General features: G+C 69.5%; 40 protein-coding genes and 1 pseudogene (2 of these 41 cut by a window edge). 28 read left to right on the top strand and 13 right to left on the bottom strand.

Translation table 11 applies throughout. The annotated features are described in order from the left end of the window. The 3 genes in view from G4X40_RS10030 to G4X40_RS10020 are tightly spaced (at most 60 nt apart) and all read left to right on the top strand, a layout consistent with a single transcriptional unit that may run on beyond the window. Positions 1-74, top strand: the final stretch of a protein-coding gene (locus G4X40_RS10030; protein WP_277832107.1) for an ankyrin repeat domain-containing protein. Its footprint begins 400 nt before the window's first position; only the last 74 of its 474 coding nucleotides appear in the window; its start codon lies off the left edge, out of view; its stop codon occupies positions 72-74. Between the two features lie 60 nt (positions 75-134). Beyond that, a complete protein-coding gene (serS, locus tag G4X40_RS10025) occupies positions 135-1,394 on the top strand; it encodes a serine--tRNA ligase (protein ID WP_277832106.1) in 1,260 nt (419 codons plus the stop codon). A 7-nt stretch (positions 1,395-1,401) separates the two neighbouring features. Beyond that, positions 1,402-2,283, top strand: coding sequence for a hypothetical protein (locus G4X40_RS10020; protein WP_277832105.1), 882 nt, complete (start codon positions 1,402-1,404; stop codon positions 2,281-2,283). A gap of 48 nt (positions 2,284-2,331) precedes the next feature. On the opposite strand, the gene G4X40_RS10015 is transcribed toward G4X40_RS10020, so the two are convergent. Both G4X40_RS10015 and G4X40_RS10010 read right to left on the bottom strand, forming a co-directional pair. Beyond that, positions 2,332-3,063, bottom strand: a complete 732-nt coding sequence (locus tag G4X40_RS10015; protein WP_277832104.1) for a hypothetical protein — start codon at positions 3,061-3,063, stop codon at positions 2,332-2,334. Positions 3,064-3,081: 18 nt separating this feature from the next. After that, entirely contained in the window at positions 3,082-4,374 is a 1,293-nt protein-coding gene (locus G4X40_RS10010) for a hypothetical protein (protein WP_277832103.1), read from the bottom strand. Positions 4,375-4,875: 501 nt separating this feature from the next. Between G4X40_RS10010 and G4X40_RS10005 the strand changes: the two genes are divergently transcribed. Next, positions 4,876-6,144: a lipase family protein gene (locus G4X40_RS10005; RefSeq protein WP_277832102.1), complete on the top strand. Its 1,269-nt coding sequence runs from the start codon at positions 4,876-4,878 to the stop codon at positions 6,142-6,144. A gap of 10 nt (positions 6,145-6,154) precedes the next feature. Here the strand turns inward: G4X40_RS10005 and G4X40_RS10000 are convergent, their stop codons facing one another. Beyond that, positions 6,155-7,774: an MBL fold metallo-hydrolase gene (locus G4X40_RS10000; protein ID WP_277832101.1), complete on the bottom strand. Its 1,620-nt coding sequence runs from the start codon at positions 7,772-7,774 to the stop codon at positions 6,155-6,157. Between the two features lie 91 nt (positions 7,775-7,865). Here G4X40_RS10000 and G4X40_RS09995 point away from each other — a divergent pair. The 22 genes and pseudogenes from G4X40_RS09995 to G4X40_RS09890 all read left to right on the top strand — a co-directional run bounded on the left by G4X40_RS09995 (position 7,866) and on the right by G4X40_RS09890 (position 40,862). After that, positions 7,866-8,652, top strand: a pseudogene (locus tag G4X40_RS09995) (lysophospholipid acyltransferase family protein). 10 nt (positions 8,653-8,662) lie between these two features. After that, positions 8,663-9,424: a lysophospholipid acyltransferase family protein gene (locus G4X40_RS09990; protein WP_277832099.1), complete on the top strand. Its 762-nt coding sequence runs from the start codon at positions 8,663-8,665 to the stop codon at positions 9,422-9,424. A gap of 4 nt (positions 9,425-9,428) precedes the next feature. Next, entirely contained in the window at positions 9,429-10,244 is an 816-nt protein-coding gene (locus G4X40_RS09985; RefSeq protein WP_277832097.1) for an HAD family hydrolase, read from the top strand. 376 nt (positions 10,245-10,620) lie between these two features. Beyond that, positions 10,621-12,456, top strand: a complete 1,836-nt coding sequence (locus tag G4X40_RS09980) for a SpoIID/LytB domain-containing protein (protein WP_277832096.1) — start codon at positions 10,621-10,623, stop codon at positions 12,454-12,456. A 344-nt stretch (positions 12,457-12,800) separates the two neighbouring features. After that, positions 12,801-13,979: an acyl-CoA dehydrogenase family protein gene (locus G4X40_RS09975; protein WP_277832094.1), complete on the top strand. Its 1,179-nt coding sequence runs from the start codon at positions 12,801-12,803 to the stop codon at positions 13,977-13,979. 109 nt (positions 13,980-14,088) lie between these two features. After that, positions 14,089-15,306, top strand: a complete 1,218-nt coding sequence (gene glf / locus G4X40_RS09970) for a UDP-galactopyranose mutase (protein WP_277832092.1) — start codon at positions 14,089-14,091, stop codon at positions 15,304-15,306. Between the two features lie 98 nt (positions 15,307-15,404). Next, positions 15,405-17,294, top strand: coding sequence for a glycosyltransferase (locus tag G4X40_RS09965; RefSeq protein ID WP_277832404.1), 1,890 nt, complete (start codon positions 15,405-15,407; stop codon positions 17,292-17,294). Between the two features lie 100 nt (positions 17,295-17,394). Continuing rightward, positions 17,395-17,943 (top strand): phosphatase PAP2 family protein, encoded by a 549-nt coding sequence (locus tag G4X40_RS09960; protein WP_277832403.1) that lies wholly within the window; start codon positions 17,395-17,397, stop codon positions 17,941-17,943. Between the two features lie 134 nt (positions 17,944-18,077). After that, positions 18,078-18,950: a decaprenyl-phosphate phosphoribosyltransferase gene (locus G4X40_RS09955; protein WP_277832402.1), complete on the top strand. Its 873-nt coding sequence runs from the start codon at positions 18,078-18,080 to the stop codon at positions 18,948-18,950. Between the two features lie 46 nt (positions 18,951-18,996). After that, positions 18,997-20,901 (top strand): flagellar motor control protein ZomB, encoded by a 1,905-nt coding sequence (gene zomB, locus G4X40_RS09950; RefSeq protein WP_277832090.1) that lies wholly within the window; start codon positions 18,997-18,999, stop codon positions 20,899-20,901. 315 nt (positions 20,902-21,216) lie between these two features. Next, complete coding sequence (locus tag G4X40_RS09945; protein WP_277832088.1) at positions 21,217-22,209, top strand: alpha/beta hydrolase; 993 nt, start codon at positions 21,217-21,219, stop codon at positions 22,207-22,209. A 157-nt stretch (positions 22,210-22,366) separates the two neighbouring features. Continuing rightward, the gene (locus G4X40_RS09940) at positions 22,367-23,524 is read left to right on the top strand and encodes an alpha/beta hydrolase (protein ID WP_408642163.1); all 1,158 of its coding nucleotides are present in this window, start codon (positions 22,367-22,369) and stop codon (positions 23,522-23,524) included. Between the two features lie 339 nt (positions 23,525-23,863). Next, entirely contained in the window at positions 23,864-25,723 is a 1,860-nt protein-coding gene (locus G4X40_RS09935; RefSeq protein ID WP_277832086.1) for an alpha/beta hydrolase-fold protein, read from the top strand. Between the two features lie 150 nt (positions 25,724-25,873). Next, entirely contained in the window at positions 25,874-26,449 is a 576-nt protein-coding gene (locus G4X40_RS09930; protein WP_277832085.1) for a DUF732 domain-containing protein, read from the top strand. Positions 26,450-26,528: 79 nt separating this feature from the next. Beyond that, positions 26,529-27,509: a cutinase family protein gene (locus tag G4X40_RS09925; protein WP_277832084.1), complete on the top strand. Its 981-nt coding sequence runs from the start codon at positions 26,529-26,531 to the stop codon at positions 27,507-27,509. Between the two features lie 144 nt (positions 27,510-27,653). Beyond that, positions 27,654-28,676 (top strand): LLM class F420-dependent oxidoreductase, encoded by a 1,023-nt coding sequence (locus G4X40_RS09920; RefSeq protein WP_277832083.1) that lies wholly within the window; start codon positions 27,654-27,656, stop codon positions 28,674-28,676. Between the two features lie 235 nt (positions 28,677-28,911). Continuing rightward, positions 28,912-30,810 (top strand): long-chain-fatty-acid--AMP ligase FadD32, encoded by a 1,899-nt coding sequence (gene fadD32, locus G4X40_RS09915; RefSeq protein ID WP_277832081.1) that lies wholly within the window; start codon positions 28,912-28,914, stop codon positions 30,808-30,810. Positions 30,811-30,894: 84 nt separating this feature from the next. Then, positions 30,895-35,787, top strand: a complete 4,893-nt coding sequence (gene pks13 / locus G4X40_RS09910) for a polyketide synthase Pks13 (protein ID WP_277832401.1) — start codon at positions 30,895-30,897, stop codon at positions 35,785-35,787. A 55-nt stretch (positions 35,788-35,842) separates the two neighbouring features. Beyond that, entirely contained in the window at positions 35,843-37,384 is a 1,542-nt protein-coding gene (locus tag G4X40_RS09905; protein WP_277832079.1) for an acyl-CoA carboxylase subunit beta, read from the top strand. A gap of 255 nt (positions 37,385-37,639) precedes the next feature. Next, positions 37,640-38,098, top strand: coding sequence for an META domain-containing protein (locus tag G4X40_RS09900; RefSeq protein ID WP_277832077.1), 459 nt, complete (start codon positions 37,640-37,642; stop codon positions 38,096-38,098). 55 nt (positions 38,099-38,153) lie between these two features. Further along, positions 38,154-39,605 (top strand): basic amino acid/polyamine antiporter, encoded by a 1,452-nt coding sequence (locus G4X40_RS09895; RefSeq protein WP_277832075.1) that lies wholly within the window; start codon positions 38,154-38,156, stop codon positions 39,603-39,605. A gap of 9 nt (positions 39,606-39,614) precedes the next feature. Further along, positions 39,615-40,862 carry an arginine deiminase gene (locus G4X40_RS09890; protein ID WP_277832073.1) on the top strand — a complete coding sequence of 416 codons (1,248 nt, stop codon included), beginning with the start codon at positions 39,615-39,617 and terminating at the stop codon, positions 40,860-40,862. A 35-nt stretch (positions 40,863-40,897) separates the two neighbouring features. Here G4X40_RS09890 and lexA read toward each other — a convergent pair whose 3' ends face one another. The 4 genes from lexA to G4X40_RS09870 form a co-directional block, all read right to left on the bottom strand. Beyond that, a complete protein-coding gene (gene lexA / locus G4X40_RS09885; RefSeq protein ID WP_277832071.1) occupies positions 40,898-41,557 on the bottom strand; it encodes a transcriptional repressor LexA in 660 nt (219 codons plus the stop codon). Between the two features lie 50 nt (positions 41,558-41,607). Next, a complete protein-coding gene (locus tag G4X40_RS09880; RefSeq protein WP_277832069.1) occupies positions 41,608-43,212 on the bottom strand; it encodes a YfcC family protein in 1,605 nt (534 codons plus the stop codon). Further along, a complete protein-coding gene (locus tag G4X40_RS09875) occupies positions 43,209-43,403 on the bottom strand; it encodes a hypothetical protein (RefSeq protein WP_277832067.1) in 195 nt (64 codons plus the stop codon). Before G4X40_RS09875 ends, G4X40_RS09880 begins: the two co-directional genes overlap by 4 nt. Before the next feature lie 61 nt (positions 43,404-43,464). Further along, positions 43,465-43,845, bottom strand: a complete 381-nt coding sequence (locus tag G4X40_RS09870; protein ID WP_277832065.1) for an SHOCT domain-containing protein — start codon at positions 43,843-43,845, stop codon at positions 43,465-43,467. Between the two features lie 155 nt (positions 43,846-44,000). On the opposite strand from G4X40_RS09870, the gene G4X40_RS09865 reads away from it, so the two are divergent. After that, positions 44,001-45,743, top strand: a complete 1,743-nt coding sequence (locus tag G4X40_RS09865; RefSeq protein WP_408642179.1) for an alpha/beta hydrolase — start codon at positions 44,001-44,003, stop codon at positions 45,741-45,743. A 161-nt stretch (positions 45,744-45,904) separates the two neighbouring features. After that, positions 45,905-46,102, top strand: coding sequence for a hypothetical protein (locus tag G4X40_RS09860; RefSeq protein WP_277832061.1), 198 nt, complete (start codon positions 45,905-45,907; stop codon positions 46,100-46,102). Here the strand turns inward: G4X40_RS09860 and G4X40_RS09855 are convergent, their stop codons facing one another. From G4X40_RS09855 to G4X40_RS09830, 6 genes are all read right to left on the bottom strand, one after another. Continuing rightward, positions 46,103-49,402: an arabinosyltransferase domain-containing protein gene (locus G4X40_RS09855; RefSeq protein WP_408642162.1), complete on the bottom strand. Its 3,300-nt coding sequence runs from the start codon at positions 49,400-49,402 to the stop codon at positions 46,103-46,105. A 132-nt stretch (positions 49,403-49,534) separates the two neighbouring features. Next, positions 49,535-52,822: an arabinosyltransferase domain-containing protein gene (locus G4X40_RS09850; RefSeq protein ID WP_277832060.1), complete on the bottom strand. Its 3,288-nt coding sequence runs from the start codon at positions 52,820-52,822 to the stop codon at positions 49,535-49,537. Between the two features lie 80 nt (positions 52,823-52,902). Next, positions 52,903-54,162 (bottom strand): hypothetical protein, encoded by a 1,260-nt coding sequence (locus G4X40_RS09845; RefSeq protein ID WP_277832057.1) that lies wholly within the window; start codon positions 54,160-54,162, stop codon positions 52,903-52,905. A 155-nt stretch (positions 54,163-54,317) separates the two neighbouring features. Further along, complete coding sequence (locus tag G4X40_RS09840; RefSeq protein WP_277832398.1) at positions 54,318-56,360, bottom strand: galactan 5-O-arabinofuranosyltransferase; 2,043 nt, start codon at positions 56,358-56,360, stop codon at positions 54,318-54,320. A 15-nt stretch (positions 56,361-56,375) separates the two neighbouring features. Continuing rightward, complete coding sequence (locus G4X40_RS09835; protein WP_277832055.1) at positions 56,376-57,137, bottom strand: decaprenylphospho-beta-D-erythro-pentofuranosid-2-ulose 2-reductase; 762 nt, start codon at positions 57,135-57,137, stop codon at positions 56,376-56,378. A gap of 62 nt (positions 57,138-57,199) precedes the next feature. Further along, on the bottom strand, positions 57,200-57,671 hold the 3' portion of the coding sequence (locus tag G4X40_RS09830; protein ID WP_277832053.1) for an FAD-binding oxidoreductase. 980 nt of this gene lie beyond the right edge of the window; 472 of the gene's 1,452 nt are visible here — the last part of the coding sequence; its start codon lies off the right edge, out of view; its stop codon occupies positions 57,200-57,202.

Below are 57,671 nucleotides of genomic sequence, written 5' to 3'. Positions count from 1 at the left end.
CCGACTACCTCACGTTGCTGGGCCGTCCGCCGGGTGGACTCAGACCCCAGACCTCAGACCCTGGGACCTTCTGACCCTGGGACCGGTGACGTCGCGGCGACCGGCGGCGGCCCGACCAAGTAGGGTTTGTGCTCGTGATTGACCTGAAGTTCCTGCGTGAGAACCCCGAGGCGGTCCGGACCTCGCAGCGCACCCGCGGCGAGGACCCCGCGCTGGTCGATGCGCTGCTGGCGGCCGACGAGTCCCGCCGCGCCGCGGTGCTCGCCGGCGACACCCTGCGCGCCGAGCAGAAGGCACTGGGCAAGAAGGTCGGCAAGGCCTCCCCGGACGAGCGGCCCGCGCTGCTCGACGGCGCCAAGGAGCTGGCGCAGAAGGTGAAGGACGCGGAGGCCGCGCAGCACGAGGCGGACACCGCGCTCGAGACCGCGCAGCGGGCGATCTCCAACATCGTCCAGGACGGCGCCCCGGCCGGCGGCGAGGACGACTTCGTCACGCTCGAGACGATCGGTGAGCTGCCGGCGTTCGACTTCGAGCCGAAGGACCACCTCGAGCTCGGCGAGTCGCTCGGCCTGCTCGACATGGAACGCGGCGCGAAGGTCTCCGGCGCGCGGTTCTACTTCCTGACCGGGGTGGGCGCGCTGCTGCAGCTCGGCATGCTGCAGCTCGCCGCGCAGAAGGCCACGGCCAACGGGTTCACGATGATGATCCCGCCGGTGCTGGTGCGCCCCGAGATCATGCAGGGCACCGGCTTCCTCGGCCAGCACTCCGACGAGGTCTACCACCTGGCCGACGACGACCTGTACCTCGTCGGCACCTCCGAGGTGCCGCTCGCCGGCTACCACTCCGGCGAGATCCTCGACCTGAGCGAGGGTCCCAAGCGCTACGCCGGCTGGTCGTCCTGCTTCCGGCGCGAGGCCGGCAGCTACGGCAAGGACACCCGCGGAATCATCCGCGTCCACCAGTTCGACAAGGTGGAGATGTTCACCTACTGCAAGCCGGAGGACGCGGACGCGGAACACCAGCGGCTGCTCGGCTGGGAAAAGGAGATGCTCGCCGCGATCGAGGTGCCCTACCGGGTCATCGACGTGGCCGGCGGCGACCTCGGCTCCTCGGCGGCCCGCAAGTTCGACTGCGAGGCCTGGGTGCCGACGCAGCAGCGCTACCGTGAGCTGTCGTCGACGTCGAACTGCACGACCTTCCAGGCCCGTCGCCTCGGCGTCCGCTACCGCGACGAGAACGGCAAGCCGCAGACCGCCGCCACCCTCAACGGCACGCTGGCGACCACGCGCTGGATCGTCGCGATCCTTGAGAATCACCAGCAGGCCGACGGTTCGGTGCGGGTGCCCCAGGCGCTGGTCCCGTTCGTCGGCGCCGACGTGCTGACCCCACGCTGACCGGCTGATGCTCATCGGGCTGGCGGCCGCGCTGTTGGCCTGTTTCGGCTACGGCATCTCCTCGGTGCTGCAGGCGTACGGCGCGCGTAAGTCCGCGGCCGACGCCCAGGAGAGTGGCGCGGAAGGGCACGTCACCGCGACCGGCGGGCCGACGATGCGCTCGACGATGGCGGCCGTGCTCACCGGCGCTTTCATCGTCGGCATGGTGCTCGACATCATCGGTTTCGCCGGCAGTGCGGTCGCCGCCCGGCTGATCCCGCTGTTCCTGTCCCAGACGCTGATCAGCGCCAACCTGGTCGTGACCGCGGTGCTGGGCATCTTCGTGCTCGGCATCCGGCTGCGCACCCGCGACTGGACCGCGATCGCCACCGTGATCGTCGCGCTGCTGCTGCTCGGCCTCGCCTCCGGCCACGAGGGTGGCGGCACCTCCGACCCCGCGGTGCACTGGGGCGTGCTGATCGGGTCGGTGGTGATCCTCGCCGCCGGCGCCGCACTGATCCGGTGGCTCGGCGCGCGGGCCGCGGTCGCGGCCGGACTGGTCGCCGGTGTGCTGTTCGGGCTGCTGGCGATCGCCGTGCGGATCCTCGAGGGGCTCAATCCGTTCGACATCGGCACCATGCTCGCGGACCCGGCCGCGTGGACGATCATCGTCGCCGGAATCGGCGGCTTCTACCTGCACACAGTGGCGCTGCAACTCGGTTCGGTCAACGGCGCCACCGCGGCGCTGGTGGTCGGCGAGACCGTCATTCCGGGCATCGTCGGCGTGGCCCTGCTGGGAGACACCGCCGTGCCCGGCTTGGAGTGGCTGGCCGGTGTCGGCTTCGTCGCCGCGGTGGTCGGTGCCGTCGCGGTAGCCGTGTTCGGGGCCGCCGAACCGGTCGCCGAATAGCCGTTCGGGTGCGGATCGGTCCGGTTTCACGGGAAACCGGACGGGAGATCAGCGCGCGCGGATCGAGGTGATCAGCGTCTTGCCGTCGACGAGGGTGGTCGTGACCGTCTGCGGCCAGGTGCGCTCGGCGCCCTCGGGACGGCGCTCGCGGACGGTGACCGCGTAGGTGTCCGGACCGTCCGGGCGCACCTCCGCGCACCACTGGGTGCCCTTCGGAATGGTGTCGATCCCGGTCTGGATCGCAGCGGCGTCCGGCACCGCGGCGCCCGGCGCGACCGCGCGGTGCGCGGCCGTCCCCGAGCGCAGGTCGTAGTACCCGTGCTCGAACAGGGCGATCGCGTCCGGGCCGTCGACCGTTCCGCCGAGCCCGTTGACCGTCACCGCGCCGTCGACGGTGCCCGCATGGCACCAGGCCGCCGAGGCGGGGGGAGCGGGCGGGGCGGGGACGGCGTGCGGCGTCACCTGACCGGCGCCTGCCGCGAATACGCCCCCCGCGACGACGCCGCCGACGACCGCCAGCCCCGCGACCGTGAGGGCGATCGGCCGACCGAACTCGCGGCGCCGGGGAAGTCCGGTGATCTCGGTCATCGGCGGCAGCGCCGGGGTGGTCCACTGCATCCCGGCGTCGGCGGAGGTGGGCGGAAGGTCGTAGCCCCAGTCGACCCCGGCGGACGGGTGATGCAGGGGAGCGCCGGCGTCGGTCGGTGCCGCGGCATCCGCCGGACCGCCTGCAGGCGCCGGGGAGTGCGCGGAATCCGGGTACCGATCCTGGTCATTCACCTGCATCACCCACCGTCGTCAGTGCTTCAGATCGCCACCGGCGTGCACCTGCACACCGGCGAGGTCGACGTTCACCGGGCCGACCGGGCCCGACTGGGCGGGGGTGAGCGCCGGTGCGACCCGCGCGCCCGCATCACGGACCGCGGCGACCGCGGCGGATCCACCGGGCTGGGCCTCGACCCAGGCGTTCGCCGCCGCGGCGGCGTCGGCGACCGGCGTGTAGTCGATGTCGGTTGCCGCGGTGCGGGAGTCCGCCGCGTTCTCGTCGCCTGCAAACGCGGTCAGGTGCACGGAGGTCGGGCCGGTGTGCTCGACCGCCAGGCCCGCGGTGCCGCGGTCGGCTCCGGTCGTGTAGCCGGCGGTGGCGACCGCGCCGGCCGCGTCGGCGTACACCCGGGTGTTCGCCGAGCCAGGCAGCACGCTGCGGGTGGCGTCGACGTTGACCTGGCCCTCGGCGTGCGGCGGCACCATCGTGACGACCGGTGCGACCGGCGCCGGAGCCGCGGCGGGGGCACTCTGGTCGGCCTGCTGCGGAGCGGGGGAGGCCTGCTCGGCCGGTGCGGGCACCGACTGCTGGGCCGGGGCGGACTGCGGGGCCGTCGCGGCCGGCGCGGTCTGTGCCGGCGTGGTCGGCGCGGGTGCGGTGGCGGCCGGTGAGGACTCGTCGGTGTGCGCGGCGGGCTCGGCGTCGGCGGTGCCCGCCGGGACCGTCTGTGCCGGGGCAGGTGCGGCGATGGTGTCACCGGTCGCGGGGTTGCCGGGGACGGGCAACGGCGCCGTCGGGGCGCTCTTCGGTGCGGGGCCGACAGGATCGGTCACGCCGGCCTGACCGCCGGCGGCCGGGGCCGGGGCCGGGGCGTTCTGGGGTGCGCTCGGGGCGGGCTTGTCCTGGGCCGGAGCGCTGTGCTCGGGAGCGGGCGGGGCCTCGTGCGCGGGTGCGGAGTTCAGGGGCGCGGTGTTCAGCGGTGCCGCATCGGCAGGCGCGCTGTCGGCGGGCGCATGCGACTGCGGCGCCACGTGCGCCGGCGAGTCGGCCGCCGGGGGGACGTCGGTCTGGGTCGCGAGCGGCGCGGTCACGGCCGGCTGGCCCTGCTCGGCCGACTGGTCCTGCTTCTGGTCCTGCTGCTTCTGGTCCTGTTGCGGGGCCTGGCCGGCAGGCTGCTGGGCCGACTGGTCGCCCTGCGTCGGCGCGGGCGCCGGCTGCGCGGGTGCGGCGTTCGCCGGACCGGCGAACGCGAGCGCTGCGGCAGCGACGGCCGCCGTGAGCAGGGCAGCGCCGGGAACGGCGCGGGACTTGCGGTGTCGAGACATGACTACGTCCTTCTCTGGCGATGAACAGTCCCCAGGCGGCGCGGACGGTGCGACGAAGCGCTCGTCCACGGGCAGGTCGGAGTCGATGGGAGAATCACGCGAGCCGGCGACGCGGTCGATCGATCGACTCGACCCTGCGCGCGCGAATACGCCCTCACTGGTCCCCCCCAGGGACAATCGGCCGGACAGCACACCGGGTGCGGTCCGGACACTTCGCCTACCAGTTCCGCCGAGACCTCTTGAGGTCCGCGGGAATCCCCCCGTTCAGGGGCGCGCCCGCATGCTATGTGTGTATCCCGGTGGCGGGCAACGTCGCACCCGCGCTGCAAGGAGGCGAGCAGGGGCGATGCCGGACAGTGAGACGCAACTAACACCGTCGCCGCCGCGGCCCTGTCCGGAATGCGTTCGTTTGCGGCATTTCCGCCGGCGGGTGTCGCGTCTGCGTGCCGTCCATCCGGTCGATGCCGCCGGAATCCGCTCTGACCGTAATAAAGTCGCGTCATGCCGACCACGGTGGTGCCCGCGGTGTCCCCACTGGCGAGTCGCCGTGTTCCTCGCCCCGCCGCCGTGCTCCTGACGCTGATCGCGCTCCTCGGCGGGCTCGCGGTCGGCGCACCGACCACGGGCGCAGCGGAGTTCGGCAGCTCGGTGCCGGAACCGGCGTCGGATCCGTTCTACCTGTCGCCGCCGGGCTTCGAGACGACCGCGCCCGGGACCGTCCTGCGCACCCGCCCGGTCACCATCGCGGCCCTCGGCATACCGACACCGATCCGCGCCGAACAGGTCCTGTTGCGCACCACCGACACCCACGGCACGCCGGTCACCACCGCGGCGACCGTCATGGTGCCGCAGACGCGCTGGCCCGACGGCGACCGTCCGCTGGTCGGCTACCAGATCGCGATCGACGGGCTGGCCGCGAAGTGCAACCCGTCGTATTCGCTGCGCCGGGGGACCGAGGCCGAACTGGCGTTGATCGTGCCGCTGCTGCAGCGCGGCTACGCGGTCGTCGTCACCGATTACGAGGGCCCGCGTTACGCCTACGGGGCCGGCGTGATGGCCGGCCAGGCGACGCTCGACGGGATCCGCGCCGCCGAACGACTGCCGGGCACGGGACTGGCCGCCGCCGCGACTCCCGTTGCGCTGTGGGGATATTCGGGCGGCGGTCAGGCAACGGGTTGGGCCGCCCAGCTGCAGCCGACATATGCGCCGGAACTGAACCTGCGGGCGGTCGCGCTCGGCGGCGCCCCCTCGGACATGCGCGCCGTCGGGCAGCGGATGGACGGGACATTCATGTCCGGCATCTTCCTGATGGGCGTGATCGGCGTGAGCCGGGAGTACCCGGAACTCGCTGATCTGCGCTACCTGCTCAACGCCCAGGGGCGGCAGGCCGAGCAGGTGCTCGGCGACACCTGCATCGTGCCGGGCGCCGCGTACTACCCGTTCCGGCACCTGTCCGACTTCACGACCATGCCCGACCCGTTGTCGAATCCGTTGGTGCAGCCCATCTTCGAGGCGACGCGGATGGGCCTGACCGCGCCGACCGCGCCGGTGTTCCTGTATCACGGGGAACTCGACGAGGGCATGCCGTTCACGATGGCGCAGGAACTCGACCGCGACTGGTGTTCGCGGGGCGCGACCGTCGCGTTCCACCCGGTCGCGCTCGGCGAGCACCTGAGCACCGCGGTGTCCGAGGCGCCCGCAGTTCTGCAGTTCCTGACCGACCGCATTGAGGGGCGGCCCGCGCCGGACAACTGCGGCGGCCCCAACTGATCGGCGCCGATCAGTCCGGCAGCTTCGCGGACCGCAGCTCGTGACCCTTGGAGGTCAGGCAGCGGCCCGACGCCAGGTCCCACTCCCAGCCGTGCAGGTTGCAGGTCAGCTTGCCGTCCTCGACCACGCCGAACTTCGACAGGTCCGCCTTCAGGTGCGGGCAGCGACGCTGAACCTCCCACCCGCACAACTCGATCGAGGCACTGTCGTCGTGCGCCTCGGCGAACCAGCCGTCTGCGTAGGCGATCCGCTCGTCGGTGAGGCACTTGAAGAACGTGTAGAGGAACTCGTTGTAGCCGCCCACCCGCCAGGTGCGGAACCGGGTCGACAGGAAGATGGTGTTCACCCAGTCGGGCTCGTGGTCGCGCAGCACGGTGCGCACCAGCTCACCGGCGATGGTGAAGCCGTAGCGGAACTTGGTCTCGCCCTCGAGGGGTTCGCGGACGGTCCGGGCGGGGAAGTCCAGGACGACCGTCTCGGCGACGTCGCCGGGCGTGCCGATCTCCAGTGCCACCGGGTAGCCGATGCCGTCGCTGATCTGGTCGGTCTGCTTCATGATCGGCTCGAACAGCTCGCGCAACGGCTCGAGCAGCGAGCCACCCGCGGCCGGTGCCCACGAGGCCTTCTCGGCGGCGATGACCGGCGCCATCCGCTGTGCCATGTCCTCGATGTACTCGGCCTTCTCGGTGAAGATCTTCAACACCTCGGACTCGGGTGCCGGGTGGGTCAGCGTGTAGCCGTCGGTACCTTCTGCACCGCCCCCGGCGAAGTCGGCGGTCGAGCCGGGGATCATCAGGATGCCGCGGTGGTCGCCGTGCCGGACCATCTGGTCCAGGAAGACCGTCTGGTCCGGGAAGATGTTCGCCGGGTTGCCGCAGTCGTCGTTCAGGTAGCGCAGGGCGTCGTCGAGGAACACCGGCGGACCCGCCGACGGGATCACGTGCAGGGCGTCGACCTGGTCGATGTAGCTGCGGGCGCGGTCCATCTGGCGCTGCCGCTTCTGGGTGCCGAACGCGTTCTTGGCGCGCTCGGGCATGTCGTACACCCACGGGTACCAGATGGCGCCCGAGTACTGCAGCATGTGCACGTCGATCCGGCCGAACTCGCGCGCGAGCACGTCCAGGTCGATCGGGCGGGCGTCGTTCATGTTGAACACGGTGGTGTCGCCGTCGGACACGACCAGCCCGGAGTCGCCGATCGGGCCGTCCGCGGGGGCGCGCAGCGCGATGATCATGATGTCCAGCTCGTCGTCCGCCGGCGGGGCGTCCGAAGCCCCCACGATCTCCGTGCCCCGGATCCGGTGCTTGACCGAATCCGTGGTCTCGACGAACTTGGTGAACCCGAGGGCCTCGAGCTCGCGCTTGAGGTCCGGCACCGGGTAGTCCGGCAGCAGCACGGTCGCGTTCTTGTTGACCTTCTCGCGCAGCAGTTGCGGGTCGAAGTGGTCCTTGTGCAGGTGCGAGACGTACAGGTAGTCGCAGTCGCCGAGCGTGTCCCAGTCGAGGCCGGTGTTGTCCGGGAACGGGAACCACGACGCGAAGTAGGCAGGGTTGACCCAGGGGTCGCACAGCACGGACCCCGCCCTGGTCTGGATGTGGAACCCCGCGTGTCCGACGCTGGTGACCTGCACTGGTTACCTCCGAGAAGCAGAATGACGACCGCCCCACAGCGTAGCGGCGCGGGACCGGTGATCACCTCGGCCCGCGTTAGGCTCGTCGGCCATGGAACCCGTCTACCGCGCCGTCGAGGTGATCGGTCACGCGATCTTCCGGTTTCAGGGCCTGCGGTTCACGATGACCGGGGTCGAGCGGATCCCGCGCGCCGGCGGCGCCGTCGTCGCCGTCAACCACACCGCCTACGTCGACCCGCTCTACGCCGGCTTCGCCGTGCGCAAGGCACGGCGCTGGCTGTGGTTCATGGCCAAGGTGGAACTGTTCGAGCATCCGGTCACCGGGCCGATCATGCGCGGCGCCAAGCAGATCCCGGTGGACCGCTTCCACGGGGGCGACGCGTTGCCGGCGACCGTCCGGGCACTGCGGTCGGGCGAACTCGTCGGGGGTGTACCCGGAGGCGACGATCAGCCGCAGCTTCGAGCTCAAGGAGTTCAAGACCGGTGCGGCCCGGCTGGCGCTCGAGGCGCATGTGCCGATCGTGCCGGTCGTGGTGTGGGGCGCGCAGCGGATCTGGACGAAGTGCCGGCCCCGCCACCTCGGCCGCACCAGGACGCCGATCCACGTCGCGGTCGGGGAGCCGCTCGAACCGGTCGGCGAGCCGCACGAGCTGACCGCCCGGCTCAAGGAGCAGATGAGCGAGCTGTTGCTGCGCGTGCAGGACGGGTACGGACCGCACCCCGCCGGCGCGGACTGGGTGCCGAACCGCCTGGGCGGCGCCGCGCCGACCCTGCAGCAGGCCGACGCGATGGACGCCGAGTACCTCGAGGCCAGGCGGGCGGCCCGCGACGGCAGCGCGGCACCCCGAGAACGCGAACACCGGAGGGGTTCGCATTAGGCTCGGTCGCGTGGAACCTGTCTACGCATCGGTCATCCGGACGGCCAAGGTGCTCTTCGCCCTCGAGGGGCTGAAGTTCATCCGCACGGGCTCGGAGAACATCCCGCCGACCGGAGGTGCGGTGATCGCGATCAACCACACCGGATACATGGACTTCACCTATGCCGGATACGCGGCCTACGACGTCGGCCGGTACATCCGCTTCATGGCGAAGAAGGAGGTCTTCGACGACAAGGTCGCCGGACCCCTCATGCGCGCCATGAAACACATCCCCGTCGACCGCGCCGCCGGGGCAGACTCGTATCGGGCGGCCGTCGACGATCTGCGGGGCGGCGAACTGGTCGGCGTGTTCCCCGAGGCCACGATCAGCCGCAGCTTCGAGCTCAAGGCCTTCAAGTCGGGCGCGGCCCGGATGGCGCTCGAGGCGCAGGTGCCGATCCTCCCGGTGACCATCTGGGGTTCGCAGCGCGTGTGGACCAAGGGCTTCCCGAAGCGACTCGGCCGCACCAACACCCCGATCTTCGTGCGCACCGGCGCACCGATCGAGGCAGTCGGCACGCCCGAGGAGATCACCGCTCGCCTGCACGAACGGATGGAGCGCCAGCTGCGCGAGGTGCAGGACGCGTACGGATCGCACCCCGCGGGCGAGTTCTGGGTGCCCGCGCGACTCGGCGGCGGCGCGCCGACGCTCGAGGAGGCCGACCGGATGGACGCCGAGGAGGCGGCCGCGAAGGCAGCGGCCCGCGCGGCCCGCAAGAGCGGGGAGCGCTAGTCCCGTGCGGGTTCCCCGGCTGGTGGCCAGCGACGTCGACGGGACCCTGATCGACGACGAGGACCAGATCAGCGCCCGCACCCGCAAGGTGGTGTCGGCACTGGTCGGCGAGGGCGTGCCGTTCGTGCTCGCGACCGGCCGGCCGCCGCGGTGGATCGGCATGGTCGCCGAGCAGCTCGGACACGCGCCGGTCGCGGTGTGCGCGAACGGTGCGGTGCTCTACGACAGCGCCACCGACCGGGTGATCAGCGCGCGGACACTCGACGCCGACACGCTCGCGTGGCTGGGCGAGTTGACCCGGCGGATCCTGCCCGGCAGCGGGCTCGCCGCGGAACGGATCGGCAGCAGTGCCCACGACGCCGTCAACCCGTCGTTCGTGACCGCCCCGGGCTACGAGCATGCCTGGCTCAATCCCGAGAACGTCGAGGTCGACGAGTACGAGGTGCTCGCGCAACCGGCGATCAAGATGCTGGTCCGCCTGCCCGGCGCGAGCAGTGCGGCCATGCATGCGGCGCTCGCCCCGCACATCGGCGGCCGGGCGGACATCACGTACTCCACCGACAGCGGGCTGATCGAACTGGCGGCCCCCGGCATCACCAAGGCGAGCGGGCTGGCCGCGGTCGCCGCGCGCCACGGGGTCGTGCCGGAGGACGTCGTCGCGTTCGGTGACATGCCCAACGACGTGCCGATGCTCGGGTGGGCGGGACGCGGCGTGGCGATGGCCAATGCGCATCCGGCCACCATCGCGGCGGCGGACGAGGTGACGGCGACGAACACCGCGGACGGGGTGGCCCGGGTGCTCGAACGCTGGTGGGGATGAGTCCTCCCGACTGAGTCCTCCCGACCGGGTCCGCTGCCGTCCGATCCCGGTGATCGCTGCAGCCGGCGCAGGTCTCGATCCGATTGCGGCAACTCGACCCGCCGCGCCGCGCACATCTGTTCGGATCCGCAGGCACGCACGCGCGGCGACCGGCGGGTTTTCCGGACCGGACCTCGGGCACCCCGCACGCGCACCGCGCGAACTACACACATGTCATTTCGTGATCCGTTCGTGACTATCGCGGCAGGTGTTGCAGATACCCCCTGCTGTGACAACACTGGTCACGTTCGCAACATGTGTCACACAAGTCACAGAGTGTCGTGTGACCGCGTGGTGGCGGCGAAGTGTCTGATCGTCGGGGACGAGGAGACCGCGTATGCGCAGGAACGTGCCAGGACTGACCATCGAGCGTGGCCCGACCGGCAACCGCCGGCGTCGCCGCGCGACGGCCCTGCGGGCCTGCGGCCTCGGGCTGGCGCCGGTGCTGCTGGTGGCCGGCGGCGTCGGCATGTGGTCGAACCGGGGCGACTCGGCGCCGATCACCGACGTCGTCGCCTCGAGCACGGTGCTGACGCTGAACGGTCACGGCCACGGCCACGGGCGCGGGATGGGCCAGTGGGGCGCGTACGGCTACGCGACCAAGCAGGGCTGGACCGCCGAGCAGATCGTGTCGCACTTCTACGGCGGCACGACACTGGGGTCGATCGGGCCGCAGGACATCACTGTCCGGCTGATGGGACAGGACGGCAAACCACTGGTCGTCGAGTCTGCGTCGCCGATGAACGTCGCCGGCCGGTCGGTGCCGCCGGGGCAGGCGGTGCACCTGACGCCGCTGCCGGGCGGCAGCGCGAACGTCACGGTCACCACGGGATGCGCCGGTGCGCCGGTCTGGGACAGCGTCACGACCAACCCATGGGTCGACCCGGTGAACCCGGGGACCGACCGCCCCGCGAACGAGGCGCTCAAGCTGTGCGGCAGCGGCACCGCGTATCGCGGCTCGCTCGGGGTCGCGCTGGACGGACAGTCGCCGCGCACGATCAACAAGGTGAACATGGAGGACTACCTGCGCAGTGTGGTCCCGTCGGAGTCGATGGCGGCCTGGGCGGACACCGGCGGCCTGCAGGCGCTGCGGGCGCAGGCGATCGCCGCGCGGTCGTACGCGTGGGCCGAGAACCGCTACCCGTACGCGAAGACCTGCGACACGCAGGCCTGCCAGATGTACACGGGGGAGGCGCACGAGGACAAGCGCACCGATCCCGCGGTCGCGTCGACGGCGGGTCTGGTCCTGATGAAGGACGGCAAGGCCGTCGCGGCCGAGTTCTCCTCGTCGACGGGTGGCTGGACGGCGGGCGGCGCGTTTCCGGCGGTGGCCGATGCGGGGGACGTGGTCTCGCCCACGCACAACTGGACCGACACCGTCACCGCCGGCCAGGTCGCGCAGGCGTTCAACGTCGGCGAGCTCAAGTCGTTCACGGTGACCAAGACCAACGGCCTCGGCGAGGACGGCGGCCGCGTGCTCGCGGTCAAGGTCGTCGGCACGACCGGCACCGTCGACGCGTCCGGTGACGATGCCCGCACCAAGCTCAAGCTCAAGTCGGACTGGTTCGAGGTCGCCGGCCAACCCGGCCCGCCGCCGTCGGCGACGATGCCGAACCTGCCGGGTCCGACGACGCCGGACACCCCGCCGCCCGCCGACGGCACCGACCCGATCGGGGCGATCGTCAACGCCGTCCTGGGCGCCATCACCGGCGCGAAGGTCGACACCGCGCCGACCTCGGGCACCGGGACGAACCCGAACGGCACGGCCCAGGCGGGCACCGTGCCGACGGCCACTGGCCAGACCGCGGGCGCCGATCCGCTGGCGCTCGGCGGCGACCCGAACAGCACCAACGCCACCATCGAGCAGAAGTACCAGCAGCTCGGCGGCGCGAACGGGGTGCTGGGCAAGGCCCTCGGCCCGACCATGACACTGCCGGACAAAGCCGGCAAGCTGCAGGGCTACACCAACGGCACCATCTACTGGGACGCGAAGACCGGAGCGCACGCCGTCAGCGGTGACGTGCTGCGCAGCTGGCTGTCCGCGGGGGCCGAGGCGGGCAAGCTGGGGTACCCGACCAGCGACCCGATCGCCCGGGGCAACACGGTCGTGCAGCAGTTCCAGCACGGGACGCTGACGCTCGACAAGGCCACCGGGAAGGTGACGCAGGGCTGACGGAACCGGCCGGGGGTCCGAAAGCGCACCCCTGAGGAACGTCCCGGCGGGGCGGGTACGGCGCAAAGCCGTACCCGCCCCGCTGTTTCTGGAATGTATTTCAGTGTGACGGAAAGTGTGTTCCGCCACAGACGCCGCCCCGCGGGACCGGCCGAGACAATGCCGCCGATCTGCTCCATCGACAGATAACCGCAGCTAAATATGGCCTTATGGGCTGGACTGCGGATGCGCGCGGACGGTGTGGATCAGGCATCCGGGATCTCGCCGGATCCACCCTTGTGCAACAACTAGAATTTATTCTAGTGTCATCGCAGGTTGAATCTCCGACGGAAACGAGGGGTCTCATGGGGCAGGTACTGGACCGGATCGAGCAGTTCGCGGACGAGATCCGCGCCGACGGCGCCGAGGGCGACAGGCTGATGCGCCTGACCGACCGCAGTGCCAAGCGGCTGCGCGAGGCCGGCGCGATCCGCATGCTGCAGCCGAAGAGTCATGGTGGGCTCGAGGTGCACCCGCGCGAGTTCGCCGAGACGGCCATGGCGATCGGCGCGATGGACGGCGCCACGGGCTGGGTCACCGGCATCGTCGGCGTGCACCCGTGGGAGTTGGCGTTCTTCGACGAGAAAGCGCAGGACGAGGTGTGGGGCGAGGACCCGGACACCTGGATGGCCTCGCCGTACGCGCCGATGGGCGTCGCCCGCCCCGTCGACGGCGGCTACATCCTCAACGGCCGCTGGTCGTTCTCGTCGGGCACCGACCACTGCCGATGGGTGATGATCGGCGCCGCGGTCGGCGACCAGGACGGCAAGCGGCTGATGCCGCCCGAAGTGCTGCACGTGCTGCTGCCGCGTAGCGACTACGAGATCGACCAGGACAGCTGGGACGTGGTCGGCCTGCGCGGCACCGGGTCGAAGGACCTGATCGTCAGGGACGCGTTCATCCCGACGTACCGGACCATCAGCGCCGATTCGGTGACCGACGGCCGCGCGTGGCGGGACGCCGGCCGTACCGAGACGCTCTACAAGTTCCCGTTCTCGTGCATCTTCCCGCTGGGCATCAGCTCCTCGCTGATCGGCATCGCCGAGGGTGCGCTGGCCTGCTACATCAACGCGCAGAAGGAGCGGGTGGCGGTCACCGGCGTCCCGATCAAGAACGATCCGTACGTCATGTACGAGATGGGCGCGGCCGCCGCGGAGATCAACGCCTCGCGTGTCTCGATCCTCGAGACCGTCGACCGGTTCTGGGACAAGACGGAGAAGGGACAGGAGATCACCTTCGAGGAGCGGGCCGTCGGCCGGCGCACCCAGACCGCGGCGGCGTGGCGTGCGGTGAGCGCGGTCGACGAGATCTTCGCCCGCTCGGGTGGCGGCGCGATGCACCTGAAGTTCCCGATGCAGCGGTTCTGGCGCGACGCGCACGTCGGCCTGACCCACGCGATCCACGTGCCGGGCTCGATCTACCACGCCTCCGCGCTGACCCAGCTCGGCGGCGAGCCGCAGGGCGGGATGCGCTCGATGATCTGACGGGCCGGTGGCCTTCGCCGTCATGTCGGGCCCCGACGCCGGGGCTTGCCCGAGTGTGGTCCGCAGCACTCAGGCAAGCTCCAGCGGGCGTCGGATACCCTGGTTGCCCGTGACCGCTGTTACTTCCGATTCCACCGCTTCCGGGCAGTACGACCTGATCATCGTCGGTTCAGGCTTCTTCGGACTGACCATCGCCGAGCGTGCGGCCACCCAGCTGGGCAAGCGCGTGCTCGTGGTCGAACGCCGCCACCACCTCGGCGGCAACGCCTACTCGGAGCCCGAGGAGACGACCGGGATCGAGATCCACAAGTACGGGGCCCACCTGTTCCACACCTCGAACCAGCGGGTCTGGGACTACGTCAACCAGTTCACCGAGTTCACCGGCTACCAGCACCGCGTCTTCGCGATGCACAAGGGGCAGTCGTACCAGTTCCCGCTCGGGTTGGGCCTGGTGTCGCAGTTCTTCGGCAGGTACTTCACCCCCGACGAGGCGCGCGCGCTGATCGCCGAGCAGGCCGCCGAGTTCGACGTCAAGGACGCCGCCAACCTCGAAGAGAAGGGGATCGCGCTGATCGGCCGCCCCCTGTACGAGGCGTTCGTGCGCGACTACACCGCCAAGCAGTGGCAGACGGACCCGAAGAACCTCCCCGCCGGCAACATCACCCGACTGCCGGTGCGCTACACCTTCGACAACCGCTACTTCAACGACACCTACGAGGGCCTGCCGGTCGACGGCTACACCGCGTGGCTCGAGAACATGGCGCGCGACGAGAAGATCGAGATCCGGCTGAACACGGACTGGTTCGACGTGCGCGACGAGGTCCGCGCCGCCAGCCCCGGCGCCCCGGTCGTGTACACCGGTCCGCTGGACCGCTACTTCGACTACGCCGAAGGTGAACTCGGTTGGCGCACCCTCGATTTCGAGACCGAGGTGCTGGACACCGGAGACTTCCAGGGCACCCCGGTGATGAACTACAACGACGCGGACGTTGCCTACACCCGCATCCACGAGTTCCGGCACTTCCACCCCGAGCGGGAGTACCCGGCCGACAAGACGGTGATCATGCGGGAGTTCTCGCGCTTCGCCGAGTCCGGTGACGAGCCTTACTACCCGATCAACACCCCCGAGGACCGGGCGAAGCTCGAGGCCTACCGCGGATTGGCCAAAAAAGAGGCCGAGTGCTCTGCCGTGCTTTTCGGGGGCCGCCTGGGCACCTACCAGTACCTCGACATGCACATGGCCATCGCGAGCGCGCTGACCATGTTCGACAACACGCTGCGCCCGCACTACGAGTCGGGTGCCGCGCTGACCGGAGGCCAGGAGTGACGGCAGTGGAGGAGACCGGGGCCGTGGCCGCCGAGGCCGGGACAGTGGAGGCCGGGGCCGCCGACGCGGCGGCTGCCGCGTCAGGCGCCGAGCAGCCGCTGCTCGGCAAGGCGCTGCTGCAGCGGGTGATCCTGCCGCGGCCGGGCGAACCGCTGGACGTGCGCACCCTCTACCTGGAGGAGTCGGCGACCAACCCGCGGCGCGCCCACGCTCCGACCCGGACCTCGCTGGCCATCGGCGCCGAGTCCGAGGTGTCGTTCGCGACCTACTTCAACGCGTTCCCGGCGAGCTACTGGCGCCGCCACACCGTGCTGACCTCGGTGGTCCTGCGGGTGGAACTGCTCGGCCACGGCCGGGTCGACGTCTACCGCTCCAAGGCCGACGGCAGCCGCATCCACGTCGAGGGCACCGAGGTGCCCGTGCGCGACTTGCGGGGTTCCGCCCCCGCACCGCACGCACAGGTCGAGTTCGAGGTCGATCTCGGCCCGTTCGAGGACGGCGGCTGGATCTGGTTCGACATCACCACCGACACCGAGGTCGAACTCGTCCGCGCCGGCTGGTACGCGCCGGTCGAGGCGCCCGGCGAGGGCCGGGTCGCGGTCGGCATCCCCACGTTCAACCGCCCCACCGACGCAGTCAAGGCGCTGACAGCGCTGGCCTCCGACCCGCTGGTCCTGGACGTCATCGACGCGGTGATCATGCCCGACCAGGGCACCCGCAAGGTCCGCGACGAACCGGGCTTCACCGAGGCCGCTGCGGCGCTCGGCGACCGGCTCGCCATCCATGACCAGCCGAACCTCGGCGGCTCCGGTGGGTACAGCCGCATCATGTACGAGGCGCTGGAGACGACCACCAGCCCCTATGTGCTGTACATGGACGACGACATCGAGATCGAGCCCGACTCGGTGCTGCGCGCGCTGGCGATGTCCCGGTTCGCCAAGACCCCGATGCTCGTCGGCGGCCAGATGCTCAACCTCCAGGAGCGCAGCCACCTGCACTCGATGGGCGAGGTGATCGACCGGGCCGCGGTGATGTGGACCGGCGCGCCGAACACCGAGTACGACCACGACTTCTCGAAGTACCCGCTCAGCGACCGGGACAACTCGAAGGGCCTGCACCGCCGCATCGACGTGGACGGCAACGGCTGGTGGATGTGCATGATCCCGCGCGTGTGCGCGGAGCAGATCGGCCTGCCGATGCCGCTGTTCATCAAGTGGGACGACTGGGAGTTCGCGCTGCGCGCCCGCGCCGCGGGCTTCCCGACAGCGACCGTGCCGGGCATCGCGATCTGGCACATGGCGTGGTCCGACAAGGACGACGCCATCGACTGGCAGGCGTACTTCCACCTGCGCAACCGGTTGGTCGTGGCCTCGCTGCACTTCCCGGACAGCATTCGCGGACTGGTGCTCAGCAGCGCCAAGGCGACCGTGAAACACCTGCTGTGCCTTGAATACTCGACCGTGGCGATCCAGAACAAGGCCATCGAGGACTTCCTCGCCGGGCCGGACCACGTGGCGGGCCAGCTGGCGACCGCGCTCGGCGAGGTGCACGCCATCCGCCGCGAGTACCCGGACGCGGTGGTCGTCGGCTCGGCGACCGAGCTGCCGTCGGCCTCGGGCGCAGACGTCGGTGCCGTCGGCGAGCCGGCCAATCCGCTGGCGAAGGTCGCGCGGCTGGCCAAGGGACTGGTGCACAGCGCGCGGTCCGCGGATCCGGCCCACCACGAGCGCCCGCAGCTGAACGTGCCGACGCTCGACGCACGGTGGTTCCTGCTCTCCCAGGTCGACGGCGTCACCGTGACCACGGCCGACGGCCGCGGGGTCGTCTACCGTAAGCGGGATCCTCGTCAGGCCCGGGCCCTGCTCGCCCGCGCCACCCAGTTGCGCCGCGAACTGCTGCGCCGCTTCCCCGAGGTCGCCGAGCAGTACCGTGCGGCCGCTCCGGAACTGACCAGCAGGGAAAGGTGGGCCCGTGTCTTCGGCAAGTGAGCCTTCGGCAAGTGACGCGGTTTCGGCCGGCGAGCCGGGATTCTCGACGGACCCGCGCCTCGCGGCGGATGAGGTACCCGCCTCGGTGTCGACCGATCTGATGGTGCTGGCGACCGTCCAGGCGACGCTCGCCGGACGTCCGGGAGTGATCCCCGCCGCGCGGGGCCTGTCGCACTTCGGCGAGCACGCGCTCGGCTGGATGGCCGTGTCGGGGCTCGGCGCGGCGCTCGATCGCAAGCGGCGCAAGGAGTGGCTCGGCGTCGGGGTCGGTGCCGTCGGCGCCCACGCCGCCTCGATCGTGATCAAGCGGATCGTCCGCCGGCCCCGCCCGGACAGTCCGGCCGTGCAGGTCAACGTGTCCACGCCGAGCAAGCTGAGCTTCCCGTCCTCGCACGCGACATCGACGACCGCCGCAGCGATCCTGCTGGGCCGGCTGACCGGGCTGCCGGTGCCGCTGGCCGTGGTCCCGCCGATGCTGATCTCACGCCTGGTCCTGGGCGTGCACTACCCGACCGACGTGCTGGCGGGGGCCGCCCTGGGCGCTGTCTCGGCGGCAGTCGTCACCGGGGCGCAGCGCCGATTGCCGCGGCTGCGCACGGCCGGCGCCGGCGTGCCGCTTAGGGTGTCCGGGGTAGAAGGAGACAAATGAGCGAGCAGAGCACCTCCGCGCAGGCCCCCGCCGATACGTCAGAGGGTGCCACCGGGCACCTTCCCGGCTTGTTGCCCGAGGTCGAACCGACTGACGCCGCGGCCGAGAAGGCGGCGCGCAAAGTCCCCAAGACGATGGTCGGCGGGCTGGTCAAGGCGCTCCGCCCGCGGCAGTGGGTCAAGAACGTGCTGGTGCTCGCGGCCCCGGCCGCGGCCGGTTCGGTCTTCCACTGGAACGTGCTGGGGCCCGTCGCGTTGGCGTTCGCCGTCTTCTGCATGGCGGCGTCGTCGATCTACCTGATCAACGATGCCCGTGACGTCGAGGCAGACCGCGCACACCCGATCAAGCGCTACCGACCGATCGCGGCCGGTGTGCTGCCGGTGACGGTGGCCTACGCGGCCGCGGCGATCCTGATCATCGCCGCGATCGGTCTGTCGTTCCTGGCGAACTACGAGCTCGCCGTGGTCACGGCGGTGTACATCGCGGTGCAGCTGGCCTACTGCTTCGGCCTCAAGCACCAGGCGGTGCTGGACATCTGCATCGTGTCGTCGGGATTCCTGTTGCGCGCCATGGCCGGTGGTGTCGCCGCGGGCCTCGCGCTGTCGCAGTGGTTCCTGCTGGTGATGGCGTTCGGGTCGCTGTTCATGGCGGCGGGCAAGCGCTACGCCGAACTGCAGTTGGCCGAGCGGACCGGCGCGAAGATCCGCAAGTCCCTCGAGGGCTACACCACCACCTACCTGCGTTTCGTGTGGACGCTCTCGGCCACCGCGGTGGTGCTCTGTTACGGGCTGTGGGCCTTCGATCAGGACAAGCTGCACGGCGGTGTGTGGTTCGCGGTCTCGATGGTGCCGTTCGTGATCGCCATCCTGCGTTATGCGGTCGATGTCGACGGGGGCGTCGCCGGCGAGCCCGAGGAGATCGCCCTGAGCGACCGGGTCCTGCAACTGATGGCAGTCGCCTGGATTGGAGTCGTGGGTGTCGCTGTCTACGTCATCCCGCACGTCTGACGCCACGGAGGGAGAACAAGCCGTCCAGGAGACGGCCGGTCCCTGGATGCGGCGGCTGCCCGGCACCATCTGCGCCGCGGGGATCCTGCTCGTCTCCGGAATGTTCTTCTACGGTGCCTGGGAGCGCCGGTGGATCGCCGACGACGGGCTCATCGTGCTGCGCACCGTCCGGAACCTGCTGGCCGGCAACGGTCCGGTGTTCAACAAGGGCGAGCGTGTCGAGACCAACACCAGCGCGGCCTGGACCTATGTGATCTGGTTTTTCAGCTGGATCTCGCAGGCACGGCTGGAATATGTGGCGCTCACCGTGGCGCTGACCGGCAGCATCCTGGCGGTGGTGCTCGCGATGCTCGGCGCGCGACGGCTGTACCGCTCCCGGACCGCCGCGGACGCGGTGCGCGGGGGCGTCCGGGGTGGCATGACCGTGCTGCTGCCCGCCGGCATCCTCGTCTACATCGCGCTGCCGCCGGCCCGCGATTTCGCGACCTCCGGCCTGGAATCCGGTCTGATCATCTTCTGGATCGGCCTGGTCTGGTGGATGCTGATCCGCTGGGCGACCACCGAACGTCCCGGCGCGGCGTCGGTGCTCACGTTGTGCTTCGTCGCCGGCCTGTGCTGGCTCGTCCGCCCGGAGACGGTCATCGTCGGCGCGCTGGTGCTGCTGATGCTGTTCTGCAGCCGGCAGACCTGGAAGATGCGGGTCGCGATGGTCGCGGTCGGGGGAGCGGTCCCGATCGGCTACCAGATCTGGCGGATGGGCTACTACGCGCTGCCCTACCCGAACACCGCGGTCGCCAAGGAGGCCAGCGGCGCCAAGTGGCACCAGGGCTTCATCTACCTGTTCAACCTGGTCTCGCCGTACTGGATGTGGTTGCCGCTGGCGCTGCTGCTGGTGGGCGTGCTGCTGGCCCGCCCCTGGCGCTGTACCGCGCGTTGGCCGGGCTCGCCGGCGCGGCGCGGACCGGTCGGCCCGCGCGCCGAGCAGATCTCCCGGGTGGCCCGGCTGCAGGCGTGGCTGCACACGCCCGCCGCGGTGGTCACCGTGATGCTGGCGGCGGCGTGCGTCTGGCTCGTGTACGTGCTGCGTGTCGGCGGCGACTTCATGCACGGCCGGGTGCTGCTGCCGGTCGTCTTCCTGTTCATCCTGCCGGTGGCGATGGTGCCGCTGCGGATCCCCTCGCGCGAGCAGTGGCGTGAGCGCGGACCGGTGCTGGCCTTCGCGTCGTCGTCGGTGCTGTTGCTGGGCGTGGGAATCTGGTCGATCTTCGTCGCCAATGCGCCGGGTCAGCCGGATCCGGGGACGATCACCCGCGACGGCATCGTCGACGAGCGGCAGTTCTACGTCATCAACAGCGGTCATGCCCACCCGCTGACGGCGCAGGACTATCTGGACTATCCGCGCATGCGGGCGATGGTCTCGACGATCAACTCGACGCCCGACGGCGGACTGCTGCTGGACAACGGCACCCTGAACAGTTGGGCGGTCGTGCCGCCGTGGGGTCCGATCGAGCCCGGCGGCGACGGGCATACGGTGTACTTCCTGAACCTGGGTATGACCAGCATGAACGTCGGACTCGACGTGCGGGTCATCGACCAGGAGGGTCTCGCCTACCCGCTGGCCGCGCACACACCGCGGATGGAGCACGGCCGGATCGGTCACGACAAGGACCTGCCTCCAGACTGGGTGGTCGCGGACCTGGGACTGGCCGACGTGCATCCCTGGCTGCCGCCCTACATGGACGAGAACTGGGTGCAGAACGCCGAGGTCGCACTGACGTGCCCGGACACGCAGGACCTCTTGGCCTCGTACCGGTCGAAGCTGACGCTGCGGCGGTTCGTCCACAACGTCACGCACGCGTTCGAGTACGCCAAGTACCGCATCGATCCGGTGCCGGCCTACGAGATTCAGCGTTGTCATCTGACCCCGCCGGTCCCGCGTCATCCCGCGTGACATGTCTCTCGGTCGCAGCGGGAAATTCGTCCAGGTCAACGTGCCACTGTTACCATTTCGTGATCAATTGACCGATGCGGCCGCAGGGGGTCTCGGGTGTGAACCGGGGTAACAGACGGCGGTTTCGGGCCGATGGACCTGACGGCGAGAACGGTATCCGTCGGCGCTTCCGGGGGGCGATCAAAAGCCTTGCGGTTTGCAAATGCTGCGCCGGTGTGAATAAGTTGAGGCGTCGCGTCGGAGCGGCGCCTGCGGCGGGTTGACACCCGCCGGGACCGGAAACCGATGCGGTGAACGGAAAGAGGAAGTTGATCGATGCGAGAAGGTAACGCACGTTCGTTCGGGAAATGGCGCCGCAGGGCGCTCGGACTCGGGGCGGCGCTCATCTCCCTGATGACCTTCCTGGGGCTCGTCGGTGCGGGCACCGCAAGTGCCTGGTCGCCGACGCACGGCCGGCTCGAGACCCCCTGTGTGTGGTCGGCGGCGATGAACCGATGCATCAGGGTGCAGATCCAGTTCGCCGCGCACGGCGGCAACAAGTACCTGATGATGCTCGACGGGCTCCGCGCGCGCGACGACTTCAACGGCTGGGACATCGAGACCAACGCGTTCCAGCAGTTCTCGAACGACAACATCAACATCGTGATGCCGGTCGGCGGCCAGTCGAGCTTCTACACCGACTGGTACGCCCCCAGTAACTTCAACGGTCAGACCTACACCTACAAGTGGGAGACGTTCCTGACTCAGGAACTGCCGAACTATCTGGCCGGCCGGGGAATGTCGCGCACCGGCAACGGGGTCGTCGGCCTCTCGATGGGCGGTAGCGCAGCGCTGGACCTCGCCGCGCACCATCGCAACCAGTTCAACTTCGCCGGATCGTTCTCCGGCTACCTGAACATCTCGGCGCCGGGCATGCCCGAGGCGATCCGCGTCGCGATGCTCGACGCCGGCGGTTACAACGTCGACAGCATGTGGGGGCCGCCGTGGGATCCGGCATGGCTGCGTAACGACCCGTTCGTCTTCGCGCCGCAATTGCGCGGGCTCTCGCTGTACATCTCCGCCGCCAGCGGCCTGCCGACGCCGGGACGGGACAACCCGCAGACGCTGCTCGACTACTACAACACCGCCAACGGCATGGGCCTCGAAGCGCTGTCGCTGGTCAACACCCGGGCCTTCCAGGTCCGACTGGCGGCGCTGCGCATCCCCGCGACCTTCGACTTCCCGGCTACCGGCATCCACGCCTGGGACAACTGGGAGGCGCAGCTCTGGAAGGCGCGGCCGCAGATCCTGTCCGCCCTCGGGGCGTAGCGGGGGCCACTGACGTGAGCAACAGGTTGACCGACTACGCTGTCGCGCCGGAGACCGGTTGTTGCCGTTTTGAGCTTGTCACTCGGTGTTACGAGAGTGCACAGTGTGACGGAAGTGGTGTTGTGCGTCGTTCTGTCGGGGAGCATGGAGTGATCCGATGCTCGAGCTGACGTCCGACCCGATCAACCAGTACAGCCCAGTTCGACGAACCGAGGAGTCAACGCAGATGCGGAAGAGCCCGAATCGCCATGACCTGGCCTTACCTGTGAGAGGGAAGCGGCGGCGCACGTCGGCCGCCCGGCGCGTCGTCGTCGGGTCGATGATGGCGTTCGCCTTGACGCTGACCTCTGCCATCACGGGTGGCGCGGTCGCCAACGCCTGGTCGCCGACGCACGGCACGCTCCAGACCGTGTTCTGCAACTCCTCCGCGGGGATGGCGCCGGTCAAGCTCGAGATCCAGCGTGCGGCCCGCGGTGGTAGCAAGTACCTGCTGCTGCTGGACGGCCTGCGGGCGACGAACGATGTCAGCGGCTGGGACAAGGAGACGAACGCCTTCCAGCAGTTCCAGAACGACAACATCAACGTCGTCATGCCGGTCGGCGGCGCGGCGACGTTCTACAGCGACTGGGTCGGTCCGATCGGCTCGGGTCTGGGCACCATGGGCAGCTCCGGCAGCTCGGGCTCGGTCGGCGAGGCAGCGGGCAGCAGCACCAACACCGGCTACAAGCCGATGTGGGAGACCTTCCTGACCAAGGACATGCCCAACTGCCTGGCCGGAATGGGAATGTCGCGCACCGGCAACGCCATCGCCGGCCTGTCGATGGGCGGCAGCGCGGCGCTGACGCTGGCCAACTACCACCGCGACCAGTTCAACTTCGCCGGCTCGTTCTCCGGCTACCTGAACAACTCCGCGCCGGGCATGCGTCAGGGCATCCGGCTGGCGCTGCTCAGCCAGCCCCCGGGCTACAACGTCGACAACATGTGGGGACCGCCGTGGAGCGATCTCTGGCTGCGCAACGACCCGTTCGTGTTCGCACCGCAGCTGCGTGGGCTGTCGCTGTACATCTCCGCAGCAGACGGCATCCCGGGCCCGGACACCAGCATTCACAGCGGTCTCGACGTGTACAACACCGTGAACGCGATGGGGCTCGAGGCCATGGCGCTGGCGAACACCCGCAGCTTCCAGGCACGCCTGTGGAGCCTGGGAATCCCGGCCACCTTCGACTTCCCCGCGACCGGTGTGCACAACTGGGGCAACTGGCAGGCGGAGCTGTGGAAGGCCCGCCCGCAGATCCTCGCGGCGGTCGGCGCCTGAGCGCACCGACCGGCCGCTGAGGCCGCGAACATCCCCTACCGAGGGGCACTCGTCATCGAGTGCCCCTCGGTGGCGTCTGCGGCCGGAATCCGAGCGCGGCACTCTAGTCGATGCGGTGACGGTTCCCTACCGATTCACGTGCCGTTCGGCGTGTGCGAGCAGGGTTCGTGCGCGTGCGCCCTTATGGTGTCCAGTGATCAACACCCCTCGGGGGTCGAATCGACCCCTGGGGATCTACACGGCGGGCCGCCCTCCGCCTTGTTCATGCTGAAACGAGGACATGCCTTGACACGCACACAGATTTCAGGCAGCGGACGGTCGGGACCGTGGCGGCGCCGCATGCTCGGTCTGTGCGCCGCGGCAGCGGTGCTGCCGCTCACGGTGGGTCTCGCGAGCGTGTCGACGGCGCAGGCCCAGCCGCTCACGCGGGCGGAGACGGTCGCGCACGCCCAGCCGATGCGCACTGCGGACACCGTCCTGCCCGGCGTCAAGGTTGACAAGGTCGACTGGCTGACCGCGCACCGGGTGGCCCTGTGGGTCTACTCGCCCGCGATGGGCACCGACGTGCAGGTGCAGATCCTGCTGGCCCGGGACTGGTACGCCAACCCGAACCAGACCTTCCCCCAGCTCCTCACGCTCGACGGCCTGCGTGCGACCGACGACCAGAGCGGTTGGACGATCAACACCGACATCGTCAACTTCTTCGCGGACAAGAACGTCAACGTGGTGCTGCCGGTCGGCGGGCAGTCGAGCTTCTACACCGACTGGCTCAAGCCGGACAACGGCCACAACTACCAGTGGGAGACGTTCCTGACCAAGGAACTCCCGCCGATCCTGCACAGCGACTGGCGCACCAGCGATGTGGCCGGCCTGGCCGGCCTATCCATGGGTGGCACCGCGGCGATGATGCTCGCCGAGCGGCACCCGGACATGTTCAAGTTCGTGGCCTCCTACTCGGGCATCCTCAACACGACCTCGCTGGGCATGCCGCAGGCGATCCAGGTCGCGATGCTCGACGCGGGCGGATTCCACTCCGAGAACATGTGGGGACTGCCGTCGAACCCGGCCTGGGCGGACCACGATCCGATGCTGCACGCGGACAAGCTCAAGGGGATGAGCATCTACATCTCCAGCGGTAACGGCGTCGCCGGACCGTACGACCAGGTCGGCAACATCCCCGGCATCTCCACCAACTTCGCCGGCATGGGACTGGAGATCCTGTCCCGGCTGACGTCGCAGAACTTCGCGCAGAAGCTCAACAAGCTCGGCATCTCGGCGAACGTCATCTACCGGCCGTCCGGCACCCACTCGTGGCCGTACTGGCAGTTCGAGATGCACCAGTCCTGGCCGCAGGTGGCACAGGCGTTGAACGTCGAGCCCGTCAAGCCGCCGTGCTCGGCGACCGGGGCGATCGGCGGCTTCGCGGCGGGCGCGCAGTGGCTCGGTCCCTGCACCACCGCGGAGTACGCGGTGCCGGGCGGCCGTGCGCAGGACTTCCTGAACGGGCAGGTGTTCTGGTCGCAGGCCACCGGGGCGCAGTCCCTCGGCGGCGCGATCGGCGGCGAGTACCAGAACATGGGCGGCTCGGGCGGCAAGCTCGGCTTCCCGAAGACCGTCGAACTCGGCACGCCGGACCGGCGCGGACGGTTCAACCTGTTCCAGAACGGCTCGATCTACTGGACCATCCCGACCGGCGCGCACGCGGTGTACGGCGACATCCTGACCGAGTGGGGCCGTCAGGGCTTCGAACGCGGGCCGCTCGGTTACCCGACGCAAGACCAGATCAAGACGCCGAACAAGACCGGCCAGGTCCAGGCCTTCCAGATCGGCGCCATCTACTCGAGCCCGGGCAACGGCACCCACTCGGTGCAGGGCGAGATCATGAAGAAGTACGGAACGCTCGGGTACGAGGACAGCTACCTGGGTTTCCCGAAGACCAACGAGCTGGGCACCCCGAACGGACAGGCCCGCTACAACGGCTTCGAGAACGGCAACATCTACTGGAGTGCGGCCACCGGAGCCTGGGCGATCAGGTTCGGCCCGATCTGGGACGCCTGGCAGCAGAGCGGCTTCGAGGCCGGCAAGTTGGGCCTGCCCGTCGGCGACCAGACCGACATCCCCGCCGGCGGCGTCACCCAGAATTTCCAGCACGGGACCGTCACGGTCACGGACGGCAAGACCGCCGTCACCTATCACTGAGTACGGAACAGATCGGGCGGGTGACCGGACCTGCGGGTGGGTCGCGCCGAGGCGCACGTCTCGGCGCGACCCACCCGTTGTCGGTACCCTGGCCCTGCAGGTCGGCCCGACGGCCCGCCGGCACACAACGGAAGTCGAGGATTGTTTTTGATGATGCGTAATGCGGTGACCCGAGGGATCGTGGCCACGGCGGTCGTGGCGTCCGGGATCGGGCTGCTCGCCGGCTGCGGTAGCAACGACTCGACGGCCAGCGGCAAGCCGAGCGTGAGCGCCGCGGCCAAGCCCACGGCCACCGCCGCCGCACCGCAGCAGGGCGGTTCCACCGCGCCCGGCGGGTCGCACGGTGACGCGGGCGCCGCAGCACCGGCGCCGACCATCGACCCGGACCCGACCGGTGTCGCCGCGACCGCACCGCCGGAGACCCCCGAGGCTTTGCCGCAGGGTTTCCCGGGGCCGACGCAGCCGCCGCGCAGCCCCAAGGACCAGGCCTTCCTCGACCAGTTGGACAAGGCCGGGGTCAAGGTCGGCAACACCGGTGACATCGCGTTGACGACGGCGAACTACATCTGCTCAGCGCTGCAGGCGAAGGTGCCGACCGACCAGGTAACCACGACGGTCACCGCGATCACCTCCTCGCAGTCCCAGCTGACGGGGAGCAAGCTCAAGCCGGCCGACTCGGCGGCGATCTACATCAAGGTGGCCAAGGAAGACTTCTGTAATTCGTGAGTGACGCGCGCCGCCGGCCGGTGTGGTCGGGCGCCGGCCGGTCGGCGCGAACCGCGGAAGGGTGAGGAGTACCCGGTCCATGTGGGCTGATCGCAAGTCGAAGAAGAAGTCCCGCAAGGGCGGGTGGCTGCTCGCTGCGCTCGTGGTCGTCGTCGTGGTGATAGCGGGCGGTGTCGCGGTGTTCAACATCTTCCGTCCCCCGGGTCCGGTACCGCCGCCGATCCCGGGCCCGCCGCAGCCGACGCCGTCGACCCAGCCGGCCAGTTGCCCGGACGTGCAGGTCGTCGCCGTGCCCGGCACGTGGGAGAGCTCGCCCACCGACGATCCGCACAACCCGACATTCAATCCGAATGCGTTGCTGCTCAATGTGACCCGACCGCTGCAGAACGAGTTCGCGAGTTCCCGCGCGGACGTCGTGACCGTGCCGTATGCCGCGCAGTTCGCGCACTTCGGCGCGCCGCCGCAGGAGACCTACGACCAGAGTCGCGCGCAGGGCACGCAGGCCACCGAGGACATGATCGCCTCGATGGCCAAGGGCTGCCCGCTGACCCACTACGTGCTCATGGGCTTCTCGCAGGGCGCCGTGATCGCCGGTGACGTGGCCGCCAAGATCGGCGCGGGGCAGGGGCCGGTCGCGGCCGACCGGGTGCTCGGCGTGGGTCTGGTGGCCGACGGGCGTCGCGAGATGTCCGATGCCGCCGTCAACCTCGGCATCCAGTCCGGCGTCGGCGCCGAGGTGGTCCTGCGCGGACTGCACGACGTGCCCGGCGTGCCCGGCGCCACCATGACCGGGCCTCGCCCCGGCGGTCTCGGGTCGCTGACCTCGAAGACCGTGCAGATCTGCGCCCCGGGCGACCTGATCTGCGCCGCACCGCCGAACAGTTTCACGCTGTTCGGCGCGCCGGGGGCGCTCGTGCAACTCGCCGCCGCTTCGCAGAACCCGGTGCACGCGAAGTACAACTCGTTCGTGGTCGACAGCGAGGGACAGACCGCGACGAAGTACCTGACCGGGTGGGCGTCCGGCCTGGTCAACGGTGCGCCGACGCCGGCGCACGGCTGAATATCGGGTGCTCACAGGTAGTTCGTCTGCACATCTCATCGAAGGCACAGCTGTGGGACGGCACAATTGCTCGGCTGGGGATTCGTCGTGGACACGGCGAGCCGATAGAGTTTGCGCGTTCGCCCACCACTGAGGAGTTAGTCGATGTCCACTGCCGATCCCAAGGCAGCAGCAGGAACAGCCCCTGCCGGCCAGGCACTGCGCAAGTTCCGATTTGCGGCCGGAGGTGAGGGCAACGCCGAGGAGGGCGGCGCGCGCCGTTTCATCAAGCTCGCGCAGCAGGCTGAGGCGCTCGGCTACGACAGCTTCATGATCCCGGACCACCTGGGCAACCAGGTCGGTCCGATCGCTGCGCTCGGAGCCCTGGCGGTCGCCACCGACAAGATCCGGCTCGGCACCGCGGTGCTGGCGAACGGTTTCCGTCACCCGGCGGTGCTGGCCAAGGACGCGGCGACCATCGACGTGCTCTCCGGCGGTCGCCTCGAGCTCGGCATCGGTGCGGGCTGGATGAAGGAAGAGTTCGACAAGGGCGGGATCGAGTACGAGCGTCCCGGTGTACGGATCGCCAAGCTCGACGAGGCCCTGACCATCCTGGACACGCTGCTGCGCGGTCAGGAGTGCAACTTCGAGGGCAAGTACTACACGATCCGCGGGCTCAAGGGCAGCCCCCGGCCCCGGCAGGGTCCGCGGCCGAAGCTGGCGGTGGGCGGCGGCGGGCCGAAGATGCTGGCACTGGCCGCCAAGCACGCCGACATCATCTCGGTGGCCACCTCGACCACCAAGGACGGCAGGCTGCTGCTGTCCGACATGACGCTGGAGAAGACGGTCGAGCGGGTCGAGCGCATCCGGGAGGCTGCCGGCGACCGTTTCGACGACATCGAGCTGAACTGGACCATCACGACCGTGGTGCCCACCGACGACCGCGAGGCGATGGCCGAGATGGCCCTCGCCGCGCTCGACAACGGCTACCCGCCGAACGTCGAGGTCGACGTCAAGCTGTCGGTGGAGGACATCCTGAACTCCCCGTACATCGCCTTCGGCACCTACGAGGAAATCGCCGACCAGATCCGTCGGGTGCGTGAGCGCACCACGATGTCCTACGTGGGGATCTTCCCGACCCAGCAGGAGGCGTTCGCGCCGGTCATCCAGCTGCTCAAGGGCGAATGACGCTTGCGGTTCGACCTCGCATACCAGGCGGTTTCGCAGGACACTGAGGTCACGGCGTGCTTCGCCCGCCGGAGACCGATCTGTAACATGTTTCTGGTTTGCCGTGAGTAGAGGCGTTCCGCGAGCGAGGTGTGAGCCTGACCACGTGGTGCCGGATACCCACCGGCGAGACATCGGAGACGGTGGCTCGCGGCGGGGCCGGTGCGGATTTACTTTGGCTTCGACAGGAGTGGGTATGGACGAGAACTTCAATGACTATCTGGACGAAAACGGCCAGATTGCGCTGAAGGACGGCTTGACGTTGGTCGACCACGTCGAGGCGCACACGCGCCAGAACGCCGATGAACTCGCATACCGCTACATCGATTACTCGGTCGCCCGCGACGGCGAGGCGCAGGAGCTGACCTGGGAGCAGTTCGGCATCCGGATCCGCGCGGTCGCCGCGCGGCTGCAGCAGGTCACCGAGCAGGGCGACCGCGTCGCGATCCTCGCGCCGCAGGGCCTCGACTACGTGATCTCGTTCTTCGCCGCCATGCACGCGGGCACCATCGCGGTCCCGCTGTTCGACCCGGACGAGCCCGGCCACACCGACCGGCTGCACGCGGTGCTCGGCGACTGCGAGCCCGCCGCGATCCTGACCGCCACCTCCTCGGCCGCCGGCGTGCGCCAGTTGTTCCGCGCGTTGCCTGCCGCGCAGCGCCCCCGCATCATCGCCGTCGACGCCATCCCCGACTCGGTCGGCGAGACCTGGGTCAACCCGAAGGCCGATCTGGACGCGATCGCGTACCTGCAGTACACGTCGGGTTCCACCCGCGTCCCCGCCGGCGTGGAGATCACCCACCGCGCGGTGGGCACCAACGCGCTGCAGATGGCGTTCGGCATCGGGCTGGACACCGGTTCGCGCGGTGTGACCTGGCTGCCGCTGTTCCACGACATGGGCCTGCTGACGGTCATCCTCCCGGCGCTGGGCGGCAAGTACATCACGATCATGTCGCCGCGGGCCTTCGTGGCGCGTCCGTACCGGTGGATCAAGGAACTCGCGGCCGTCAGCGACGGCGCCGGCACCTTCGCGGCGGCCCCGAACTTCGCGTTCGAGCACGCGGCCGCCCGCGGCCTGCCCAAGGCGGGCGAGCACCTGGACCTGAGCAACGTGATCGGGCTGATCAACGGCAGCGAGCCGGTGACCACCTCGTCGATGCGCAAGTTCAACGACGCCTTCGCGCCGTACGGCCTGCCGAAGTCCGCGATCAAGCCTGCCTACGGCATGGCGGAGGCCACACTGTTCGTCTCGGCCACCCCGACCGAGGAAGAGGCGACGATCATCTACGTCGACCGCACCGCGCTCAACGAGGGCCGGATCGTCAAGGTCGACGTGAACGCGACGGACGCCGTGCCTCAGGTCGCCTGTGGCCAGGTGGCCCGCAGCCAGTGGGCGGTCATCGTCGACCCGGACACCGGTGTCGAGTGCGCTGACGACGTCGTCGGCGAGATCTGGCTGCACGGCAACAACCTGGGCCGCGGCTACTGGGGACGCGACGACGAGACCACCGAGACGTTCCACAACAAGCTGGTCACCCGGCTGGTGGAGGGAAGCCACGCCGACGGCGCGCCGGAGGACTCGCACTGGATGCGCACCGGCGACTACGGCGTCTACGACGACGACCGGCTCTACATCACCGGCCGGGTCAAGGACCTGGTGATCGTCGACGGCCGCAACCACTACCCGCAGGACCTCGAGTACTCCGCGCAGGAGGCCTCCAAGGCACTGCGCCCCGGATTCGTCGCCGCCTTCGCGGTGCCGGCGAACCAGCTGCCGGCCGTCGTCTTCGAGGACGGCGGTAACGGATTGACATTCGACAAGGATGACTCTTCGGAGCAGTTGGTCATCGTGGCCGAGCGCGCGCCCGGCGCGGGCAAGGCCGACCAGGGCCCGATCGCGGACACCGTGCGTGCGGCGATCTCGTCGCGCCACGGCGTCACGGCCCGGGATGTCCTGCTGGTTCCGGCGGGTTCGATCCCGCGCACGTCGAGTGGCAAGATCGCCCGGCGCGCGTGCAAGAAGGCCTACATCGAAGGCACCCTTCGAGGCGGGCACACCCAGACCGCGTTCCCTGACAGTCCCACCGAAGAGTGAGCAGGTTGCATGACTGACCCCCAGGTTCCCACGTCGGAGTCCATGGCGGAGGAGTCGGCGGAGCCGGCCGCCACCGCGACCGAGATGACCGTCGCGCAGCTGCGCGCATGGCTGGTGAACTGGGTGGCCGAGGCGACCGGGATGCCGCGTGACCAGATCACCGAGGACCGGCCGATGGAGGAGTTCGGTCTGTCCTCCCGCGATGCGGTCGCGCTCGGCGGCGAGATCGAGGAACTGGTCGGCGTCACGCTGAGCGCCACCGTCGTCTATCAGCACCCGACGATCGCCTCCCTGGCGCAGCGGATCATCGAGGGCGAGCCGGAGGTGCCGGCCGAGTCGCTCGACGCGGCGTACTACACCCGGCCCAGCGGCCCGGGCGCGCACGACATCGCGGTTGTCGGTCTGGCCTCCCGTTTCCCCGGCAGCGGGCGCACACCCGAGCAGATGTGGGACCAGCTGATCCACGGCCGCGACGGGATCGGCGAGCTGCCCGAGGGCCGGTGGCAGGAGTTCACCGCGGACCCGGCGGTCGCCGAGCGGGTCGCGCAGGCCAACACCAAAGGCGGCTACCTCGACGATGTCAAGACCTTCGACGCCGAGTTCTTCGCCATGTCGCCGCTCGAGGTCAAGAACGTCGACCCGCAGCAGCGTCTCGCGCTGGAGCTGACCTGGGAGGCGCTCGAGCACGCCCGCATCCCGGCCAGCGACCTCAAGGGCACCCAGGTGGGCGTCTTCATCGGCAGCTCCGCGAACGACTACCAGCTGCTGGCGGTCGCCGACCCCGCCACCGCGCACCCGTACGCGCTGACCGGGACGTCGACCGCGATCGTGGCGAACCGCGTCTCGTACTTCTACGACTTCCGCGGACCGTCGGTCGCCGTGGACACCGCCTGCTCGTCGTCGCTGGTCGCGGTGCACCAGGCGGTCCGCTCGCTGCGGTCCGGCGAGTCCGACGTGGCGCTGGCCGGGGGCACCAACATGCTGCTGGCGCCCCCGGCGACGCTCGGCTTCGACGAGGGCGGCATCCTCGCGCCGGACGGCAAGATCAAGGCGTTCTCCGCCGACGCGAACGGCATCTCCCGTGCCGAGGGCGGCGGCCTGGTCGTGCTCAAGCGGCTCGAGGACGCCGAACGTGACGGCGACACCGTGCTCGCGGTCATCGCCGGCACCGCGGTGAACCAGGACGGCCGCTCCAACGGATTGCTCGCGCCGAACCCGGACGCGCAGGCGGACGTGCTGCGGCACGCCTACCGCGACGCTGGCATCCTGCCCACCGAGGTCGACTACATCGAGGCGCACGGCACCGGCACCATCCTCGGCGACCCCATCGAGGCGGACGCGCTGGGACGCGTGGTCGGGCGCGGGCGCGCCGACGACAAGCCCGCGCTGCTCGGCTCGGCCAAGACCAACTTCGGCCACCTCGAGGCGGCGGCAGGTGCGGCCGGACTGATCAAGGTCGTGCTGGCGATGCGGGAGGACAAGCTCCCGCCGTCGCTGAACTTCGCCGGCCCCAACCCGTACATCGACTTCGCGCGGGCGCACCTGCAGGTGATCCCTGAGACCACCGAGTGGCCGCGGTACAGCGGCAGCGCGGTCGCGGGCGTGTCGGGCTTCGGCTTCGGCGGCACCAACGCGCACGTGGTGGTCCGCGAATACGCACCCGCCGCAAGTGAAGTCGAATCGACTGTGGCAAATGAGCCTGCCGCGACCGAGCAGGGCGAAGAGGCGCAGCAGCTGCCCGTGCTGCTTGCGGTCTCGGCCGCGCTGCCGTCGCGCCGGCGCCGCGCCGCGGCGGACCTGGCCGACTGGCTCGAGACCGAGGCCGGCAGCACGACGCCGCTCGCCGACGTCGGCCGGGCGCTGGCCAAGCGGAACCACGGCCGTTCGCGGGCCGTGGTGCTGGCGACCTCTCGCGCCGAGGCGATCACCGGCCTGCGTGCGGTCGCCGCGGGCAAGCCCGCCCCCGGGGTCTTCTCGGCGGACGCGCCCGCCTCCAAGGGGCCGGTGTGGCTGTTCTCCGGATTCGGCTCGCAGCACCGCAAGATGGCCAAGCAGCTCTACCTGGAGAACCCGGTGTTCGCGGCGGCCGTCGACGAGATCGACGAGCTGATCGTCGACGAGGCCGGCTACTCGATGCGCGAGAAGTTCCTCGACGACGCGCAGGACTACGGCATCGAGACCTCGCAGGTCGGCATCTTCACCATCCAGGTGGCACTCTCCAAGCTGCTGCGTCACCACGGCGCGGAACCCGAAGCGCTGGTGGGTCATTCGATGGGCGAGGCGGCCGCGGCCTACGTCTCCGGCGGGCTGCCGCTGGAGGACGCGGTCCGCGTGATCTGCGTGCGCTCGCGGCTGATGGCCGAGGGTGAGGCGACGCTCGAGGGCGACGACATCCGCCGGATGGCGCTGGTGGAGTACTCCGCCGACGACATCACCGCGGTGCTCGGCGACTACCCGCACCTGGAGGTCTGCGTCTACGCGGCCCCCACACACACCGTGATCGGCGGTCCGGAGCCCGAGGTCGAGGCCATCGTGGCGCGGGCCGAAGGCGAGGGCAAGCTTGCCCGCATCCTGCAGACCAAGGGCGCCAGCCACACCGCGCAGGTCGACCCGATCCTCGGCGAGCTGGCTGCGGAACTGGCCGGCATCGACGTGCAGCCGCTGACCGTCGGGCTGTACTCGTCGGTGGACAAGGAGACGTTCTACCGCGCCGGTCACGCGCCGATCCACCAGGTCGAGTACTGGACCAAGGGCATGCGGCACAGCGTCTACTTCAACAACGCGGTGCGGATGGCGGTCGACGCCGGGCACACCACGTTCGTGGAGCTGGCGCCGAACCCCGCGGTGCTGATGTCGGTGGCGATGACCGCGTACGACGCCGGACTGCTCGACGCGCAGCTGATCCACACGCTCAAGCGCAAGGAGGACGAGCCGCTCGGCATCCTGACCGCGCTGGCGCAGCTGTACGTGCACGGACACCGCGTCGACCTGTCCACGCTGCTGCCGGCCGGTGATTACGCGGACATCCCGCGCACTGCCTGGATCCGAAAGCAGATGTGGCTGGACACCCGGATCAGCTCGGGCGGCAACGCCCGCATGCCCGGCGCCCACGTTGCGCTTCCTGACGGCCGGCACGTGTGGGAGGTGCAGGCCGCGTCGGTCGGCGACCTCGGGCAGCTGGCCGTTGCCGCTGCGGGACAGGTGCTGTCGGACGTCACCCTGCGGGCGAGTGTGCCGCACGGTGCGCTGCCGTCGTCCGGCACGCTGACCACCACTCTGGTCCCGCACCCCGGTGGCGCCTCGGTGCAGGTGCACGCTCGCGACGGCCAGGCCTTCACGCTGCTGCTCGATGCGGTGGTCACCTCCGGCGAGCCGCTGCCCGAGCCCGCGCTCGCCACGGCACCCGCCGCCGCGCCGTCCACCGGCCCGGTCGAGGAGCTGCCCGCGGTCGAGGAGACCATCGGCGGCAAGTGGGACCCGAACGGGTCGCAGACGCTCGAGGAGCGGCTGACGTTCATCGTCGCGGAGTCGATGGGATACGCCCCGGAGGACCTGCCCGCGGAGATCCCGCTCATGGAGCTCGGCCTGGACTCGCTGATGGCGGTGCGGATCAAGAACCGTGTCGAGTACGAGTTCGACATCCCGCAGCTGCAGTTGCAGGCGGTGCGCGACGCCAACCTGCTCGAGGTCGCCAAGTACCTGCGCTACGCGGTCGAGAACCGCGAGGAGGTGCAGGCGATGGCCGACCAACAGGCGGCCGAGCGTGCGACCGAGGGTGCCGAGCCGGCGTCCGAGACCGAGAGCCCTGTCGCGGCCGTAGCCGCTCCGGTGGCCGAGGCTCCCACGGCGGAGCAGACCGATGCCACGAGCGACACCGATCAGCAGTCGCTCACCGAGGCGGCCGGATCCGACGTGCCGCCGCGCGACGCCCCGGAGCGACTGGTATTCGCGACCTGGGCGGTCGTGACCGGGCAGTCGGCCAAGGGCGTGTTCAACACGCTGCCGGTGCTCGACGACGACACCGCCGAGAAGCTGGCCGCGCGCCTGACCGAGCGGTCCGGCGGCGAGGTCACCTTCGACGACGTGCTCGACAGCGAGACCATCGAGCAGCTGTCCGACGTGGTCCGCAAGCACCTCGAGGGCGACGTGGGCGTGGTCCGCGTGCTGCGCGCCGCACCCGCGGGCTCGAACCGCTTGCCGGTCTTCGCCTTCCACCCGGCAGGCAGCTCCACCACGGTCTACGAGCCGCTGGTCAAGCGGCTGCCCGCGGACGTGGCGGTGTACGGCATGGAGCGGGTCGAGGGGTCGATCCCCGAGCGCGCCCGGCAGTACCTCGAGCCGCTGCGGGAGATCCAGCCGCACGGACCGTACGTGCTGATCGGCTGGTCACTCGGCGGGGCGCTGGCCTACGCGGTCGCGGGGCTGCTGCGCGAGCAGGGCGAAGAGGTCGCGGTCGTCGGGCTGATCGACGCGGTCATGCCGGGGGAGAAGGTGCCGGACACCGCCGAGGAGCGCAAGGCCCGCTGGCTGCGCTGGCAGGCCTTCGGCGAGAAGACCTACGACGCACACATCCCGCTGCCGATCGACAAGCTGTCCGAGGCCGACGACGAGGGCCAGATCCAGATCATCATGGATCTGCTCAAGGTGTCGAAGGTCAGCATCCCTGGCGGTGCGATCGAGCACCAGCGCAAGTCGTTCCTGGACAACCGGGCGCTGCTGCGGATCGGTGACTCGATGCAGGCGTACGACGGCAAGGTCGCGCTGTACATGGCCGACCGGTACCACGACGGCGCCATCGAACTCGAGCCCGCCTACGCGACGCGCGCGGCCGACGGCGGCTGGGGCGAGTACGCGGCGGATCTGGACATCGTCCACATCGGCGGCGACCACCTGCAGATCGTCGACGAGCCCTATGTCGCCAAGGTCGCCTCGGATCTGGCCAAGAGGCTCGACGAGCTGGAGTCCGGCCGCGGCTGACGCCGTGTCCGGTCCGGTTCCGAAGGCACCGAAGGTTCGCACAAGGAGTTGATGAGTGAGCACCACTGCCGCAAAACTGGCGGAGCTGAGGGAGAAGCTCGAGCTGGCGCGAGAGCCCGGTAGCCCGGGCGCGATCGCCAAGCGCGAGGCGCAGGGCCGCCCGAGTGCCCGGGCGCGGATCGAGGCGCTGCTGGACAAGGGCTCCTTCCATGAGATCGGCGCGCTCGCGAAGACCCCCGGCAACGCCGACAACCCCTACGGCGACGGCGTGGTGACCGGGCACGGCACCATCGACGGCCGTCCGGTGGCGGTGATCTCGCACGACCAGACTGTCTTCGGAGGTTCGGTCGGAGAGATGTTCGGCCGCAAGGTCGTCGCCACGATGGAGTTCGCCGCCAAGATCGGCTGCCCGTACATCGGAATCAACGACTCGGGCGGCGCCCGCGTGCAGGACGCGGTCACCTCGCTGGCCTGGTACGCGAACATGGCGATCCCGCAGGAGTCGCTCTCCGGCGTGTGCCCGCAGATCTCGATCATGCTGGGCAAGTGCGCCGGCGGCGCGGTGTACCAGCCGATCAACACCGACGTCGTGGTCGCCTCGGAGGAGGCGTACATGTTCGTCACCGGCCCCGACGTCATCAAGTCGGTCACCGGCGAGGACATCAGCCTCGAGGAGCTCGGCGGCGCGCGGCGGCAGGCGCAGTACGGCAACATCCACCACGTGGCCGAGGACGAGGCCGGCGCGTTCGCGTGGGTGCGCAACTACCTCAGCTACATGCCGTCGAGCTGCAACGACGAGGCACCGGTGGTCAATCCCGGGCTCGAACCGGAGCTGACCTCGTTCGACTACGAGCTGGACACGATCATCCCGGACCAGGACAACGCCGGGTACGACATGCACGAGATCATCCTGCGGATCTTCGACGACGGCGAGTTCCACGAGTTCGGTGGCCAGGTCGCCCCGAACATGATCGTGGGCTTCAGTCGCGTCGACGGCCGCTCGGTGGGCGTGGTCGCCAACCAGCCGCTGTACCTGGCCGGCGCGTTGGACGCGGCGGCGGCGGACAAGGCGTCGCACTTCATCCGGATCTGCGACGCCTACAACATCCCGCTCGTGTTCCTCACCGACACACCGGGATTCCTGCCGGGCGCGGACCAGGAGAAGATCGGCGTCATCAAGCGCGGCGGCCGGTTCCTGTTCGCGTTCGCGGCGGCCACCGTGCCGAAGGTGACCATCGTGACCCGCAAGGCCTACGGCGGCGGATACGCGGTCATGGGCAGCAAGCAGCTCGGCGCCGACATCAACTTCGCGTGGCCGACCGCCCGGATCGCGGTGATGGGCGCCGAGCAGGCGGTGACCCTGCTGCGCCGCAGGGAGATCGAAGCAGCCGGCGACAAGGGTCCGGAGCTGCGCGAGCAGCTGATCAACATGTACAACGAGTTCATCGCGACCCCGTATGTCGCGGCCGAGCGCGGGTACATCGACTCGGTGATCGAGCCGTCTGCGACCAGGCTCGAGCTGCGCAAGGCGCTGAACCTGTTGCGCAACAAGGACGTGCAGCGCAACCCGCGCAAGCATCATCTGCTGCCGCTGTAAATCTGTCGAACGCCGAGGGCCGTCCCGCATCCATGCGGGGCGGCCCTCGTCATTTCTGCCTCGTGCCATATGCGCACGACCATGAACTTCTCAAGGTATTTCGGACAATGAGGACAATTGTTCACAGCGGTGTTGTAATTTCCACGTGTCGGTGAAAACGCTCGGTCGGGCACGGGAAAGGGCGCCGCAATGCCGCGACATCACAGTCATGAGTCAGGTCGGCGCCTCGGCCTGCCGATGAGCGATGCTGGTCTGATGAATTCGAATCGACCGATCCCCGCCCGGCTCACCGTGTTCGCTGCAGTCGCCTTGTCTGCGGCCGTTCTGGCGGCCTGCAGCAACGGCGAGCAGGCCGCACCCACTGTGAATGCGTCCTCGCTCAACGGGCACACGTTCGTCTCCACCGAGGTGACCGGTCACCAACTGGTCCCGGGCAGTACGGTCCGGTTGCACTTCGAGAACGGTGACCTCTCGGCCCGCGCCGGGTGCAACACCATGGGTGCGCCCTACGCGATTACCGCCGACGAGTTGCGCTGGACCGGTGGGGCACGCAGCACGATGATGGCCTGCGACCCGGCGCTGATGAGTCAGGACGCGTGGCTGACCGACTTCCTCGACCGTGGTGCCGCGGTCACCCTGGACGGACCGACACTGACACTGACCAGCGGGGCAACCACACTCACGCTCCGTCAGGACGACGCGGCGAAGAACTGATCCAGGCCGTCGGGACGAAGGATCGTCCACATCCGATCCTGCAGGGGGAGTTGAGATGACGAGCGTCGACAGTGTGACGGCGACGAAGTCCGTGAAAACGATGCCGTTGCTGACGCTGTCGGCGATGGTCGTCGGTTCGATGGTCGGCGCGGGCGTGTTCTCGCTGCCCGGCCGGTTCGCCACCACCACCGGCGGCCTCGGTGCCCTGATCTCCTGGGCGATCGCGGGCACCGGCATGTTGATGCTGGCGTTCGTCTTCCAGAACCTGGCGCTGCGCAAGCCGGACCTGGACGCGGGTGTCTACGCCTACGCCAAGGCAGGCTTCGGCGAGTACCTCGGTTTCTTCTCCGCCTTCGGCTACTGGGCCAGTGCCTGCGTCGGCAACGTCAGCTACTGGGTGCTGGTCAAGTCGACCCTCGGTCAGGTGCTGCCGATCTTCGGTGAGGGCAACACGATCTGGGCTGTGCTGCTCTCCACCGTCGGCATCTGGGCGTTCCACTTCATGGTGCTGCGCGGCGTGCAGGAGGCGGCGTCGATCAACAAGATCGTCACCGTCGCCAAGCTGGTGCCGATCCTGGTGTTCATCGTCATCTCGCTCTTCTACTTCAAGTGGGATGTGTTCACCGCGAACTTCTCCGGCGGCAACGGGTACTCGGAATCGCTGTTCAGCCAGATCAGTTCGACGATGACGATCACGGTGTTCGTGTTCCTCGGCATCGAGGGCGCCAGCGTCTACTCGCGGTATGCGCGCAAACGCGAGGACGTCGGCCGGGCCACCGTGCTCGGATTCCTCAGCGTGCTGGCCATTTTCGCGTCGGTGACGATGGTCGCCTACGGCATCATGCCGCGAGCGGACCTGGCCGGCCTGCAGCAACCGTCGATGGCCCCGGCGTTCGAGGCGTCGGTGGGTACCTGGGGCGCGTGGTTCATCAGCATCGGCGTGATCGTCTCGGTGATGGGCGCCTATCTGGCTTGGACGCTGATGGCGTCCGAGGTGCTGTTCGTTGCCGCCAAGGACCGGGACATGCCGTCGTTCCTGTCGCGGGTCAACACCGAGAACGTGCCGCTGATCGCGCTCCTGTTCACGTCCGCGCTCGTGCAGCTGGTGCTGCTCACGACGCTGTTCTCCGACGACGCCTTCGGCTTCACACTGCACCTGTGTACGGCGCTGTCGCTGATCCCCTATCTGGGGGCGGCCGGGTATGCGCTCAAGCTCGCCGCGACCCGCGAGACCTACGACGAGGACGGCCCCGGGATCCGCACGAAGGAACTGGTCGTCGCGGCGGTCGCGACCTTCTACACGGTGTTCCTGATCTACGCGGCCGGCCTCGAGTTCCTCCTGCTGTCCTGCATCATCTACGCGCCGGGCACGATCCTGTTCGCCTTGACGCGCCGGGAGCAGGGCAAGCGGCTGTTCTCGGCGTGGGAGTTGCTGCTGTTCATCATCGTCGCGGCGGGTGCCGTCGCCGGAATCGCCGGTCTCGCAACCGGTTGGATCACTATTTAGGAGACCGATATGGCGGAAACAGGAACGGCGTCGACGTACGGGGTGCACTCCGAGGTCGGCAAGCTGCGCAAGGTGCTGGTGTGCGCGCCGGGGCTGGCGCACGAGCGGCTCACGCCGACCAACTGTGACGATCTGCTGTTCGACGATGTGATGTGGGTGCAGAACGGCAAGCGCGACCACTTCGACTTCATGGCGAAGATGCGTGAGCGCGGCATCGAGGTCGTGGAGCTGCACAACCTGCTGGCCGAGACCCTCGCGGTGCCCGGGGCCAAGGAGTGGCTGCTGGACCGCAAGATCGTCGCGAACGAGGTCGGGCTCGGATTGGTCGCCGACGTGCGGGCCTACCTCGATCAGCTCGACAACCGGGTGCTCGCCGAGTATCTGATCGGAGGCCTGTCCACCGCGGACCTGCCCGCCGACTTCCGGCCCGCGTACCTGTCGCTTGCGCGCGAGCAGACGGGTATCCGCGAGTACCTGATGCCACCACTGCCGAACACCCTCTACACCCGCGACACCACCTGCTGGCTCTACGGCGGTGTCACCCTGAACCCGCTGTACTGGCCCGCGCGGCACGACGAGACGTTGCTGATGAAGGCCATCTACCGGTTCCACCCCGACTATGTCGGCGCGAAGATCTGGTGGGGTGATCCCGAAAAGGACTGGGGCCTGGCCACCTTCGAGGGCGGCGACGTGATGCCCATCGGCAACGGCGCGGTGCTGGTCGGAATGAGCGAGCGCACATCCCGGCAGGCGATCACCCAGGTCGCGCAGTCGCTGTTCGACGCCGGCGCCGCCGAGCGCGTCATCGTCGCCGGCATGCCGAAGCTGCGTTCGGCGATGCACCTGGACACCGTGTTCACCTTCGCGGACCGCGACCTGGTGACGATCTTCCCGGACATCGTCGACGGCATCGCGCCGTTCACGCTGCGCCCCGGCGGTAAGGCGCCGGAGGTCACCGTGGAGTCCAAGTCGTTCGTCGACGTGGTCGCCGAGGCGCTCAACTTCAAGAAGCTGCGCGTGGTGCCCACCGGCGGCGGCTTCTACGCCAACGAGCGCCAGCAGTGGGACAGCGGCAACAACCTCGTCGCCGCCGAGCCCGGCGTGGTCTTCGCCTACGACCGCAACACCCACACCAACGCCGCCCTGCGCAAGGAGGGTGTCGAGGTCATCACGATCGTCGGCGCCGAACTCGGCCGTGGCCGCGGCGGTGGGCACTGCATGACCTGCCCGATCAGCCGCGACGCCGTCGAGTTCTGATCGCCTGCCCGTGATTTGTGGTCGGTGATGCGCCGTCAGATGCGGCGCATCACCGACACCACTCGGCCCAGCACTACGGCCTGGTCACCATCGAGCACCGGGTAGGCGTCGTTGCGCGGTTCGAGGTACACGTGGCCGCCGCGTCGCCGGAACACCTTCACCGTGGCCTCGCCGTCGATCATGGCGGCCACGATCTGACCCGAATGCGCCTCGTGCTGCTGGCGCACCACGACGACGTCGCCGTCGCAGATCGCGGCGTCCACCATGGACTCGCCGCGCACGCGCAGTGCGAACACCGTGCCGGAGCCGACGAGCTCGCGCGGGAGCGACAGAGACTCGTCGGCATGCTGTTCGGCGAGAATCGGTGTGCCGGCGGCGATGTCGCCGACCACCGGCACCGACACCGAGGACTCGGACGTGGACGCGGACCCGGCGCCGCGCAGGAACGGACGCACGTCGACCGGGCGGGAGACCGCCGCACTGCGTCGCAGGAAACCCTTCTCCTCCAACGCCTTCAGATGGCGTGACACCGACGAGGTGGACTGCAGGCCCACCGCGTCCGCGAGCTGGCGGGTGCTGGGCGCGTATCCGTGTTCGAGCGCCCAGTCCCGCACGGTCGCGAGGATCTTCTGCTGGCGGTGCGGCAGGGCGGCGGCGTCGAGGTCGCCGAAGTAGTCGGTGTCGTATCCGGTCACTCGGCGAATGGTAGCGGTGGCCACCGACATCCGGGTCGCGCAGATCCCGGTCAGCCCAGTGCCGCGCCGATGCCCAGCGCCGCGGCGGCGATAACCAGCAGGACCAGCAGCAGCGGCCAGATGAACCGCACGAACCTGTCGTAGCCGACCTTGGCCATGGCCAGTCCGCCCGCGACCACGACGTTGGTCGGCGACACCAGCATCGTCAGCCCGTGCCCCATCTGCCAGGCCGTGATGACCAGGGCACGGTTGACGCCGGCGAACTCGCCGAGCGGGGCCAGCAGCGGCATCGCCAGCGTCGCGTGCCCCGAGGCCGAGGGGATCAGGAAGGCGAGCGGGATGTTCACCAGCATCGCCAGGATCGAGAACACCCCGGCGGAGGCGCCGCTGACCAGGTTCTCCATGGCGTTGAGCGCGGTGTCGATCGTCTGGGTGTTGGTCATGATCACCGACACGCCCTGCGCCAGTAGGATCACGATCGCCGGGCCGACCATGTCTCCGACGCCGCGGGTGATCAGCGAAACCAGCTTCTTCTCGCCCATCCGGGCGACGACACCGACGACGATCGCGGCGAGGACGAACAGCATCGTCAGCTGCGGGAACCACCAGTTCAGCTCGAACCAGTAGGGCTCGGCCGCGGTTTGGTGCTGCAGCTCGTACTCGGCCGGGCCGGTGCTCGCGCCGAAGATGGCCGACCAGGGGATCACCGAGAAGATCATCAGCGCGAAGGTGAACCCGGTGATCGCCAGGACCCACTTCTGGGTGCCGGTCAGGCGCCGCAGTTCCTCCGTGGTCACTTCCAGGTTCTCTTCGGCCAGGTCGGTCGCCTCGGTGTCGGGGGCCTCGAAACCGACCAGCGAACGGGACGGATCACGCTGCACCCGAAGCGCATAGCGGACCACATAGGTGATCGCGACCGCGGTCATCACCACCCACAGGGCGATGCGCAGCACGATGCCGTCGCCGATCGACACGCCGGCTTCGCCGGAGGCGACCCCGATCGAGAACGGGTTGACGGTCGACGCGGCGCAGCCGATCATCGCGCCGACGATGATCGTCATCGCCGCGACCATGCGGTCGAAGCCCATCGCAAGCATGAGCGGGATCAGCAGGCCGTAGAAGCCGAAGGTCTCCACGGAGAATCCCATGGTGCTGCCCAGTACCGAGAACAGCAGCATGATCGCGACGATCAGCAGCCAGCCGCGGGTGCGCAGGCGCTCACCGAGCCGGGCGACCGCCACCTCGAGGCTGTGCGTGGCGAAACTGACCGAGAGGAACACGCCCAGCGACATGATGAACATGACCACGCCGACCGAGCCGAACAGGTGGCCGAGCGCGTCGGTGTCGACGAACCCGCTGACGGAGTCCCTGATCCCGTAGAGCCCGTTGACCGGGGCCAGGATCAGTTGCTGGACGCGCTGCCAGAACGTCAGCGGGGACGGGATGTGCTGGAAGCTACCGGGAATCGGCGCCCCGTCCGCGTCGTGCCGAAAGACGCCGGAGGGGACGGCGAGCGCGACCAACCACACGACGATCATGACGATCGCCAACATCGTGATGGGCCCGGGGAACTCGAACTTCTTCCTGGGTGCGGCCGGTGGGGTGTCGGGACCGGCACCGGTACCGGCGTCGCCGCCCTCGATGGTCGTGCTCACCGGTCACCGGCCTTGCGCAGCGCGAACTCCCGCACGAATGCGGCCATGGCGACGACGGCGTCGTCGGTGTCGTGCGGATAGCCCTCGGCTGCAACGGAAGGCAACGTGACCAGCCGGCACAGGTCGTCTTTGAGACCCGGCATCAATGCCGCTGTGGCCCTGGTGAACTGATCCGGCGTCGGATCGGTCACGCTGCCTCCCGTGTTCAGGCCCCGATGAGTTCGGGGCCGATGCCTGCTGCGCGGTGACGGATCAGCTCAGGGCCTTGGCCTTGATCCGGTCGAACTCGTCCTGCGTGATGGTGCCCGCCGCGAGCAGGTTGCTGGCCGAGGCGATCTCGTCCGCGGGGGACCGGCCCGCCACGTCGCGGATGTAGTCGTCGGCGGCCTTCTTGGCCGCGTGGTTCGCCGCCTCGGAGCGTTCCGCCATGCCGCGGCCGCGCGCGATCAGGTAGACGAACGCGGTGAGGTAGGGGATGACGATGAGGAAGATGATCCAGATGACCTTGACGACCGCCGAGGTGCTCTTGTCTCGGAACAGGTCGGTGAGGACCTGGAAGAGGATCAGCAGGTACGCGACGAAGGCGAAGATGATGAGGGTGTACCAGAACAGATCCCACAGATTGCTGAGCATGATGTGCCCTTTCTCTCCGTGACCCCGGTCGGGTCCGAGTGACAGAAATCTACCGTCGGGAGAAACGTTCCGATGGCACAATTCGGCGAAGTTTGTCCGAATTTGCGAGGAGAGCCATGGCCACGTCCGAGCTCGAGCCCAACGCGTCCTGTCAGATGCCCGGCACGGATGACGCCGTGTCCGAGCCGGCCGACGGCGATGTCCCTGCCGAGGTGTTGGTGCGCGAGGAGGCCGAGGCGGCCACCGCCGACCGGTCGCGCCGCTGGTGGCTGCCCCGCCACTACACGTATCTCGGGTTGCTTGTCGCGCTGCTGTTCTTCCTGGCGTCGTTGACCCCGACCCTGCTGCCCCGCGGTCCGCTGTTCCAGGGTGTCGTCTCGGGCGGCTCGGCCGCGATCGGATACTGGATCGGCATTCTGCTGTCGATGTTCCTCCGCTGGCTGGTGCAGCGTGAGCTGCCGCGACTGATCAAGCTGATCGCCTGGTGGTTGCTCGCGGTGGCGGCGTTGGCCGGGACCGTGGCGCTGTTCGTGTGGTTCGCGGACTGGCAGGCTCAGTTGCGGGACATGATGGGCGCCGCGCGGTTCCCGTGGTTCGGGTATCCGGTCATGCTGGTGATCGCGGCGGTCCTCCTCGTCGCGCTGGTCGCGTTCGGCCGGATCTGGATGCACGCGGTGCGCTGGGTCGCCCGTCAGGTTGGCCGTATTGCGCCGCCGCGGGTTTCGGCGCTCGTCGGCGTCATTCTCATCGTGCTGCTGACGATCGGGTTGGCCGAGGGCGTCGTCGCCGACTGGTCGATGCGCGCGCTCAACGGTTCATTCGAGGCGCTCAACGGCGAGACCAAGCCGGACACCCACACGCCGACGACCCCGGACCGCTCCGGCGGTCCGGGCTCGATTGTCGGGTGGGATTCGCTGGGGCGCCAGGGCCGTACGTTCGTGGCGGGCGGTCCGTCGGTCGCCGACCTCGAAGCGTTCAACCACCGGCCGGCAACCGAGCCGATCCGCGTCTACGCCGGCCTCGACTCGGCCGACAACATCCGCGCCGCGGCGGCACTGGTGGTCGACGAGCTCGAGCGTACCCACGCCTTCGACCGGTCGGTCCTCGCGGTCATGACCACCACCGGCAGCGGATGGATCAACGAGAACTCCGCCTCCGCACTGGAATACCTCTACAACGGCAACACCGCGCTGGCGAGCATGCAGTACTCGTTCCTGCCCAGCTGGATCTCGTTCCTCGTCGACCAGGACCGGGCTCAGCAGGCCGGCCGCGCGCTGTTCGACGCCGTCTACGCGAAGTGGGAGACGCTGCCGGCCGACCACCGGCCCAAACTGGTGGTGTTCGGGGAGAGCCTCGGATCGTTCGGCGGCGAGGCAGCATTCAGCGGCGCACAGGACCTGGCGTTGCGCACCGACGGCGCCCTGTTCGTCGGCCCGCCGAGCAGCAACACGCTCTGGCGTCGGTTCACCGCGCAGCGCGACCCGGGCAGTCCGCAGTGGCTGCCGGTCTTCGAGAACGGCCGCACGGTCCGGTTCATCGCCCGTGCAGGCGATCTGACCAGGCCTGCCCAGCCGTGGCCGTCCCCGCACGTCATCTATCTTCAGCACGCCTCCGACCCGATCACCTGGTGGTCGCCGAGTGTGCTGCTGAACGAACCGGATTGGCTCAAGGAGCCCCGTGGTTACGACGTGCTCCCGTCCACCCGGTGGTTCCCGATCGTGACGTTCCTGCAGCTCTCCGCCGACATGGCGGTGTCGACGGACGTCCCGGACGGGCACGGCCACACCTTCACCGCGGACTTCGCCGACTCCTGGGCGTCGATCCTGCAGCCGCCCGGGTGGGACACCCACGACACCGCCCGACTGCGCGCGGTGCTCTCGGGACACGACGGCAACTGAACGGGCCGGTTGCCGCAACTGCGTCGACCGGCTTGTCAACCTGCCCGCTCCAGGGCCCGAACCGCATCCGGGCCCGACGAGAGAGTAGGAAGCTACATGTCGAGGGCGGACCGAACATCCAGGTCGCCTCGCGCAACCAGATCACCGGGTCGTTCACGAACGTGCCCGCCGGTCTGTACGCGATCGTGACGATCTGCAACGTCAACCCGATCAACTTCGAGTTCGACCCGAAGCTGTTCGGCGCCCAGGTGGTCCTGGTCAACGGCGTCACCACCGGATCGTCCTTCGACACCGGCTCACTGGCCGGCTCGTCGGCCGGATCCGGCGGTTCTGCTACCGGATCCGGCGCCTCGGACTGATCACTGGTAGACGCGCAGCTTGGCCGGCTGCCACACGCCCGATCGGGTCACCTCGGCGGTGTCGACGACCGCCGGGGTGGCGTCCGGCACCAGCTGCGTGAACCGTTGCAGCGAACCCCAATCCCGGTTCCAGTCGCCACTGAGGTAGGCGGGGACGGTTTCCGCGTGCAGCAGAAGGCCGGTCCAGCCGAGCGGGCCGCCGTTCGTGCCGGCCTGCCACGTGTCGGTCGAGCTGACCGCGAGCGGCCGGTCGGGCAGGATCCGGTACTTCGGCACCTCGGCGACACCGTTGAGATGATCGAACGGACGCTGGCACGGGAAGGCCAGGCCGACAGCCCAATCCAGCAGCACCGGATCGGTCGAGCCGACCATCTGCTGCAGGGTCTGCAACTGCGGCACCCGCGGCGGGGTGAACGCCAGCCACTGGTCCGGCGTGAGGTTCGGGTCGTTGGCGACGACGCGGACCGCGTCGGCATCGGCCGGCAGCAACTCGCGGGGGACGCGCAGGTTCCGCCAGGACGGTGCCGGCCCGATGTCCATCGGCTCGATCCGTCCGCGGGGGCTCACCGTGCCGTCGGCCTCGCGGTGGCCGTACTCGAGCAGCAGCGACTGGCCGTAGGTCATCACGCCGTCGTGGTCGTGCGAGAGGATCCGGCCGGCCGCGGTGATCACGATCAGCGGCGTCGACTCGGTGGCCGCGGGCAGCTGATACCAACTCGACGTCGACGACGCCGGCTCCTGCGCACCGGTCTGGTAGCTGCCGAGGACCGGCGTGCGGTGCGGGTCCAGCCCGAACGGCAGCTTCACGGTGCTGCCGTTGACGCCGCGGTCGCCGGAGCCGCCCTCGGTGCCCGCGTCGGAGCCTTCGTTGACCGCGCTGCCGACGACCGGCGCGTCGGTGTTGGCCTGACCGGGCTTGGTGACCACGGCGTCCGCGGTCAGGTCGGCCGGCACGCCGTTCGCGCTGAACCCGGTCGCCCCGACGCCCGTGAGCGGATCCGAGACGGGGCGTGCACGGTCGCGGATCGGCTGCAGCGCACCGGCATTCGGATCCGGTTCGGCGAGGACCTGATCGGCCATCGCGCACGGGGACCCGACGACGGCGTCGAGGTTGGACTTGGCGAGCGAGTACGCCGGGTATTGCGAGTACGCGCCCTTGGCGAAGGAGAGCACCTCGAACAGCACCACCGCGCCCGCGACGACCGCGATCGGCGCCCCGGTCAGCCGCCGCAACCCGCGTCGGCGTGGGGCCTCGGACGGGCCGGTGTAGTCCTGCCGGAAGTGCAGCCAGCCGGCGATGAGCATCAGCACGACCGCGAGCGCGAGCAGCAGCGTGTCGACGGGGTGCCCCGCGACGAGCGGAACCTTGTCGCCCCACGGGATCCCGAAGTTGGAGACGTACCAGTAGCCGTTGATACCGGCCGTGGTCAGCGCCAGTACGAACACCAGGGCGGCGAAGAACATGGCGCGGTTGCGGCTCGACCGCAACGCCGACGCCGAGATCGCGACCGCGGTGAGCGCGGCCAGCGAACCCGCCAGCCCTGCGTACACCCCGAAGTGGTGCGTCCACTTGGTCGGCGTGAACGTCATGAAGAAGATCGTGCCGAACAGCACGCCCAGCAGACGCCACGACGGACCCAGAGCGGCACCCGGAATCTGCTTGCGGCGCAGCAGGATCACGGTGGTGGTGACCAGACACAGGAACATCATCAGTACCGCGAACCGGCGCGCGAGCGACCCGTCCACCGTCTGCACCATCAGGTAGTAGTAGCGGATGAACTCCTGGTACCAGGCCAGGTTCGGGCCGATGATCGAGCGCACCCGGGTGGATTCGCGCACGGTGGCGAGGGTCTGGTCGGCGAACACCGCCACCAGCACGACCGTGCCGGCCGCCAGCAGCGGGGCGAGCAGCGGCAGCGTGCCGGCCTCACGCCGTCGGCGGACGATGATGCGGACCACGGCGCGCGCGCCGGCCAGCAGCGCGGCGACCGCCATCAACCCGGTCGGACCGGCCGACAGCGAGAACGCGGCGACCACGATCGCGATCCCGGCGGGCAGCAACCTTCCGGTCGCGATGGCGCGTTCGATCGAGCACCAGGTCACCAGCGCGCCGAGCGCGATGATCGGCTCGGGCCGCAGGCCGTTGTTGTACGGCAGCCAGAACGCCAGGAACACCGTCGCGGCACTCCACACGGCCACCTGGTTGTGTCGGACCGCGCGGCCCAGCCGGGGCAGGACCTCGCGGGAGATGACCAGCCAGCACAGGATGCCGGCGATCAGCGCCGGAAGCCGCATCCACGGACTGGCGGTGGTCACCTTGGACATCACCGCGAGCAGGTCGTAGTACGGCATGCCGAACGGCGCCTCGGGGACACCGAACCAGCGGAAGTAGTTGGCCATGTACCCGGACTTCTCCGAGACGCGCGCCATGGTGAGCAGATAGCCGTCGTCGGAGGTGTTCGCGCCGATGAAGTGCCACAGCACGAGCGCGCCGATCACCACCGTGTCGACCCACTTGGGCCGCAACCAGTGCCGGGGCAGGAGACGCCGATGGCGGCGGCCGTCGGTGCCGTCGAGACGGGCCAGCGCGCAGAGCGCGACCATGGTCGAGACCACGGCCACGATCATCGCGATCAGTTTGAGCGTCGACGGCGTCGACGAGAAGCGCGAATCGATGGTCGCGTGGAACGACAGGTCCGCGGGCGCGCCGCCGCTGAGGTCGGAGAACACGCCCACCACGTCCGGACGAAGGTCGCCGGGGATGTGCCCGGTGATCGCGCTGCCGTCCTGGTTGGTCAGACCGGTGAACGAGGCGTCGATGGCCGCGGCGTCGGCGTGGATGTCGATGCTGTGGCAGACGGCACCCGCCACCTGCGCACGCGGTGCCGACGCGACGACGACATTGCGGGTGATGACGTCGACCCGCTGATCATTGACCCGCACGAACATGCTGTGCAGGGCCGCGTCCGTGCCGGACTCGGGCGCGGTCGAGAGCAGCACGCCGCCGTCGGCCGGCAACTGCTTGACGAGCGTGCACGGGATCGAGGTGTCCAGATCGATCGGCACGAACGAGACGAGCGGGGCCTGGACGTCGGAGATGCGTCCCTGCTGCGGCCAGCTGAGGGAGGCGGTGGTCTGTACGACCGGCAGCAGCGGCAGCGCCACCGCGGCGACCACACCGAGCAGCCCGGCGATCACCGTGACGATCCGCGCGACGCGGTGCTGACGGCGCTCACCGGTCGGTTCGGACAGAGCCGGCGGATCGGGGAGGGGCGGCGGGGCCGTCACGACGTCAGACACGGTTAGCGATGTTAGGCCAGACACACCTGCCGGCCCACATCGGTGCGAGCCGTCACCGGTCGGGTGACCGGTGACGGCTCGGGCCCGGTGCCCGATCAGACCAGGCGGTCGGTGCCGGACCGGACCCGGCGATCAGTGCCGGATCGGGCCGGGCGTCCACATCCCCCAGCGGGTGGCGGTCCCCAGTTGCAGCTGCGCCTGCGAGGTGCCCGGCACCAGCGGGGTGTAGCTCTCCAGCGAGCCCCAGTCGCGGCCGTAGTCGCCCTTGAGGTAGCTCGGCACGGTCTGGGCCTGCAGCAGCAGCTCCGCCCAGCCCAGCGGCCCGCCGCCCTGCGCGTCCTGCCAGGTGTTGGTCGAACTCACCGCGAGGCCGCGGTCGGGCAGGATGCGGAACTTCGGGATCTCGGCGACGCCGTCGAGGTGGTCGAACGGGCGCTGGCACGGGAAGGCCAGGCCGACGGCCCAGTCCAACAGCACAGGATCGGTCGAGCCGACCAGCTGCTGCAGCGTCTGCATGCGCGGCACCCGCGGCGGGGTGAACGCGATCCACTCGTTCGGCGACGGGTTCGCCTCGTCTGCGACGATCCGCACCGCCTGTGCGCCGGCGGGTACGTCGGTCATAGGTAGACGCAGATTCCGCCACGACGGTGCTGGGCCGATGTCGATCAGCGAACGCACGCCCAGCGACTCGTACCGTCCGCCGACCTCGCGGCTGAACTCCACCTGCAGGTTCGACGGCGACACCCGGCCTGCTGCCGAGACGACCAGCAGCGGCGAGTCGTCATTGCGCGGCGGCAGCGCGTACCAGGTGGAGGTGGCCTTCGCGGGCTTCTGGTCACCGGTCTGGAAGCTGCCGAGCACCGGGGTGGTCGCGCGGTCCAACCCGAACGGCAACAGCATGTGGCTGCCGTTGACACCCGGCTGGGTGGAGATACCTCCGCCGGTGCCGGCGCTGTTCGCGGTCGTGTTGGAGTTGTTGCCGGTACCGACGACACCCGGCTGGGTGGCCTGCTGGTCGGCGGTCAGGTCGCCGGGCAGACCGTCGGGGGTGAAGTTGGTCTGCTCGACCGCACCGAGCGGATCCGGCGTCGCTTGCGTCGGTGCGAGCATGCCGGCGTTCGGATTCGTCTCGACCTGGACGAAGTCGGCCATGCCGCACGGCTTTCCGATGACGGACCGGAAGTTCTCCATGCCTACCGAGTACGAGTGCCGCTGGTTGACGACGCCCGCCGCGAGCGAGAGCACCTCGAAGACCACCAGCATGCCGGCGGCGATGGTCAGCGGTGCCGCGGCCAATCCCATGATCCGGCGGCTCCGCGACGTGCGGTCGTCGACGGACTCGGGGTTCTCGGCGACGGTCTCCCGCGTGTACGGCTCGCGGTAGTGGAACCAGAGCGCGAGCAGCAACGCCAGCACGGTCAGCGCCAGGAAGACGCTGCCGACCTTGAGGCCGTGGTAGTTCGGTTGTGCGCCGCCCCACGGGATGCCATAGCTGGAGACGTACCACCAGCCGTTGGAGCTCTCGAAGCACAGCGCGAGCACGAACAGCACCGCTGCGGCGAACAATGTCCGGTTGCGGCGGGAGCGCAGTGCGGGGGCGCTCACGGCCAGCGCCGTCAGTGCCGCGAGCGCTCCGGCGAGTCCGGCGAACACACCGAAGTGGTGCGTCCACTTGGTCGGGTTGAACATCATCAGCGCGATCGACAGGGCGGTGATGCCCACGATCCGGCGCGCCGGCCCGACCGCTGCGCCCGGGATGCCGCGCTTGCGGAAGAGCATCGCCGCGCAGGTGATCAGACACAGGAACATGATCGCGACGGCGAAGCGGCGGGCGACCGACCCGTCGGGGGTGATCGACATCAGCGCGTCGTAGCGCTGGATCTCCTCGTACCACGGACTCGACGGACCCAGGTCCGACTTCATCTTGCTTTCTTGGATGACGACCTTGAGCGACTCGTCGCCGAACACCAGGATCAGCACGAGCGTGCCGGAGGCCAGCAGCGGCGCTATCAGCGCCCAGAAACCGACCTGCCGGCCTCGGCGGACCAGCAACTGGATCAGCGGCCGCGAGCCCGCGATCAGGGCGGCGACACAGATCAATCCGGTGGGTCCCGCGGAGAGGGTGAACCCGGCGATCAGCAGCGCGGCTGCGGCCGGCAGCAGCCGTCCGGTGGCGATGGCGCGCTCGATCGAGCACCAGGTCAGCAGCGCGCCCGCCGCGATGACCGGCTCGGGGCGCAGTCCGTTGTTGTAGGGCAGCCAGAACGCCAGGAACACCGCCGCCGCCGTCCACACCACGACCTTGCGGTGCCGGGCCAGCCGGCCCAGGCGCGGGATCACCTCACGCGAGATCACCAGCCACGACAACACGCCGGCGACGAGTGCCGGCAACCGCATCCACGGGCTCGCCGTCGTCACGTGCGCCATCCAGGTGAACACGTAATAGGGCATGCCGAACGGCGCCTCGGGTGCGGCGTACCAGCGGAAATAGTTCGCCATGTAGCCCGAGTGCGACGCGGTGCGGGCCATCTGGAGGATGTACCCGTCATCGGAGGTGTTGGCGCCGATGAAGTGCCAGAGCAGCAGGATGCCGATCACCGCGCCGTCGGCGACGGTGAACCGCCACCAGCGGGCGGGCAGGAACCGGCGGTGCTTGCGGCCGTCTGTGGCATCCAGCCGGGCCAGCGCGACCAGTGAGATCACCGTCAGCAGCACGCCGAAGATCATCGCCAGGCCCTTGAACAGGGTCGGTGTGGTCGAGTACCGCGAGTCGATGTTCGCGTGGAAGGACAACCCTGCCGGTGCCGCGCCGGTCAGGTCCGTGAACACGCCCACCACCTGCGGGCGCAGGTCCTGACCGGTGGCGGTGCCGCTGATCGGCTTGCCGTCGTCGCCGGTCAAGCCCTCGAACGTGGCCGTCACCCGGTCCGCGTTCGCGCTGATCGTCAGCGCGCTGCAGCCGCCGGGGGCGAGGACCTTGCTCTCCGGGGCCTGCACGATCTGCGTGTTGCGTGCTCGCACCTCGACGATGCCGTCGTGCGCGGTGACGAACAGTCCCCGCTTGAGCGCGTCGTCACCCGCCTGCTTCGGTGCGGTGGAGAGCAGGACGGTCGCGTCAGTGCTGTGCTGGTCGCGTAGCTGCGTGACCGCGGTACACGGGATCGACGCGTTCAGCTCGATCGGCTCGTAGGACACCAGCGGCGCGGTGACGGAGTTCAGGCTGCCGTTCTGTGGCCAGGTCATCTGTGCCGTGGTCTGCGTGACCGGCAGGATCGGGGTCACCACCGCCATCAGGAACCCGAGCAGACCGGTCACCACCGCCACCAGACGCGCGGTCCGGACCTGGGTCCGGACATCCGCCGGCGAGGAGCTGCCTGGCGCAGAGGCGGCGGCAGTCTGGTCTGTTACAGCAGTGGGCACGTCGAGTGATGCTAGTCGGACCGCTCCATCACACTTCCTGAGTGAGGCCTGAGAATCCGGTCGGTGCGGGCCGGGCACCCTCACCGGGTGCTGCGCGTCACCCGCAGACTGCGGGCCAGTTCCGCGGTGAACGACGGCAGCCGGGTCAGGATCCGCTCCTGCGCGACCAGGGTCGCGAGCGGGGTGTGCAGCAGGGGCTGCGCCTGGCCCGGGTGGTCCTGGATCAGCGAGCGGTAGGCGGGGACCAGATCGTCGGCGATGTAGCGCCAGCGGGCGTCGCGGTCGGCCCAGTTGAAGGCGGGCAGCGGTGCGGACACCTGCCACGTCGACCCGGCGAGTTCGGCCGAGGTGTGCACGGGGTCGAAGATCCCCGGCGCGTGGCTGCCCGGGATGGCGGGCTCGGCCGCGACCGTCGTCGCGTACGCCAGCACCCGGCCGCGATGGCCGTCGTCGGCCGCGGTCACGTCCCACTGGTCGGCGACGATCTGGTTCTGCTCGCGGGAAGCCATGCGCACCAAGGCGTCCGAGAGGTCGGCGGGGGTGCCCGCGGCGACGTCCCGCCAGGCCTGCACGGCGTTGTCGTCCAGCAGGCCCGCGGCGGCCATCTCGTCGACCGCGGGCATCCCACCCGCGAGGTACGCCTCGTGCATCGGCACCATGTCGACATAGATGTGCTTCTGCATGGTCAGCAGCCGGCGCTGATACCACTCGACGTCGGCGGAACTCAGCTGCGGCCCGTCGTCGGCCAGCGCACGCACGTCGGCGGGCAGGCGCATCCCCAGCGGGGTGGGGACGATGCGCAGGGCGTTGCCGACGGCGTCGCCGAGTCGGTGCACGGGATCGGCCGCGACGACGCCGCCGACGTCCTGGAGGTCGAGGAATCCGGAGGCGAACGACGCGCCGGCCAGACCGGCCATGCCCGCCCAGTACAGGCGCGGATCGGCGTTCTGATAGCGCAGGTAGTTGTCGTAGACCTTGTTGACGGTGTCGAGGTTGGCCCGCAGTCCCCGGTTCGGATCCCAGCGGTTCAGGTCGATGCCCGACCGCTGCGCGCCGACGGTCAGCCAGTACTGGTGCAGCAACGTCGAGTACCGCCGCGGCGCCACCCCGGCCGCACGGTCGGCGTCCAGTGATCGCAGCAGGGTGGCGGGGTCGGTCGGGAGTTGTGTGTTCAGTCCACCCCCGCCGCTGCCGTCCCAGTTCGTCGCCGGGAGGTCGAGGTAGCCCGGCGAGGGTGGGGAGACGGCCTGGGCGGGCGCCGCGAGGCCGAATGCCGCGGTCACACACAGGGACACGGTGGCGGCGGCCCGGGCCGACCGGGCGAGCAGGCGAGCGGACATCGACGCTCCTGGGATGCGATTGGGTGACAACACCGGATGTCACTCATCTGATCACATATATGACCGCTCTCGAGGCGAATCGAGCCGGATCGGCGATGGGGGCGATTCGCGGCCGGACCCGACAGAGCCGGAGCGGCCGCAACCGGGTGCGGCGGTTACTTGCGCACGACCACGGCGAACGGCCCGACATCGGTCACGGTGAACCGGGGGTCGTCGAACAGCTTCTCCGGGAAGTCGACGGTGAACACCTTCACGTTCGGGTCGTTCGGGAACACGTCCGAGGACAGTCGCAGCGTGTACCCGTCCGGCCCGGTGCGGAAGACGAACGCCCGCGGCGACCGCCACGGCGCCGAATCCAGCTGGTGGATCAGGTCGTCGGCGCTGGTGGCCTTGCTCCAGCGCTCGATCTCGGCGGTGCGTTCGCTGAACTGCCCCAACGGATTCGCGTAGTGCGAGGTGATCGACTGGAAGCCCAGGTACGGGTAGTAGGCCAGGAAGGTGAAGTCGGTGCTGAGCACGACGGTGTCCCCGCGGGGCGTGGGCACCTGCCGCGTGATCGCCGCGTCGATGTCCTTGAAGTAGCTGGCCGCGCCGGGAGGGTAGCGGTCGGCGCGCACGCCGTAGCCGTCGGTGTCGGTGTAGGCGACGGAGATCTCGCCGTGCAGCACCTGGGGGATGTTCTGCGCGAAGGCCACCGCACCGATCGCGCCGACGACCACCGCGGCCAGCGCGACCCTCCGTGCCCGCTGGTCCGCGATCCGCGGGGTGCGGTAGTCCCGGACGCGCCGGATCAGCCAGGCCACGACGTCGAGGAAGCAGAAGGTGCCGGCCGTGCCGAGCAGCAGCAGCAGCACGGGCTCGAGCCGGAACCCGAGCAGAGACGTGCCGATCGCGGTGACCGCCATCGACAGGATCGACCACAGGTAGATGGCCGCCACGCCGATGCCCAGGGCCTGCGCCCGGACCGAATTGCGCACCCGCACCACGATCCACAGCAGACCCAGCATGCACAGCCCGCCCATCAGCGAGAAGTTCAGCATGGGCAGCGGCAGCGAGGCACCGGACTCGGGCAGATAATGGAAGGCGGTGTTCGCCTCCGACGGCTTGTGCACGGACGCGATCAGGTACGGCGTCCACACGATCAGTGCGATCGCGCCGGCGATCACGGTGATGACGGCCAGCCTCAGCAGCGGCGGCAGCACCCGGCGCAGCGTGGCCGGTTGCCACAGCGAGGCGCCGGTGGCGTTCATGTGCAAGCGCATCGACAGCACCGCCGCCACGACCGCCATGAGCACCACGGTGAACCCGGCCGAGGCCGTGTACAGCGTGTAGAAGGTCGCCGAGAAGCCGAGGAACACACCGGTTCCCACGACCGCCGCCCAGCCCGCCCCGCGGGGCGCGGCGACCAGCGTCCGGACGTGGTCGGCGGACTCGACGACGGCCGGCACGCACCGGCGCATTCCGGCCCACGCGAGCACAAGGGCCGGCGGGGTGAGCACCGCGATGATCGCGCCGTAGGCCTCGGGGGAGCCATAGGCCAGAACGATGGCGGCGGTGGCTGTCGCGATGACGACCGCGCGGTCGGCGCGGATCAGCTTGGACCACAGCACCACGGTCACGCCGATCGCGACGGCCAGCGAGCCGATCGCGTACGGCTTGAACATCTCCCAGCCGGGGATGCCGAACAGGTTCGCCAGCCGGCCGCCGACCCAGAACCAGCCCGCGGGGTAGTACGACGGCAGGTCGGCGTACGTCATGTCGTGCAGCGACGCGGTGTCGGTCATCCGGGTCAGGAACTCGGTGCGGAACTCCTGGTCGACCGAGACGCCCATCAGGTACAGCTTGGTGGCCGAGAGCGGAATGGCGAGGGTGGCGGTCGCGAACCCGGACACGCCGACCCAGGAGACGACCTTGCCCCAACGGCTGCGCGGGTCGCGCCGCAGCAGCACGACGGCCAGGGCGACCACAGCCAACGCGACCAGCTGCGCGACGGTGGTCAGCGCCTGCGCCACATTCGAGGTGTTGAACGCGGCCAAGTGGGTGTGGTCGACGACGGCCAGGCCCAGCCCGGCCACCGCGCCGGTGACGACGACCGCGGCGATGATCTCGCCGACGGTCGCGCCGATCGTGCGCAGTGGGGCCGGGGCCCGGGCCGGTCGCGGCGGCTCCGGCGTGGCGGCCTCGGCGCCCTCGCACATCTCGACCGCCACGGACTACACCGGGAGCTTGCGGAAGATCGCGCGCGGCACGTGCCGCAGGACCATCATCACGAACCGGAACGGCCCGGGCGCCCAGACGATCTCCTTGCCCTTGTCGGAGGCCATGACCGCGAGCTTGGCGACGTCGTCCTTGTTCACCGTCAGCGGGGCCTCCGCGACGTGGGCACTGAACTTGGTGCGCACCATGCCCGGCCGCACGACCGTGACCTTCGGGCCGAACGGCGCGAGTGCCTCGCCGAGGCCGAGGTAGAAGCCGTCCAGACCCGCCTTGGTGGAGCCGTAGACGAAGTTGGCGCGCTTGACGCGCTCACCGGCGACCGAGGACATCGCGATGATCCGGCCGAAGCCCTGGGCCTTCATCTTCTCGCCGACCAGCACGCCGACGGAGACCGCCGCGGTGTAGTTGACCTCGGCGACCATGACCGCCTTGCGCTGGTTCTGCCACAGCTCCTCGGCGTCACCGTCCAGGCCGAACGCGACGATCGCGACGTCGACGTCGCCCTTGCTCCACGCCTGGTCGATGACCTCGGCGTGGGTGTCGGTGGCGAGCGCGTCGAAGTCGACGAGCTCGACCTCGGTGGCGCCGGCGTCCTTCATCTGCGCGACCGCGGCGTCCCGGCCCGGATCGTTCGGCAGCGCCGCGAGGACGACTCGCATCGGGGCCTTGTGCAGGTACTCCTCGCAGATGGCCAGGCCGATCTCGGAGGTGCCGCCGAGTAGCAGCAGTGTCTGGGGGTTGCCCACGGCATTGATCATCGAAAAGTCCGTTCGTCGGTTCAGGTCGGGTGCGTCGGTGCGGGTCGAGACCCGGTAGGCGCTCAGTGCAGGTCGAGGCGCCGCGACATGTCGGAGGCGAAAACGCCTGTCGGATCGTACTTTCGGCGCGTGGCGATCCACTCGCCGATCCGCGGGTACATCGCATGGAAGGTCTCGGCGGTGGTGCGCGAGTCCTTTGCCGTGTAGAGACGGCCACCGAACTCGAGCACCCGCTTGTCCAACTCGGTGACGAACTCGCTCAGGCCCGGCTTGATGCGGAAATCGACGCAGATGTTCCAGCCGGCCATCGGGAAGCTCAACGGGGCCTTGTTGCCCTCGCCGAACAGCTTGAACACGTTGAGGAACGAGTGGTGCCCGGAGCGCTGGATGTCGACGATGATCTTCTTGAACTCGTCGATCGCTTCCGTCGGCACCACGAACTGGTACTGCAGGAACCCTGCCGGACCGTAGGCGCGGTTCCACTCGCCGAACATGTCCAGCGGGTGGTAGAACTGCGTCAAGTTCTGGACCTTG

This window comes from Speluncibacter jeojiensis (assembly GCF_029589495.1).
In the GTDB taxonomy this organism is placed as follows: Bacteria; Actinomycetota; Actinomycetes; order Mycobacteriales; family Mycobacteriaceae; genus Speluncibacter; species Speluncibacter jeojiensis.
The sequence above is the reverse complement of the archived record's forward strand: the minus strand, read 5'-3'. Positions and strand labels throughout refer to the sequence as shown.

Bases quoted from the DNA above. Each gene is read 5' to 3' on its own strand.
- G4X40_RS09900 (WP_277832077.1), top strand. From the start codon at position 37,640: ATGAATTCGAATCGACCGATCCCCGCCCGGCTCACCGTGTTCGCTGCA.
- G4X40_RS10005 (WP_277832102.1), top strand. From the start codon at position 4,876: ATGCCGACCACGGTGGTGCCCGCGGTGTCCCCACTGGCGAGTCGCCGT.
- G4X40_RS09935 (WP_277832086.1), top strand. From the start codon at position 23,864: ATGCTCGGTCTGTGCGCCGCGGCAGCGGTGCTGCCGCTCACGGTGGGT.
- G4X40_RS10010 (WP_277832103.1), bottom strand. From the start codon at position 4,374: ATGTCTCGACACCGCAAGTCCCGCGCCGTTCCCGGCGCTGCCCTGCTC.
- fadD32 (WP_277832081.1), top strand. From the start codon at position 28,912: ATGGACGAGAACTTCAATGACTATCTGGACGAAAACGGCCAGATTGCG.
- G4X40_RS09945 (WP_277832088.1), top strand. From the start codon at position 21,217: ATGCGAGAAGGTAACGCACGTTCGTTCGGGAAATGGCGCCGCAGGGCG.
- G4X40_RS09975 (WP_277832094.1), top strand. From the start codon at position 12,801: ATGGGGCAGGTACTGGACCGGATCGAGCAGTTCGCGGACGAGATCCGC.
- G4X40_RS09845 (WP_277832057.1), bottom strand. From the start codon at position 54,162: ATGTCCGCTCGCCTGCTCGCCCGGTCGGCCCGGGCCGCCGCCACCGTG.
- G4X40_RS09890 (WP_277832073.1), top strand. From the start codon at position 39,615: ATGGCGGAAACAGGAACGGCGTCGACGTACGGGGTGCACTCCGAGGTC.
- G4X40_RS09980 (WP_277832096.1), top strand. From the start codon at position 10,621: ATGCGCAGGAACGTGCCAGGACTGACCATCGAGCGTGGCCCGACCGGC.
- G4X40_RS09960 (WP_277832403.1), top strand. From the start codon at position 17,395: ATGGTGCTGGCGACCGTCCAGGCGACGCTCGCCGGACGTCCGGGAGTG.
- G4X40_RS09840 (WP_277832398.1), bottom strand. From the start codon at position 56,360: ATGTGCGAGGGCGCCGAGGCCGCCACGCCGGAGCCGCCGCGACCGGCC.
- G4X40_RS09920 (WP_277832083.1), top strand. From the start codon at position 27,654: ATGTCCACTGCCGATCCCAAGGCAGCAGCAGGAACAGCCCCTGCCGGC.
- pks13 (WP_277832401.1), top strand. From the start codon at position 30,895: ATGACCGTCGCGCAGCTGCGCGCATGGCTGGTGAACTGGGTGGCCGAG.
- G4X40_RS09865 (WP_408642179.1), top strand. From the start codon at position 44,001: ATGCCCGGCACGGATGACGCCGTGTCCGAGCCGGCCGACGGCGATGTC.
- G4X40_RS09895 (WP_277832075.1), top strand. From the start codon at position 38,154: ATGACGAGCGTCGACAGTGTGACGGCGACGAAGTCCGTGAAAACGATG.
- G4X40_RS09955 (WP_277832402.1), top strand. From the start codon at position 18,078: ATGGTCGGCGGGCTGGTCAAGGCGCTCCGCCCGCGGCAGTGGGTCAAG.
- G4X40_RS09940 (WP_408642163.1), top strand. From the start codon at position 22,367: ATGCTCGAGCTGACGTCCGACCCGATCAACCAGTACAGCCCAGTTCGA.
- G4X40_RS09835 (WP_277832055.1), bottom strand. From the start codon at position 57,137: ATGATCAATGCCGTGGGCAACCCCCAGACACTGCTGCTACTCGGCGGC.
- G4X40_RS10020 (WP_277832105.1), top strand. From the start codon at position 1,402: ATGCTCATCGGGCTGGCGGCCGCGCTGTTGGCCTGTTTCGGCTACGGC.
- zomB (WP_277832090.1), top strand. From the start codon at position 18,997: ATGCGGCGGCTGCCCGGCACCATCTGCGCCGCGGGGATCCTGCTCGTC.
- G4X40_RS09870 (WP_277832065.1), bottom strand. From the start codon at position 43,845: ATGCTCAGCAATCTGTGGGATCTGTTCTGGTACACCCTCATCATCTTC.
- G4X40_RS09925 (WP_277832084.1), top strand. From the start codon at position 26,529: ATGTGGGCTGATCGCAAGTCGAAGAAGAAGTCCCGCAAGGGCGGGTGG.
- G4X40_RS09930 (WP_277832085.1), top strand. From the start codon at position 25,874: ATGATGCGTAATGCGGTGACCCGAGGGATCGTGGCCACGGCGGTCGTG.